General features: G+C 72.9%; 52 protein-coding genes and 1 pseudogene (1 of these 53 cut by a window edge). 22 read left to right on the plus strand and 31 right to left on the minus strand.

The features are described from left to right. From shc to ACIP67_RS23275, 13 genes are all read right to left on the minus strand, one after another. Positions 1-355, minus strand: the beginning of a protein-coding gene (shc, locus tag ACIP67_RS23215) for a squalene--hopene cyclase (RefSeq protein ID WP_401694204.1). It extends 1,658 nt beyond the left edge of the window; 355 of the gene's 2,013 nt are visible here — the first part of the coding sequence; the start codon lies at positions 353-355; the stop codon falls past the left edge of the window. Between the two features lie 120 nt (positions 356-475). Then, complete coding sequence (locus ACIP67_RS23220; RefSeq protein ID WP_401694383.1) at positions 476-1,540, minus strand: polyprenyl synthetase family protein; 1,065 nt, start codon at positions 1,538-1,540, stop codon at positions 476-478. A 74-nt stretch (positions 1,541-1,614) separates the two neighbouring features. Continuing rightward, entirely contained in the window at positions 1,615-3,111 is a 1,497-nt protein-coding gene (gene hpnE / locus ACIP67_RS23225) for a hydroxysqualene dehydroxylase HpnE (RefSeq protein ID WP_401694206.1), read from the minus strand. Next, entirely contained in the window at positions 3,108-3,260 is a 153-nt protein-coding gene (locus ACIP67_RS23230) for a DUF6380 family protein (RefSeq protein ID WP_389521830.1), read from the minus strand. Before ACIP67_RS23230 ends, hpnE begins: the two co-directional genes overlap by 4 nt. Further along, positions 3,260-4,210: a presqualene diphosphate synthase HpnD gene (gene hpnD, locus ACIP67_RS23235; protein ID WP_401694208.1), complete on the minus strand. Its 951-nt coding sequence runs from the start codon at positions 4,208-4,210 to the stop codon at positions 3,260-3,262. Before hpnD ends, ACIP67_RS23230 begins: the two co-directional genes overlap by 1 nt. Next, positions 4,207-5,109, minus strand: a complete 903-nt coding sequence (hpnC, locus tag ACIP67_RS23240; RefSeq protein WP_401694210.1) for a squalene synthase HpnC — start codon at positions 5,107-5,109, stop codon at positions 4,207-4,209. The genes hpnD and hpnC overlap by 4 nt, the downstream gene beginning before the upstream one ends. A 359-nt stretch (positions 5,110-5,468) precedes the next feature. Next, the gene (locus ACIP67_RS23245) at positions 5,469-6,251 is read right to left on the minus strand and encodes an ABC transporter ATP-binding protein (protein ID WP_401694212.1); all 783 of its coding nucleotides are present in this window, start codon (positions 6,249-6,251) and stop codon (positions 5,469-5,471) included. After that, on the minus strand, positions 6,244-7,173 hold the full coding sequence (locus ACIP67_RS23250) for an ABC transporter permease (RefSeq protein WP_401694213.1): 930 nt from the start codon (positions 7,171-7,173) through the stop codon (positions 6,244-6,246). The genes ACIP67_RS23245 and ACIP67_RS23250 overlap by 8 nt, the downstream gene beginning before the upstream one ends. Before the next feature lie 97 nt (positions 7,174-7,270). Next, entirely contained in the window at positions 7,271-8,155 is an 885-nt protein-coding gene (locus ACIP67_RS23255; RefSeq protein ID WP_401694214.1) for a glycosyltransferase family 2 protein, read from the minus strand. Continuing rightward, complete coding sequence (locus ACIP67_RS23260; RefSeq protein WP_401694215.1) at positions 8,152-8,931, minus strand: CDP-alcohol phosphatidyltransferase family protein; 780 nt, start codon at positions 8,929-8,931, stop codon at positions 8,152-8,154. Before ACIP67_RS23260 ends, ACIP67_RS23255 begins: the two co-directional genes overlap by 4 nt. Further along, complete coding sequence (locus ACIP67_RS23265; protein ID WP_401694216.1) at positions 8,909-9,970, minus strand: iron-containing alcohol dehydrogenase family protein; 1,062 nt, start codon at positions 9,968-9,970, stop codon at positions 8,909-8,911. Before ACIP67_RS23265 ends, ACIP67_RS23260 begins: the two co-directional genes overlap by 23 nt. Next, positions 9,958-10,713: a sugar phosphate nucleotidyltransferase gene (locus ACIP67_RS23270; protein ID WP_401694217.1), complete on the minus strand. Its 756-nt coding sequence runs from the start codon at positions 10,711-10,713 to the stop codon at positions 9,958-9,960. Before ACIP67_RS23270 ends, ACIP67_RS23265 begins: the two co-directional genes overlap by 13 nt. Continuing rightward, positions 10,710-12,545, minus strand: coding sequence for a DUF5941 domain-containing protein (locus ACIP67_RS23275; protein ID WP_401694219.1), 1,836 nt, complete (start codon positions 12,543-12,545; stop codon positions 10,710-10,712). Before ACIP67_RS23275 ends, ACIP67_RS23270 begins: the two co-directional genes overlap by 4 nt. Before the next feature lie 388 nt (positions 12,546-12,933). Between ACIP67_RS23275 and ACIP67_RS23280 the strand changes: the two genes are divergently transcribed. Together ACIP67_RS23280 and idi are read left to right on the plus strand one after the other, a co-directional pair. Next, positions 12,934-13,875, plus strand: coding sequence for a cation diffusion facilitator family transporter (locus ACIP67_RS23280; RefSeq protein ID WP_401694220.1), 942 nt, complete (start codon positions 12,934-12,936; stop codon positions 13,873-13,875). A 215-nt stretch (positions 13,876-14,090) separates the two neighbouring features. Then, entirely contained in the window at positions 14,091-14,684 is a 594-nt protein-coding gene (gene idi / locus ACIP67_RS23285; protein ID WP_401694221.1) for an isopentenyl-diphosphate Delta-isomerase, read from the plus strand. A gap of 13 nt (positions 14,685-14,697) precedes the next feature. Here idi and ACIP67_RS23290 read toward each other — a convergent pair whose 3' ends face one another. After that, positions 14,698-15,243 (minus strand): ATP-binding protein, encoded by a 546-nt coding sequence (locus tag ACIP67_RS23290; protein ID WP_401694385.1) that lies wholly within the window; start codon positions 15,241-15,243, stop codon positions 14,698-14,700. Between the two features lie 315 nt (positions 15,244-15,558). Here ACIP67_RS23290 and ACIP67_RS23295 point away from each other — a divergent pair, with 315 nt between their 5' ends. The 4 genes from ACIP67_RS23295 (at position 15,559) to ACIP67_RS23310 (ending at position 20,006) form a co-directional block, all read left to right on the plus strand. Continuing rightward, a complete protein-coding gene (locus ACIP67_RS23295; protein WP_401694222.1) occupies positions 15,559-16,308 on the plus strand; it encodes an enoyl-CoA hydratase/isomerase family protein in 750 nt (249 codons plus the stop codon). 117 nt (positions 16,309-16,425) lie between these two features. After that, positions 16,426-16,557, plus strand: coding sequence for an LPFR motif small protein (locus ACIP67_RS23300; RefSeq protein ID WP_385068740.1), 132 nt, complete (start codon positions 16,426-16,428; stop codon positions 16,555-16,557). Between the two features lie 255 nt (positions 16,558-16,812). After that, on the plus strand, positions 16,813-19,242 hold the full coding sequence (locus ACIP67_RS23305) for a Tex family protein (protein WP_401694225.1): 2,430 nt from the start codon (positions 16,813-16,815) through the stop codon (positions 19,240-19,242). Between the two features lie 176 nt (positions 19,243-19,418). Then, entirely contained in the window at positions 19,419-20,006 is a 588-nt protein-coding gene (locus ACIP67_RS23310; protein ID WP_401694226.1) for a DinB family protein, read from the plus strand. A gap of 2 nt (positions 20,007-20,008) precedes the next feature. On the opposite strand, the gene ACIP67_RS23315 is transcribed toward ACIP67_RS23310, so the two are convergent. Genes ACIP67_RS23315 through ACIP67_RS23325 form a run of 3 tightly spaced genes read right to left on the minus strand, consistent with a single transcriptional unit; the run spans position 20,009 to position 23,686 of the window. Further along, entirely contained in the window at positions 20,009-21,649 is a 1,641-nt protein-coding gene (locus ACIP67_RS23315) for an ABC-F family ATP-binding cassette domain-containing protein (RefSeq protein WP_401694227.1), read from the minus strand. Continuing rightward, positions 21,649-22,170, minus strand: a complete 522-nt coding sequence (locus tag ACIP67_RS23320) for a macro domain-containing protein (RefSeq protein ID WP_401694228.1) — start codon at positions 22,168-22,170, stop codon at positions 21,649-21,651. Before ACIP67_RS23320 ends, ACIP67_RS23315 begins: the two co-directional genes overlap by 1 nt. A 49-nt stretch (positions 22,171-22,219) precedes the next feature. Further along, entirely contained in the window at positions 22,220-23,686 is a 1,467-nt protein-coding gene (locus ACIP67_RS23325) for an amino acid permease (RefSeq protein WP_401694231.1), read from the minus strand. 246 nt (positions 23,687-23,932) lie between these two features. On the opposite strand from ACIP67_RS23325, the gene ACIP67_RS23330 reads away from it, so the two are divergent. Continuing rightward, complete coding sequence (locus ACIP67_RS23330; protein ID WP_401694232.1) at positions 23,933-24,658, plus strand: MerR family transcriptional regulator; 726 nt, start codon at positions 23,933-23,935, stop codon at positions 24,656-24,658. Positions 24,659-24,831: 173 nt separating this feature from the next. On the opposite strand, the gene ACIP67_RS23335 is transcribed toward ACIP67_RS23330, so the two are convergent. Genes ACIP67_RS23335 through ACIP67_RS23345 form a run of 3 tightly spaced genes read right to left on the minus strand, consistent with a single transcriptional unit; the run spans position 24,832 to position 29,403 of the window. After that, positions 24,832-27,009, minus strand: coding sequence for a 3-hydroxyacyl-CoA dehydrogenase NAD-binding domain-containing protein (locus ACIP67_RS23335; protein ID WP_401694234.1), 2,178 nt, complete (start codon positions 27,007-27,009; stop codon positions 24,832-24,834). A gap of 40 nt (positions 27,010-27,049) precedes the next feature. After that, positions 27,050-28,264: an acetyl-CoA C-acetyltransferase gene (locus ACIP67_RS23340; protein ID WP_401694236.1), complete on the minus strand. Its 1,215-nt coding sequence runs from the start codon at positions 28,262-28,264 to the stop codon at positions 27,050-27,052. A gap of 35 nt (positions 28,265-28,299) precedes the next feature. Then, positions 28,300-29,403 (minus strand): CaiB/BaiF CoA transferase family protein, encoded by a 1,104-nt coding sequence (locus ACIP67_RS23345; protein WP_401694387.1) that lies wholly within the window; start codon positions 29,401-29,403, stop codon positions 28,300-28,302. Between the two features lie 369 nt (positions 29,404-29,772). On the opposite strand from ACIP67_RS23345, the gene ACIP67_RS23350 reads away from it, so the two are divergent. After that, positions 29,773-30,951 carry a saccharopine dehydrogenase family protein gene (locus tag ACIP67_RS23350; RefSeq protein ID WP_401694238.1) on the plus strand — a complete coding sequence of 393 codons (1,179 nt, stop codon included), beginning with the start codon at positions 29,773-29,775 and terminating at the stop codon, positions 30,949-30,951. Between the two features lie 78 nt (positions 30,952-31,029). Here ACIP67_RS23350 and mmpA read toward each other — a convergent pair whose 3' ends face one another. The 3 genes from mmpA to ACIP67_RS23365 form a co-directional block, all read right to left on the minus strand. Beyond that, positions 31,030-31,176, minus strand: coding sequence for a morphogenic membrane protein MmpA (gene mmpA / locus ACIP67_RS23355; RefSeq protein ID WP_401694239.1), 147 nt, complete (start codon positions 31,174-31,176; stop codon positions 31,030-31,032). Positions 31,177-31,336: 160 nt separating this feature from the next. Then, the gene (locus ACIP67_RS23360) at positions 31,337-32,032 is read right to left on the minus strand and encodes an endonuclease V (protein ID WP_401694241.1); all 696 of its coding nucleotides are present in this window, start codon (positions 32,030-32,032) and stop codon (positions 31,337-31,339) included. 62 nt (positions 32,033-32,094) lie between these two features. Beyond that, positions 32,095-32,421 carry a plasmid stabilization protein gene (locus ACIP67_RS23365; RefSeq protein ID WP_389521779.1) on the minus strand — a complete coding sequence of 109 codons (327 nt, stop codon included), beginning with the start codon at positions 32,419-32,421 and terminating at the stop codon, positions 32,095-32,097. A 310-nt stretch (positions 32,422-32,731) separates the two neighbouring features. Between ACIP67_RS23365 and ACIP67_RS23370 the strand changes: the two genes are divergently transcribed. The 4 genes from ACIP67_RS23370 (at position 32,732) to ACIP67_RS23385 (ending at position 37,208) form a co-directional block, all read left to right on the plus strand. Then, positions 32,732-33,145, plus strand: coding sequence for an SsgA family sporulation/cell division regulator (locus ACIP67_RS23370; RefSeq protein WP_401694243.1), 414 nt, complete (start codon positions 32,732-32,734; stop codon positions 33,143-33,145). Positions 33,146-33,434: 289 nt separating this feature from the next. Beyond that, the gene (locus tag ACIP67_RS23375) at positions 33,435-35,057 is read left to right on the plus strand and encodes an ABC-F family ATP-binding cassette domain-containing protein (protein ID WP_401694246.1); all 1,623 of its coding nucleotides are present in this window, start codon (positions 33,435-33,437) and stop codon (positions 35,055-35,057) included. Positions 35,058-35,232: 175 nt separating this feature from the next. Continuing rightward, on the plus strand, positions 35,233-36,009 hold the full coding sequence (gene ddaH, locus ACIP67_RS23380; protein ID WP_401694247.1) for a dimethylargininase: 777 nt from the start codon (positions 35,233-35,235) through the stop codon (positions 36,007-36,009). 224 nt (positions 36,010-36,233) lie between these two features. Beyond that, a complete protein-coding gene (locus ACIP67_RS23385; RefSeq protein WP_401694248.1) occupies positions 36,234-37,208 on the plus strand; it encodes an acyl-ACP desaturase in 975 nt (324 codons plus the stop codon). A gap of 249 nt (positions 37,209-37,457) precedes the next feature. Here the strand turns inward: ACIP67_RS23385 and ACIP67_RS23390 are convergent, their stop codons facing one another. Beyond that, positions 37,458-37,703 carry a WhiB family transcriptional regulator gene (locus tag ACIP67_RS23390; RefSeq protein WP_401694250.1) on the minus strand — a complete coding sequence of 82 codons (246 nt, stop codon included), beginning with the start codon at positions 37,701-37,703 and terminating at the stop codon, positions 37,458-37,460. A gap of 740 nt (positions 37,704-38,443) precedes the next feature. Between ACIP67_RS23390 and ACIP67_RS23395 the strand changes: the two genes are divergently transcribed. Then, a complete protein-coding gene (locus tag ACIP67_RS23395; RefSeq protein WP_401694252.1) occupies positions 38,444-39,235 on the plus strand; it encodes a VOC family protein in 792 nt (263 codons plus the stop codon). A gap of 54 nt (positions 39,236-39,289) precedes the next feature. Here the strand turns inward: ACIP67_RS23395 and ACIP67_RS23400 are convergent, their stop codons facing one another. The 3 genes from ACIP67_RS23400 to ligD form a co-directional block, all read right to left on the minus strand. After that, complete coding sequence (locus ACIP67_RS23400; RefSeq protein ID WP_401694254.1) at positions 39,290-40,339, minus strand: LacI family DNA-binding transcriptional regulator; 1,050 nt, start codon at positions 40,337-40,339, stop codon at positions 39,290-39,292. 142 nt (positions 40,340-40,481) lie between these two features. Then, positions 40,482-41,420 carry an ornithine cyclodeaminase family protein gene (locus ACIP67_RS23405; RefSeq protein ID WP_401694257.1) on the minus strand — a complete coding sequence of 313 codons (939 nt, stop codon included), beginning with the start codon at positions 41,418-41,420 and terminating at the stop codon, positions 40,482-40,484. Between the two features lie 72 nt (positions 41,421-41,492). Further along, on the minus strand, positions 41,493-42,518 hold the full coding sequence (gene ligD / locus ACIP67_RS23410; RefSeq protein ID WP_401694260.1) for a non-homologous end-joining DNA ligase: 1,026 nt from the start codon (positions 42,516-42,518) through the stop codon (positions 41,493-41,495). A gap of 74 nt (positions 42,519-42,592) precedes the next feature. Between ligD and ACIP67_RS23415 the strand changes: the two genes are divergently transcribed. After that, positions 42,593-43,678, plus strand: a complete 1,086-nt coding sequence (locus tag ACIP67_RS23415) for an ATP-dependent DNA ligase (RefSeq protein ID WP_401694261.1) — start codon at positions 42,593-42,595, stop codon at positions 43,676-43,678. Positions 43,679-43,804: 126 nt separating this feature from the next. Here the strand turns inward: ACIP67_RS23415 and ACIP67_RS23420 are convergent, their stop codons facing one another. Both ACIP67_RS23420 and ACIP67_RS23425 read right to left on the minus strand, forming a co-directional pair. Next, positions 43,805-44,995, minus strand: a complete 1,191-nt coding sequence (locus ACIP67_RS23420; protein WP_401694264.1) for a zinc-dependent alcohol dehydrogenase — start codon at positions 44,993-44,995, stop codon at positions 43,805-43,807. A 166-nt stretch (positions 44,996-45,161) separates the two neighbouring features. After that, positions 45,162-45,626 carry a MarR family winged helix-turn-helix transcriptional regulator gene (locus ACIP67_RS23425; RefSeq protein WP_401694267.1) on the minus strand — a complete coding sequence of 155 codons (465 nt, stop codon included), beginning with the start codon at positions 45,624-45,626 and terminating at the stop codon, positions 45,162-45,164. A 211-nt stretch (positions 45,627-45,837) separates the two neighbouring features. Here ACIP67_RS23425 and ACIP67_RS23430 point away from each other — a divergent pair, with 211 nt between their 5' ends. From ACIP67_RS23430 to ACIP67_RS23465, 8 genes and pseudogenes are all read left to right on the plus strand, one after another. Further along, positions 45,838-46,614 (plus strand): CoA transferase subunit A, encoded by a 777-nt coding sequence (locus ACIP67_RS23430; RefSeq protein WP_401694268.1) that lies wholly within the window; start codon positions 45,838-45,840, stop codon positions 46,612-46,614. A gap of 2 nt (positions 46,615-46,616) precedes the next feature. After that, complete coding sequence (locus tag ACIP67_RS23435) at positions 46,617-47,261, plus strand: CoA transferase subunit B (RefSeq protein ID WP_401694269.1); 645 nt, start codon at positions 46,617-46,619, stop codon at positions 47,259-47,261. Next, the gene (locus ACIP67_RS23440; protein ID WP_401694270.1) at positions 47,258-48,460 is read left to right on the plus strand and encodes a thiolase family protein; all 1,203 of its coding nucleotides are present in this window, start codon (positions 47,258-47,260) and stop codon (positions 48,458-48,460) included. Before ACIP67_RS23435 ends, ACIP67_RS23440 begins: the two co-directional genes overlap by 4 nt. A gap of 8 nt (positions 48,461-48,468) precedes the next feature. Further along, positions 48,469-49,242, plus strand: a complete 774-nt coding sequence (pcaH, locus tag ACIP67_RS23445) for a protocatechuate 3,4-dioxygenase subunit beta (RefSeq protein WP_401694271.1) — start codon at positions 48,469-48,471, stop codon at positions 49,240-49,242. A gap of 6 nt (positions 49,243-49,248) precedes the next feature. Next, positions 49,249-49,851 (plus strand): protocatechuate 3,4-dioxygenase subunit alpha, encoded by a 603-nt coding sequence (pcaG, locus tag ACIP67_RS23450; protein ID WP_401694272.1) that lies wholly within the window; start codon positions 49,249-49,251, stop codon positions 49,849-49,851. After that, positions 49,848-51,191 carry a 3-carboxy-cis,cis-muconate cycloisomerase gene (pcaB, locus tag ACIP67_RS23455; protein ID WP_401694274.1) on the plus strand — a complete coding sequence of 448 codons (1,344 nt, stop codon included), beginning with the start codon at positions 49,848-49,850 and terminating at the stop codon, positions 51,189-51,191. Before pcaG ends, pcaB begins: the two co-directional genes overlap by 4 nt. Continuing rightward, complete coding sequence (gene pcaD, locus ACIP67_RS23460) at positions 51,188-52,312, plus strand: 3-oxoadipate enol-lactonase (protein WP_401694275.1); 1,125 nt, start codon at positions 51,188-51,190, stop codon at positions 52,310-52,312. The genes pcaB and pcaD overlap by 4 nt, the downstream gene beginning before the upstream one ends. A gap of 92 nt (positions 52,313-52,404) precedes the next feature. After that, positions 52,405-52,804 (plus strand): annotated as a pseudogene (locus ACIP67_RS23465) (leucine zipper domain-containing protein); the annotation flags it as partial. A gap of 505 nt (positions 52,805-53,309) precedes the next feature. Here the strand turns inward: ACIP67_RS23465 and ACIP67_RS23470 are convergent. Further along, positions 53,310-53,861: an EF-hand domain-containing protein gene (locus ACIP67_RS23470; RefSeq protein ID WP_401694277.1), complete on the minus strand. Its 552-nt coding sequence runs from the start codon at positions 53,859-53,861 to the stop codon at positions 53,310-53,312. A 138-nt stretch (positions 53,862-53,999) separates the two neighbouring features. Next, on the minus strand, positions 54,000-56,312 hold the full coding sequence (locus tag ACIP67_RS23475; RefSeq protein ID WP_401694280.1) for a molybdopterin-dependent oxidoreductase: 2,313 nt from the start codon (positions 56,310-56,312) through the stop codon (positions 54,000-54,002). Between the last annotated feature and the right edge of the window lie 186 nt (positions 56,313-56,498).

Consider the following 56,498-nt stretch of genomic DNA (forward strand, 5'->3'; position numbering starts at 1 on the left):
CCTCGATGGTGGCGGAGAGGTCGCCGGGGCCGCCGTGGAAGGTGGCCCAGGTGCCGTCCTCGCGCTGCTCGCCCCGGATGAAGAGGGCGGCGGCCCGGGTGGTCGGCTCGTCGCGGATGCCCAGGAACTGGCGGAGCAGCAGATCCTCGGCGTCCATCGTGACGTTCGTCTCGAGGTCGCCCTTCCACCAGCCCTCGGCGTCCTGCCGGGCGAGCAGGAAGTCGGTCGCGCGCCGCATCGCGCGCACGGCGGCTTCGTGCGCCCCGGCCGCCACGGGGGTGGTGATGTCGGTTTCGCTGGCCGCGGCGGCGCGGGGCGGCAGCGCCCCGGTGCTTCCGTCGGTCGTCGCTGTCATGGCTTCCCCTTCGTGCAGTCGTGCGACGTCGTGCTGCTGTGGGTCCGCCGTCGGCCGGTGCGCCTTCCCGCCTCGCTGCACCGGCCGGCGACTACGCGAGGGCTATTCGACCGATAGGGATCATCTCTTCCGTACGACGACGAAGTCGGCGAGCGCCGTGAACCGGGCCCGGACCTGCTCGGGCATGTCGACGGCGGTCAGGGCCTCGAGGGCGACGGTGTGCTGGCGGCGTGCCTCCTCGGCGGTCCACTCGCGGCCGCCGGCCTCCTCGATGAGCGCGGCGCGGGCGGCGAACTCCTCCTCGGAGAAGTGCGCGAAGTCGCTGCTCCCGGCGTCGGCGGCGAGGATCTCGCCGAGCCGCGCGGAGGCGGGGCCGCCCGCCGCGAGCGCGGCCACGACCGGCAGGGACTTCTTGCGCTGGCGCAGGTCGCTCCAGGTCTGCTTGCCGGTGGAGACCGGATCGCCCCAGATGCCGAGGAGGTCGTCGACGGCCTGGAAGGCGAGGCCCAGGTGGTAGCCGTACTTCTCCAGGGCGTCGGCGGTGCGGTCGTCCGCGCCGCCGAGCACGGCGCCGATGGAGCTGGCGCAGGCCAGCAGGGCGCCGGTCTTGTTCCCCTCCATCTCCAGACACTCCTCGACGCTGACGCGGTCGCGGTGCTCGTAGGAGATGTCCTGCGCCTGGCCGTCGATCAGGGCGCGGGTGGCGGTGGTCAGCCGGCGGGTCGCCCGGCCGGCCTCGACCGTGCCGAGCTCCAGCAGGACCTCGTTGGCGAGGGCGAACAGAGCGTCGCCGACCAGGATCGCCTGGGCGGGGCCGTGCACCTTCCAGACGGTGTCGCGGTGGCGGCGCTGCTCGTCGCCGTCCATCAGGTCGTCGTGCAGCAACGAGAAGTTGTGGACCAGTTCGACGGCGACCGCGCCGGGGACGCCGGTCGCGGGCGCGGCCCCCGTGACCTCCGCGGAGAGCACCGCGAGCGCGGGGCGTACGGCCTTGCCGCCGTCCCCGTCGGTCGGGTTGCCCTGGGCGTCGATCCAGCCGAAGTGGTAGGCGGCGACCGTGTCCATGGGCGGCGCCAGACGGTCGACGGCCGCCCGCAGCACCGGTGTGGCCAGGGTCCGGCCGCGCTCCAGGAGCGCGGTCACGTCCACCGCGGTCTCTCGGGCGGCCGTCGGCGCCGGGGACACAGGGGGCACAGTTTCTCCTCTTGTTGCGGTACCGGAGGGGGTGCGGGGATGTGCCGAGCCGTGCTGATCGAACTTCACCGGACGCCACCTCGCAGGGGGGCGCCGGTTCCCTCCGGTTCTCGGCCGGGGGTCCGGGGGGTGTCCCCCGGGACGATGCAGTGGGCCGCCTCCTCGCAGACGAAGAGGTGGCGGGGGCGGGGCCGGCCCAGGGCGCCGAGCGCGGCGTCCGCCGCGTTCACACCGCTGCGGACCGCACTCTCCATGGTCGCGGGCCACCCTGTGGCGGTCCACGCTCCGGCCAGGTACAGGCCGGGTGCCTTGGTGCGGGCGCCGGGCCTGAGCCGTCCGACGCCGGGGGTGGGGGCGAACGTCGCCGTGCGCTCCCGGGTCACGAAGAAGTCCTTCACCTCGGCCTCGCGGGTGCGCGGCAGCAGCCGGCGCAGCTCGGGCAGGTAGCGCTCGCGCAGCGCGGCCACGGGCCGGTCGATGTCGTCCTGCGCGGCCGACTGCGACAGCGCGAGGTACTGGCCCGAGCGCAGCCCCGAGGCGTCGGTGCGGTCGAACACCCACTGCACCGGCGTGCCCAGCGCGGCGAGGAAGGGCGCGTCCAGCACCTTGCGGTCGTAGACGACGTGCACGTTGAGGATGGGCGCGGTGCCGATGTCCAGCAGCCGCTCGGGCGCCTGAAGCGCCCCGGGCGGCAGCAGGTCGTACGTCTCGCGCTGCGGTACGGCGAGGACGACGGTGTCCGCGCGGAGCGTCTCGCCGGGCATCTCGACGCTCCAGCCGCCGTTGCCGTCGGGGGAGACGGAGGTGACGCGGGCGCGGACCTCGGTGCGCACGCCCGCGGCGTCGAGCGCCCGGCGGGCGAGCCGGTCGTGCAGTTCGCCCAGCGGGACGCGGGCCCATCCGATGTCGGCCGCGCCCGGGTCGGACAGCAGACCGGTCTTGAAGACCATCGCGGCGAGCCCGAGCGAGGTGTCGCCGGCGACCGCGTTGAGGGTGGCGACGCCGACCAGGTCCCACAGGGCCTCGACGGCGCGCGGCGACTGGCCGTGCGCCGTCAGCCAGCTGCCGAAGTCCTGGGCGTCGAGCGCCGGATCGGCGAGGTCGAGCCCCTTGAGCGCCAGTGCGGCCCGGCCCACCCTGGCGCGTTCGGCGAGCGAGAGGTGCGGGTACGCGGCGAGGCCGCGCCCCAGGTGGAGGGGGACCGGCAGCGCGTCGCGCCGCAGCCTGCCGAGCCGTCGCCCCTCGGGCCGGGCGACGTCGACGACGGGCACGTCGAGACGTTCCTGCAACGGTGCCAGCGTCGCGCCGTCGATCCGGTCGAGGAACCAGCGGTAGGCGGTGCAGCAGCGCAGGTAGACGTGCTGTCCGTTGTCGACGGTGAGTCCGCCGCGGTGGAAGGAGAAGGCCAGGCCGCCCAGCCGGGGCCGGCCTTCGAGCAGCGTGACGCGGACGCCCGCGTCGGCGAGCGCGAGCGCGGCGGTGACGCCGGCCAGCCCGCCACCGACCACGACGGCGTCCCGTCCGGACGTCCGCGGGCCGTCCGGGAGCAGCTCGTCGCTCATGGCGCCCCCTCCCCTGCGCGCCCGCCGTGCCGCGGGAACCGTGCCCGGCAGGCCGTCGGAGTCAGGGACGCCGCGCCGCGCCGGAGGGTTGCGTGCCGCTTTTCCCCGGCGGCATCACCCCGGTCCGCCGGGTCGCTGGTGGGGCCCATCAGATCTGCCTCCTGACGGCCAGCCGGGACACGTGCCGGGTGTCCAGACCGGACAGCCCGCGCACGGCGACGTAGGCCTTCTCCCGCCCGGGCAGGGAGACCCGGCCGCGCAGGACCGCCTCGGGGTCGCGCTCGATGCGGTCGAGGAGGCGGCGGTAGATGCCGGCCATCGCGGCGACGCAGGCGCCGCTGCGCCGGTCCAGCATGGGCAGCAGCCGGTAGCCCTCGGCGAAGAGGGCACGGGCCCGTCGCACCTCGAAGTGCACGAGGCCCGCGAAGTCGGAGCCCTCCGGCGGCCGCGCCCCGTCGAAGCCGGCCGAGCAGCCGAACTTCGCGAGGTCGTCGGCGGGCAGGTAGGTGCGGCCGCCCGCGGCGTCCTCGCGGACGTCCCGGAGGATGTTGGTGAGCTGGAGCGCGAGCCCCAGCGTGTCGGCGTACTCAGGAGCGCGCTCGGCGCCGCGCGCGCCGGGTTCCGTGCCGAACACGCCGAGCGAGAGCCGGCCGATGGCACCGGCCACGCAGCGGCAGTACGCCTTCAGGTCGTCCCAGGTCTCGTACGTCTCGCCGCGGACGTCCATCAGAACGCCGTCGATCAGCTCGTCCAGGCCGCCCAGCGGGATGGGAAAGACGTGCGCGGCATGGGCGAGGGCGACCGCGACGGGGTCGGTGTCGTCCTCCTCGACCTCGCCCGCGCGCACCCGGGCGAGCAGCGCCCGGGTGTCCTCGAGCCGGGCCGTCTTGACCTCGGCGTCCAGCGCGCCGTCGCCGATGTCGTCGACCCGGCGGGAGAACGCGTACAGCGCCGACATCGCGCGCCGCTTGGGCGTGGGCAGCAGCCGGATGCCGTAGGCGAAGTTGCGCGCCTGCTGTCCGGTGACGGCCTCGCAGTAGCCGTAGGCGGCGAGTACCGGTGCGGACACGTTCGGCGGAGAGTCCACGGTGTGGATCACCCCTCTTCTCGCAGGGTCGCGCCCGCCTCGCGCAGCACCCGGAGCTTGCCGGGCCGGGGCGGGCCGGGAAGGACGTCGTAATCGGCGGCGGCGATCGCGTGGACCGCCGCCCTTCCGCCCGCCACGAAGCCCGCGAGCAGCAGTCTCAGCCTGCCGTGGACGCTGCCCACCAGCGGGGCTCCCTCGGACAGGAGGTCGCGGGCGCGTTGCGCCTCGTACGCGATCAGGGCGCGCACCGAGGCGCCGGCGGTGGGCGCGGCGAGGTCCGCCTCCTGGACGTGGAAGCGCTCCATGTCCGCGGCGGGCAGGTAGACGCGGTCGCGGCCGAGGTCCTCGGCCACGTCCTGGAGGTGCTCGACGATCTGCAGCGCGGTGCAGATCGCGTCGGAGCGGCGGACCCGCTCCGGGGTGGAGGTGCCGGTGACGGCGAGGACGAGCCGGCCCACGGGGTTGGCGGACAGCTCGCAGTACGCGAGGAGGTCGTCGTAGGTCGCGTAGCGCGTGACGAGCTGGTCCTGGCGGTTGGCGGCGATCAGACCGAGGAAGGGCTCGGGGGTGAGGGCGCGGCGGCGGACGGTCGGCTGGAGGCGGCGCAGCAGCGGGTGGCGGGGGGTGCCGTCGAAGACCCGGCGCAGGTCGGCCTCGAAGGCGTCCAGCAGGGCGAGGCGGTCCTCGGCGTCGGCGGCCGGGACGCCGAGCAGTCGGGCGTCGGCGCCGCCCGGGGCCAGGTCGCCGTCGCCGATGTCGTCGACCAGACGGGCGAAGCCGTACACGGCCATGAGGTCGTCGCGCCAGGCCCGGGGCAGGAAGAACGGGGCCACGGGGAAGTTCTCGTGCGCGGCCTTGGCGAGGGTGTCGCGCTCCGGGTCCACCGGGCGCGACGTGGTCGGCGCCGTCATCGTCGGCTGCCCGGGGCAGGGACGGCGCGTGCTCCGTTACGCTGGGGAGTTTCCGTAGCCATTGCCGTCACATCTCCCGTTCTACACCGACAACCCGATACCCACTATTTCGGACACGCCGCCCAGCCGTCCGCACGGCAGCCCTGTCCGAGGGTGTCGCGCAATATCGCCCCACTTGACTCGTTTCGGGACCGGTCCAGCTTACGTTGTACAACGCAGCGGGGTTCGCGGGGGTGGCCCGCAGATCACAACAACACACCGATTGGCGTCAAGCTTCCTGTGCCGGGGCGGAGTTGACGTTTCCTTTGCAGACGCGGGGCCCCGCCGGGCAGTTCCGGCGGGGCCCCGGTCGCGTCGGGCTACTTGCCCGTGAACTTCTCGTACTCCTTGAGGACCTCGTCGGTCGGGCCGTCCATCCGCAGCTCGCCGCGCTCCAGCCAGAGCACGCGGTCGCAGGTGTCCCGGATCGACTTGTTGCTGTGGCTGACCAGGAACACCGTGCCGGCCTCCTTGCGCAGCTCCCGGATGCGTTCCTCGGAGCGCTTCTGGAACTTGCGGTCGCCGGTGGCGAGGGCCTCGTCGATCATCAGCACGTCGTGGTCCTTGGCGGCGGCGATGGAGAAGCGCAGCCGGGCCTGCATGCCGGAGGAGTAGGTGCGCATCGGCAGGGTGATGAAGTCGCCCTTCTCGTTGATGCCGGAGAAGTCGACGATCTCCTGGTAGCGCTCCTTGATCTGCTCCCGGGACATACCCATCGCCAGACCGCCGAGGATGACGTTGCGCTCGCCGGTGAGGTCGTTCATCAGGGCCGCGTTGACGCCCAGCAGCGAAGGCTGGCCGTCGGTGTAGACCTTGCCGCTCTCCGGGGGCAGCAGGCCGGCGATGGCCCGCAGCAGGGTGGACTTGCCGGAGCCGTTGGAGCCGATGAGGCCGATGGCCTCGCCCCGGTGGGCGACGAAGGAGACGCCGCGCACCGCGTGCACCTTGCGCACCCCGCGTTCCTCGCCGCCGCGCTTGACGATCCGGCTCAGGGCGGCGGTGGCGCTGCCCTTCCCGGTGCGGGCGCCGTTGACGCGGTAGACGATGTGCACGTCGTCGGCGATGACGGTGGGGATGCGCTGTCCCGGTACCTGGTCAGCCACGGCCGTACCTCTCCTCCGCCTGCCAGAACCACACGAAGCCGCCGATGGCGAACAGGGCGGCCCAGCCGCCCGCCGCCGCCCACACGTGGTCGGGGAGGTTCTCGGCGCCGTACTCCTCGATGAGGGCGAAGCGCATCAGGTCCATGTAGATGGCGGCGGGGTTCCACTGGAGGACGTTGGCCATCCACTGGGGCTTGTCGGCGAGGAAGACCGGGATGGAGAACATCACGCCGGACGCGTACATCCAGGTGCGCATCACGAACGGCATCAGCTGCGCGAGGTCGGGGGTCTTCGCGCCGGCCCGGGCGAAGATCAGCGCCAGGCCGGTGTTGAAGCAGAACTGGCAGATCAGCACCGGGACGATCAAGATCCAGGAGGCGTCCGGGTAGCTGCCGAAGACGATCGCCACGATGAACAGCACGATCATCGAGTAGAGCAGCTGCTGGAGCTGCTGGAGCGCGAACGAGATCGGCAGCGAGGCCCGCGGGAAGTGCAGGGCGCGGACCAGGCCGAGGTTGCCGGAGATGGCGCGGACACCGGTCATGACCGAGCTCTGCGTGAAGGTGAAGACGAACACACCCGTGACGAGGAACGGGATGTACACGTCCTTGTCCATCCCGCGGCCCGCGTCGAGGATCAGACCGAAGATCGCGAAGTACACGCCCGCGTTGAGCAGCGGGGTGGCCACCTGCCACAGCTGGCCCAGTTTGGCCTGGCTGTACTGGGCGGTCAGCTTCGCCGAGGAGAAGGCCAGGATGAAGTGGCGCCGCCCCCAGAGCTGGCGGACGTACTCCCGCAGCGTGGGCCTGGCCCCGCTCACGGCCAGCCCGTGTCTGGCGGCCAGCTGCGCCGCCGTGAGGCCCTCGTCGGGCGACGGGGGCGCGCTCACCGCGACTCCGCCGTCATGCGTTGTCTCACTCACCAGTAGGAAACTTTCGTCTTCGGGATGCACAGCCTGGACGGGCTTGGCATGAGCCGGGGGGCCTCGGCACGCTCCGGGGCCCTCGGGGACGAGCTTGTCAGATGACGGGAGGCCGGCCCAGCCGGGTCAGCCGCCACACCGTACGCCACTTCATGGGCCGGCGCGGTCCGCACGAGGTGGCCCACCCTTCCCGGAACCCGCCGAACCACGCCTTGAGCGCGGACCGCGAGGGGCGGCGCGCCAGCGTGAGCAGCAGCCAGACGCCGAGGTAGACGGGGACCAGCGGGGCGGGCAGGTTGCGGCGCGCCAGCCAGACCCGGTTGCGGGCGACCATGCGGTGGTAGACCGCGTGCCGCGAGGGCGCGGTCGTCGGGTGGTACAGCACCATGTCGGACCGGTAGTCGATCATCCAGCCCGCGTCGAGGGCCCGCCATGCCAGGTCGGTTTCCTCGTGCGCGTAGAAGAATGCGTCCGGGAGGGCGCCGGCCTCGGCGAAGACCCGGGTGCGGACGGCGTTGGCGCCGCCGAGGAAGGTGGTGACCCGGGAGGAGCGCATCGGGTCCGAGGCACGCAGCCGGGGCACGTGGCGGCGCTGGGTGACTCCGGTCTCCGGATCGGCGATGCGGAAGCTGATGATGCCGAGCCCCGCGTCGGCCGCGAACGCCTCGCGGCACAGCTGCGCGGTGTCGTTCCGGGCGAGGAGGCCGTCGTCGTCGAGGAAGAGCAGGACGTCGACGTCGCGGCCGCTGGGGCCGAAGGCCTCGATGCCGACGTTGCGGCCGCCGGGGATGCCGAGGTTCTCGGGCAGTTCGACGGTGCGGACACCGTCGGGGACGGCGGGAACGGGTGAGCCGTTGCCGACCACGACCACCTCGACCGGGTCGCCGTCCTGCTTGGCGACCGAGTCGATCAGGGCTCTCAGCTCGTCGGGGCGGTTGCCCATGGTGATGATCACCGCGCCGACCTTCACGGGGGCGCTCACTTCAGCCTGCTCGACGCGAGGATGGACACCAGGTGCAGCAGGGTCTGCAGGAGGGCGATGCCGGCCAGGACGGCGACGCCGAGCCGGGTGAAGAAGAGGTCGCCGCGGATCTGGTCGGCGATCGCCAGGGCCAGGATCAGCAGGGACGCCTCGATGCCGAGGATCAGCCGGTGGAACTTCAGCGCCGCGGCGGCCCGGCGGGCCAGGGCCATGCCGGAGGAGCGCATCTCGGCGGCGGTCTCCTTGACCGGCGGCTTCCCGGCCTGGTGCCGGGCGACGCCGACCAGGTCGGTCTCGGCCTTGATCAGGATCGCGCCGAGGGCGGCCAGGGTGCCGAGGAAGGCCCACAGCCAGTCGATGCGGCCGCTCCCCCACAGGTCGGCGGCGCGCAGTCCGAGGCCGACGAGCACGGCGGCGTCGGTGAGGTAGGCGCCGACGCGGTCCAGGTAGACCCCGTTGAGCGAGTACTGCTTCTTCCAGCGCGCGATCTCGCCGTCGACGCAGTCCAGCAGCAGGTAGAGCTGGACGCACACCACGCCGAGCACCGCGCCCGCTGTCCCCGGCACCAGCAGGGCCGGGGCCGCGAGGACGCCGAAGACGGTCATCAGATACGTGAGCTGGTTGGGCGTGACCCTGGTGTTGACCAGGTAGCGGTCGACCCGCAGGGACACCTCGCGCATGTAGAGGCGTCCCATCCAGTGCTCACCGCTGCGCCGGTCCTTGACCCCCGGGGGGTGCACGACCGGTCTGAGTTCAGCTACCGATGGCCTTGACATAGTCGGCGTAGACGTCCTTGATCTGTTCGGTCTTGAGGTCGAGGTGTTCGAGGATCGTGTAGCGGCCGGGCCGGGTCTCCGGGGCGAACTCCACGGCGCGGACGAACTCGTCCGGGGTGAAGCCGATCTCCTCCGGCAGGACCGGCAGTCCGTGCCGACGCAGCACCTCGGCCATGTGGGCCGACTCCTCGTGGGCTCCGCGCAGGTACATCGCGAATGCCGCGCCCAGTCCGCACTGCTCGCCGTGGGCGGCGGCACGCTTGGGGAACAGCAGGTCGAAGGCGTGGTTGATCTCGTGGCAGGCGCCGGAGGACGGGCGGGAGTCGCCCGACACGGACATGGCGATGCCGGTGAGGACCAGTGCCTCGGCCAGCACCTGGAGGAAGCCGTCGTCCCCGACGCCGCCCGGGTGCCGGAGCACGGCCTCGCCGGCCTGCCGGGCCATCGCGGCGGCGAGGCCGTCGATCTTCTCGCCCTTGACTCGGTTGGCCAGTTCCCAGTCCGCCACCGCGGAGATGTTGGAGATGGCATCGCCGATGCCGGAGCGCACGAAGCGGACGGGGGCCTCACGGATGACATTGAGGTCGATGACCACCGCGATCGGGTTGGGCACACCGTACGAACCGCGCCCCGCGTCGTTGTCCAGGGTGGCGACCGGCGAGCAGAGGCCGTCGTGGGCGAGGTTGGTGGCGACCGCGACCAGCGGGAGGCCGACGCGTGCCGCCGCGAACTTGGCACAGTCGATGATCTTGCCGCCGCCGAGACCCACCACCGCGTCGTAGCGGCCGGCCTTTATGTCGCCGGCCAGCCGGACCGCGTCGTCGATGGTGCCGCCGCCGACCTCGTACCAGGTGGCTCCGGGCAGCGAGGGGGCGACCCGCTCGCGCAGCCGGGCGCCCGAGCCGCCGCTGACGGCGACGGCGAGCTTGCCGGAGTGCGAGATGCGCTCGTCGGCGAGGACGCACGCCAGGTCGTCGAGGGCACCCGGGCGGATGTCGACGACGACCGGCGAGGGGATGAGCCGGGTCAGTACTGGCACGCGATCTCCCGTCCCCGGGCGAGGTCGTCGTGGTTGTCGATCTCGACCCAGTCGACCTCGCCGATCGGCGCCACGTCGATCCGGAAGCCGCGGTTGACCAGCTCCTGGTAGCCGTGCTCGTAGAACTGCTGCGGGTCGGTCTCCCACACGGTCTTCAGCGCGTCCGCCAGCTCGGCGGCCGCGTCGCCCTCGATGAGGGTGACGCCGATGTACTCGCCGGTGGCCTCGGCGGGGTCCATCAGCTTGGTGATCTTCGTCATGTTCCCCTGGTCGGGGTCGACGACGACCTTCATCTCCTCGTCCGCGAGGGACTTCACGGTGTCGAGGGCGAGGATGATCCTCTTGCCGTCGCCGCGGGCGGCGAGCAGCGTCTTCTCGACGGAGACCGGGTGGACGGTGTCGCCGTTGGCGAGGATCACGCCGTCCTTGAGGGCGTCACGGCCGCACCACAGGGAGTAGGCGTTGTTCCACTCCTCGGCCTTGTCGTTGTCGATGAGGGTGAGCGTGAGGCCGTACTTCGCCTCCAGGGCCGCCTTGCGCTCGTAGACGGCCTCCTTGCGGTAGCCGACGATGACCGCGACCTCGGTCAGGCCGATCTCGGCGAAGTTGCCGAGGGTGAGGTCGAGGACCGTGGGTTCGCCCTCTATGCCCGCGGGCCCCACCGGCACCAGCGCCTTCGGCAGGGTGTCGGTGTAGGGGCGCAGACGCCGTCCGGCGCCGGCCGCCAGCACGAGGCCGATCATGCGGTTTCTCCTTCGTCGTGTACTGCGGGGGCCCCTGCGGACACCCAGAAGCGGATGCTCTCGGCGAGCACCACGAGGGCGACGGCCACGGCCAGGGCCGTGAGCGCCACCGTGAACTGCGAGGCGGTGAGCAGGGCGGCCAGCACCGTGACGAGCAGTGTCCGCCCCTCCTGCCCCCCTACGGCGCGCACCAGCCAGGCCGGCGGCGCTCCGGCGTTGCCGCGGATGCGGTACACCGTGTCGTAGTGATGGTAGGCGACTGCTGCCACCAGCCCGAAAGCCGCGGGCAGCGCCCCGTTCGCATCGGCGCGGGCGGCGAGGACGAGGACGGTGAGGTACTCCGCGGCGCGGAAGAGCGGCGGGACCAGCCAGTCGAGGGCGCCCTTGAGGGGCTGGGAGAGGGCGACGCCGGAGCTGAGGGCGTAGATCACCGCGCCGACGGCGGCCGCCGAGGGGCTGCCGGAGGCGACGTTCGCGGCGAGGACGACGACGCCGAAGACCGCCAGCAGCAGCGGGGAGCTCGGGTGGAAGCGGGTGTTCGGGCTGCGCAGGCTGCCCACGAAGGCGGCGAGGGGACCGTTGTCCGCGAGGTCCGCCAGTGCCCGCGCGGCCCGGTCGGTGCGCTTCGCCCTGCGGGTCACCGACCGCAGCACCCGTCCCGCCGTGGTGTAGGTCGCCGCCAGGGCACAGCCGATCAGCAGGGCGTAGAAGGTGATGCGGGGGGTCGTCGCGGCCGTCAGGACGGCGATCATGGCCCATCGTTCGCCGATGGGCAGGACTATCATCCGCCGCACCCAGACCGTCCAGCCGACGCTGTCGAGCTTGTCGGAGAGGGCGGCGGTGGGGCTGGTGTTGGCGGAGGCGTCGTGGTTGGCCTCGTTGAAGGAGAAGTCCACGACGTGCCGGCAGGTCTGGAGGACCATCGCGCCGAGCGCGAGGGCCCACACGTCGTCGCCGCCGCGGGCGGCCCCCAGCGCGAGTCCGGCGTAGTAGGCGTACTCCTTGGCGCGGTCGAAGGTGGCGTCGAGCCAGGCGCCGAGGGTGGAGTACTGGAGGGAGTAGCGGGCGAGCTGGCCGTCGGTGCAGTCCAGCACGAAGGAGAAGATCAGCAGCAGGCCGGCGGCGATGAATCCGCCCCGGGTGCCGGTGGCCGCGCAGCCCGCCGCGATCAGCGCGGTGATCAGGGAGGCGGTGGTGACCTGGTTGGGCGTGAGGCCGCGGCGGGCGCACCAGCGGGCGATGTACCGCGAGTAGGGGCTGACGCAGTAGGTGGTGAAGAAACCGTCGCGGGACTTCACGGCCGACTTCAGGCGTACGGCCTCGTCGTCGACGGCGGCGACGGCCTGGCGTGCCTCGTTGCGGGCCTGCGGGTCGGCGGGGACCTCCGCGACCAGGCTGCCGAGCTCGGGCCGGTGGACGTCGGTGCCGTCGGTGTCGAGAGCGGCGACGACGCGGTCGGCGAGGCTGTCGACGTCCCCCACGCTCGACTTCGCTCGCGCGGGGGCACCCCCACCGGCCGTGCTGCCGCTCGCGGAGTTCTCCCGGGCCATCGCCCGGGTCAGGGCCTGCCGGCCGGCGCTCTGGGCGGTGACGGCGCCGGGGATCGCGGCGAGCGGGAAGCGGGGGTCGGTGAGGCCGAGGCGCAGTGCGTGCAGGTGGCCCACGAAGCGGGTGTCGACGAGGGCGACGCGCTGGTCACCGGGGACGGCGGCGAGAAGCGTCTCGGCGTCGGCGGCGCCGGCCGCGGTCCGGACGTCGAAGCCGAGGGACCGCAGGTCCGTCTCGATCGACGATCCGGGGACCGGCTGACCGGTGAGGATGGCGGTCGGCAACCGAACTCACTCCCTGGGTCCCGACGCGTCCGCGCCGGTCATCTGCATGGTGGGGCGCCTCCGGCGGTACCAGCCGGGCGGCATGTCGGCAGAGGCTATCGGATACCGCGAAGACCGTGTTCACCGGCCGTTCAGGACGGATCACACGGTCCGACAGCACGTGTGCACCGCCCTTTGCCGAGATCATCATGGGTGATCGGCGGCCCGGCCGACAAACCGTGCCGCCGCGCACCCGCGCGGGACGGCCGGTCGGCAGGCGGGGCAGACCTGAACCGGGAATCGTTTTCGCAGGTCAGAGCAGATGACAACGGTGTTCAGTGCCGCGTTGCCGGATACCCCCCGCCCGTAGTTGACTGGGTGCCGGACCGCTGACAGGAGGGTTTGCTCCATGGGGGCTGGGCACGACCACGGCCATGCGCACACGCACGCGCCGGCCACCGCCACGGCCGCCGCGGCGTACCGCGGCAGGCTGCGGGTGGCGCTGTCGATCACGCTCACCGTGATGGTGGTGGAGCTCGTGGGCGGGGTGCTCGCGGACTCCCTCGCCCTGATCGCGGACGCGGCGCACATGGCGACGGACGCGCTGGGCCTCGGCATGGCGCTGCTCGCCATCCACTTCGCGAACCGTCCCCCGAGCACGCACCGCACCTTCGGCTACGCCAGGGCGGAGATCCTCGCCGCCCTGGCCAACTGTCTGCTGCTGCTCGGGGTGGGCGGTTACGTCCTGTACGAGGCGGTCCAGCGGTTCTTCGCGCCGGCCGCCACCGAGGGCGGGCTGATGATCGTGTTCGGCGCGGTGGGTCTGGTGGCGAACACGGTCTCGCTGACGCTGCTGATGCGCGGCCAGGCGGAGAGCCTGAACGTGCGGGGCGCGTTCCTGGAGGTGGCGGCGGACGCGCTGGGCTCGGTGGCGGTGCTGGTGTCGGCGGCGGTGATCCTCACCACCGGCTGGCAGGCCGCCGACCCGGTCGCCTCGCTCGTCATCGGCCTGATGATCGTGCCGCGGACCCTCAAGCTGCTGCGCGAGACCCTGGACGTCCTGCTGGAGTCGGCTCCGCGGGACGTGGACATGGCGGAGGTGCGGGCGCACATACTGGCGCTGGACGGCGTGGAGGACGTGCACGACCTGCACGCCTGGACGATCACCTCGGGGATGCCGGTCCTCTCCGCGCACGTGGTGGTGCGCTCGGACGTGCTGGACGCGATCGGCCACGAGAAGATGCTGCACGAGCTCCAGGGCTGTCTGGGCGACCACTTCGACGTGGCGCACTGCACCTTCCAGCTGGAGCCGGGCGGGCACGCCGAGCACGAGGCGCGGCTCTGCCACTGACGCGAGCGGGACGGGCCCCGGCCCGGCGCCGTGGTCGCCACCACCGCTCACTGTTTCGTACGTCTGTTCGGCACGGTTCCCCGGGCGCCGTGCCGGGCAAGATCGGCCAGGGGGCCCGGTCGCCGGACGCGGGACATACGGCGCTCACGCGAAGTGCGGGGAGCGCGGGCGCGTACGGCAGACTGAGGAGGCGAGGACCGATGCTAAGGATGGGTATGCCGATCACTTCTGCCACCACGACGACCGGCTCGTCGAGCGGCACCGCTGACGCGATTCTGCTGGAACTCGTCGACGAGAACGGCGTGACCATCGGCACGGCGGAGAAGCTCGCCGCCCACCGGGCGCCGGGGCAGCTGCACCGGGCGTTCTCCGTGTTCCTCTTCGACGAGCACGGCCGGCTGCTGCTCCAGCAGCGGGCGCTCGGCAAGTACCACTCCCCCGGTGTGTGGTCCAACACGTGCTGCGGCCACCCCTACCCGGGGGAGGCCCCCTTCGCGGCGGCCGCGCGGCGCACCTTCGAGGAGCTGGGGGTGTCCCCGTCACTGCTCGCGGAGGCGGGCACGGTCCGCTACAACCACCCGGACCCGGCCTCGGGCCTGGTGGAGCAGGAGTACAACCACCTGTTCGTCGGGATGGTGCAGTCCCCGCTGCGGCCGGACCCGGAGGAGGTCGGTGACACGGCCTTCGTGACGCCCGCCGAGCTGGCCGAGCGGCACGCGAGGGACACGTTCTCCTCATGGTTCCTGACCGTGCTGGACGCGGCCCGGCCCGCCGTCCGGGAACTGACGGGTCCGTCGGCCGGCTGGTGAGCGGCCCTCCGGATCAGTCCCCGGAGGGCAGGATCACCCCTTCCAGGGCCTCCGTGGGCTTGAAGGGCAGGGCGGCCCAGACGACCTTGCCGCCGCTCGCCGTGTGCTCGACGTCGCACACCCCGCCGGCCTCGCGGGTGATCTCCCGCACCAGAAGCAGCCCCCGGCCGCCGGTCCGGGCGTGGTCGGCCTCCAGGGCGGTGGGGCGGTAGGGGTGGTCGTCCTCCACGGACACCCGCACCCACTCGGCGCCGACGGCCACCTCCACCGCGAGCACCGGCGACAGCAGCGCCGCGTGCCGGACGGCGTTGGTCACCAGTTCCGAGACGATCAGCAGGAGCCCCTCGGCGAGGTCGTCCGTGACCGGCACCCCTTGACGCAGCAGCAGGTCCCGCACGGCGTGCCGCGCCTGCGGGACCGAGACCTCGACGGGGGCGGCGGTGAACCGCCAGACCCCCTCGTACGGCAGCGGTCGCGGCACGTCCGTCCCACGGGGTCCGAGAGGTGCGCCTGCGTCGCCCTGTGGGCGAGGGCCGGGCCCGCGCCCGCGGTCGTCCATCGTCCGGTCGCCACCCTTGCGCTCGATTGTCGCCACGCCCCCGAGTGTTGGTAACCCGACCCGGGGCGCCGGATGACTGAACAGAAGTCAGCACTTATCGAGCGTTCCCGTCGTTTTCCGCCCGCGATTTTCTGCACCTCGTCGAGTCCTGTCCGGCGCACACCACCTTCGTGCACTCTTCAGGTTGTACGGGTTTACCGGGGCACTCGCCCGTTTCGTACCCCGTGCCGCGGTGATTTCCTTTGCCCGCGATGCGGCGACGCGCACCCGGACGCGGTCGGCCGGGTGCGCGAACGGGCGGTTAGCATCCGGCACATGGAGCCCGAGCTGCTGTACGGCGTCACCGACGCGGTCGCCACCGTCGTCCTGCACCACCCCGCCAAGCGCAACGCCATGACGGCCGCGATGTGGTGGGCGCTTCCCCCGTTGCTGGACGGGCTCGCCGCCGACCCGGGCGTGCGCGCGCTCGTGCTGACCGGCGCGGGCGGCACCTTCTGCGCCGGAGCCGACATCTCCACGCTCCAGGGGTCGCCCGACGAGGCGCAGGGGCTGGCGGTGCGGGCCGAGGAGGCCCTCGCCGCCTTCCCGAAACCGACGCTGGCGGCGGTGAAGGGCCACTACGTGGGCGGCGGCGCGCAGCTCGCGGCCGCGTGCGACCTGCGGTTCGCCGAGGAGGGGGCGCTGTTCGGGGTGACACCGGCGAAGCTCGGGATCGTCTACCCGTCCTCCGCGACCCGGCGGCTGGTCGCGCTGGTCGGCCCGGCCACCGCCAAGTACCTGCTGTTCTCGGGGGAACTGATCGACGCGGAGCGGGCCCTGCGCACCGGGCTGGTGGACGAGGTGCTGCCGGCCGGATCGCTCGACGAGCGCGTGGCCGGGTTCACGCGGGTGCTGGCGTCCCGTTCGCAGGTGACGCAGGCCGCCGCGAAGGAGTTCGCGAACGGCCGCGCGGACCGCGACGCCCACTGGGCCGCGCTGGCCCGCGCCGAGGGCGAGACCGCGGAGGGCGTCGCCGCGTTCCTGGAGCGCAGGGAGCCGCGCTTCACCTGGACCTCGTCGGGGTGAGACGCGGCCCGTCGGGGCCTTCCCACCGCCCGCCGGCGACGGACGGGCATGTCCGGGCGCCGTGGAGGTACCCGTTCCCTCCCGGCCGTGGCGGCCGGGAGAGGAAAGGAGACTCACGTGTTCCGTGCGATCGCAGACGTGCTGCGGCAGATCGGTGGCGCCGTCGCCACCGTGGTGACCCTGCCCTTCCGGGCCGTGGCCCGGCTCTTCGGGGGCGCCTCCGCCTCCACGCGGCACGGCAGGGCCTGAGCCGTGGGGCCCTCCGGACCGCCGGGGGCGGAACCGTCCCCGGGCGCGTTCCCGGGCGCGTTCCCGGGCGCATTCCCGGACGCGTTCCCGGGCGCGTTCCCTGGCGCGTTCCCTGGCGCGTTCCCTGGCGCGTTCCCGGGCGCGTGAGGGCGCTGCCGCCTCCCCGGCCCGCCGGGAGTCCGCCCTGATCCCCGATTGTCGGCGCGGCCTGCCACAATTGCCGCGCAACCTCAGTGGAGAAGGCGGTACGGGATCGTGACGACACCCGGGTCCATCGAAGTAGGGTCCATCGAAGGCAGGATCGCCGAGGAGCTCGGCGTACGGGAGCGGCAGGTGAAGGCCGCCGTGGAACTGCTCGACGGCGGTTCGACGGTGCCTTTCATCGCCCGCTACCGCAAGGAAGCGACCGAGATGCTCGACGACGCGCAGCTGCGCACGATCGAGGAGCGGCTGCGCTATCTGCGGGAACTGGAGGAGCGCCGGGCGGCGATCCTGGACTCCGTGCGCGAGCAGGGCAAGCTCACCGGCGAGCTGGAGGCGCGGATCCGCGGCGCCGAGACCAAGGCCCGGCTGGAGGACATCTACCTGCCCTACAAGCCCAAGCGGCGCACGAAGGCGCAGATCGCGCGGGAGGCCGGGCTGGAGCCGCTGGCCACGGGGCTGCTCGGCGACCCGGGCGTCGAGCCGCTCGCCGCGGCTTCCGCCTTCGTGGACGCCGACAAGGGCGTCGCCGATCCGCAGGCCGCGCTGGACGGGGCGCGGGCGATCCTCACCGAGCGGTTCTCGGAGGACGCCGACCTGGTGGGCGAGCTGCGCGAACGCATGTGGGTGCGCGGGCGCCTCGCCGCGAAGGTGCGGGACGGCAAGGAGGAGGCGGGCGCCAAGTTCGCCGACTACTTCGACTTCGCCGAGCCGTTCACCGAGCTGCCCTCGCACCGCATCCTGGCGATGCTGCGCGGTGAGAAGGAAGAGGTGCTCGACCTCGTCCTGGAGCCGGAGGAGCCGACGGACGGGCCCTCCTCGTACGAGGGGATCGTCGCCCACCGGTTCGGCATCGCCGACCGGGGCCGCCCCGGCGACAAGTGGCTGACCGACACCGTCCGCTGGGCCTGGCGCACCCGGCTCCTGGTGCACCTCGGGATCGACCTGCGGCTCAGGCTGCGGACGGCCGCCGAGGACGAGGCCGTCGACGTGTTCGCGGCGAACCTGCGGGACCTGCTGCTCGCCGCCCCCGCGGGCACCCGCGCGACGCTCGGCCTGGACCCCGGCTTCCGCACGGGCGTGAAGGTGGCCGTGGTGGACGCGACCGGCAAGGTCGTCGCCACCGACGTCATCCACCCGCACGTCCCGGCGAACCGGTGGGACGAGGCGATCGCCAAGCTGGCGCGGCTGGCGAAGGAGCACGCGGTCGAGCTGGTCGCGATCGGCAACGGCACGGCGTCCCGGGAGACCGACAAGCTCGCCGGTGACCTCATCACCCGGCACCCGGAGCTGGAGCTCACCAAGGTGATGGTGTCCGAGGCGGGCGCCTCGGTCTACTCGGCCTCGGCGTTCGCTTCACAGGAGCTGCCCGAGATGGACGTGTCGCTGCGCGGCGCCGTGTCGATCGCCCGCCGTCTCCAGGACCCGCTGGCCGAGCTGGTGAAGATCGACCCGAAGTCCATCGGGGTCGGCCAGTACCAGCACGACCTGTCCGAGGTGAAGCTGTCGCGCTCGCTGGACGCGGTGGTGGAGGACTGTGTGAACGGCGTCGGTGTCGACGTGAACACCGCGTCAGCCCCGCTGCTCGCGCGGGTCTCCGGCATCACCTCCGGCCTCGCCGAGAACATCGTGGCGCACCGCGACGCCAACGGCCCGTTCACCTCCCGCAAGGACCTGAAGAAGGTGCCGCGGCTGGGGCCCAAGGCGTACGAGCAGTGTGCGGGCTTCCTGCGGATCCGCGGCGGCGAGGACCCGCTGGACGCCTCCAGCGTGCACCCCGAGGCGTACCCGGTGGTCCGGCGGATGGTGAAGACGTCGGGGCAGGAGGTGGCCGCCCTCGTCGGCAACACGTCGGTGCTGCGGTCGCTCAGGCCGGACGACTTCGTGGACGACACCTTCGGTCTGCCGACCGTCACCGACATCCTCAAGGAGCTGGAGAAGCCCGGGCGTGACCCGCGGCCCGCCTTCCGGACGGCCACCTTCAAGGAGGGCGTGGAGAAGATCTCCGACCTGTCCTCCGGCATGGTCCTGGAGGGCGTGGTGACGAACGTGGCCGCCTTCGGCGCGTTCGTCGACGTCGGTGTCCACCAGGACGGCCTGGTGCATGTCTCCGCCATGTCCAGGACGTTCGTCAAGGACCCGCGGGACGTGGTGAAGCCCGGGGACATCGTCAAGGTGAAGGTCCTCGACGTCGACATCCCGCGCAAGCGGATCTCGCTGACGCTCCGGCTGGACGACGAGGCGGCCCCCCAGGGCGCCCCGGGCGAGGGCCGGCCGCAGCGCGGGGGCGGGCGCCCGCCGCAGCAGCGGCAGCAGTCCGGCCAGCGCGGCGGCGGTCAGCGGGGCGCGGGTGGCGGTCAGCGGGGCGCGGGTGGCGGTCAGCGCGGGGGCGGTGCCCGGCAGACGCCGGCGCCGGCGAACAGCGCGATGGCCGACGCACTGCGCCGGGCCGGGCTGGTCGACCCCAAGAAGGGCCGGAGCTGAGCGAGGGGGCCGGGCCCGGCGGCACGCCCGCGGCCCGGCCCCCGCTCGTACCGTCCGCAGGGACACCGGCTCCGACGAGGACGGTCATGTCGTCGACCGTCCGGGGTCGGCGGGACGCCCGGCTCGGGCGGGGGAAATCCGGTTGCCGGTGATCGTCCTACCGTCACACTGGCGGGATGAACGCATGCGACCCCAAAGCGGACCTCCTCCGGTGCCTCCAGGACGCCCGCGACGTGCTGGTGTGGAAGCTCGACGGGCTGTCGGAGTACGACGTGCGCCGGCCCGTGACGCCGACCGGCACGAATCTGCTGGGGCTGGTCAAGCACCTGGCCGGGGCGGAGGCACTGTACTTCGGGGCGGTGTTCGGGCGGCCGTTCGCGGGGACACCGCTGTGGATCACCGGGGACGCGGAGCCGAACGCCGACCTGTGGGCGCGGGCCGACGAGACACGCGAGGAGATCGTCGGGCTGTACCGGCGGGCCTGCGCGCACGCGGACGAGACGGTCGCGGCGCTGCCGTGGGACGCGGTCGGCCGGATGCCGGGAGGCAAGGGCGGCGAGGTGACCCTGCATCGGATCCTCGCCCACATGATCGGTGAGACGCACCGGCACGCCGGGCACGCCGACATCGTCCGGGAACTGGTCGACGGAGCGACGGGGCAGCGCCCGGGCGGCGCCAACACGCCCGACGGCGACCCGGCGTGGTGGACGGCGCACCGCGAGCGGGTGGAACGGGCGGCCCGGGAGGCGGGCCGCACCGGGTGACGCTACCGTTCGGTCACCTTGCCGTCCGCGACCTCCAGGCGGCGGGTGACGTGGACCGCGTCCAGCATGCGCCGGTCGTGGGTGACCAGCAGCAGGGTCCCCTCGTAGGCGTCGAGGGCGGACTCCAGCTGCTCGATCGCCGGGAGGTCGAGGTGGTTGGTCGGCTCGTCGAGGACGAGCAGGTTGACGCCGCGTCCCTGGAGCAGCGCGAGGGCGGCGCGGGTGCGTTCGCCCGGTGAGAGGGTCGCCGCCGGGCGCAGCACATGGTCCGCCTTCAGACCGAACTTGGCCAGGAGGGTGCGCACGTCGGCCGGTTCGGTGTCCGGTACGGCGGCGGAGAAGGCGTCGAGCAGTGCCTCGGGGCCGTGGAACAGCCCGCGCGCCTGGTCGACCTCGCCGACCAGGACGCCCGAGCCGAGGGACGCGTGGCCGGCGTCCAGCGGGATGCGGCCCAGCAGCGCGGCGAGCAGGGTCGACTTGCCCGCGCCGTTCGCGCCGGTGACCGCGACCCGGTCGGCCCAGTCGATCTGGAGGGTCACCGGGCCGAAGGTGAAGGCGTCGCGCCGCACCTCGGCGTCCCGGAGGGTGGCGACGAGCGCGCCGGAGCGCGGGGCGGCCGCGATCTCCATGCGCAGCTCCCACTCCTTGCGGGGCTCCTCGACGACGTCCAGGCGTTCGATCATGCGCTGGGTCTGGCGGGCCTTCGCGGCCTGCTTCTCGCTGGCCTCGCTGCGGAACTTGCGGCCGATCTTGTCGTTGTCGCCCGCCGCCTTGCGGCGCGCGTTCTTCACGCCCTTGTCCATCCAGGAGCGCTGCGTCTGCGCGCGCTCGTGCAGGGCGGCCTTCTTGTCGGCGTACTCCTCGTAGTCCTCGCGGGCGTGCCGGCGGGCCGTGTCCCGCTCCTCCAGGTAGGCCTCGTAGCCGCCGCCGTAGAGGTTGATCTGCCGCTGGGCGAGGTCGAGTTCGAGGACCTTGGTGACGGTGCGGGCGAGGAACTCGCGGTCGTGGCTGACGACGACGGTACCGGCGCGCAGGCCGGTCACGAAGCGTTCGAGGCGCTCCAGGCCGTCGAGGTCGAGGTCGTTGGTGGGCTCGTCGAGGAGGAAGACGTCGTAGCGGGAGAGGAGCAGGGAGGCGAGGCCCGCGCGGGCGGCCTGGCCGCCGGACAGGGACGTCATCGGCTGGCCGAGGTCCACGCCGAGGCCGAGGGAGTCGGCGACCTCCTCCGCGCGTTCGTCGAGGTCGGCGCCGCCGAGGCCGAGCCAGCGCTCCAGGCTCGCCGCGTAGGCGTCGTCGGCGCCGGGAGCGCCGTCGACCAGGCCCTGGGTGGCCTCGTCCATCGCGCGCTGCGCCTCGGCGACTCCGGTGCGGCGGGCGAGGAACTCCCGCACGCTCTCGCCGGGGCGGCGCTCCGGCTCCTGGGGCAGGTGGCCGACGGTCGCGGCCGGCGGGGAGAGCCGGAGCTCGCCCTCCTCCGGCGCGGTGAGGCCGGCCAGGAGCTTCAGCAGGGTGGACTTGCCCGCGCCGTTGGCTCCGACCAGCCCGATCACGTCACCGGGGGCGACGACGAGGTCGAGCCCGGAGAAGAGGGAGCGGTCGCCGTGGCCGGCGGCGAGGTTCTTGGCGACGAGGGTGGCAGTCATCAGACGGTAGATCCTAGTGGGCGCGCGGTGCCGGGGGCGCGGGGGTTGCGCTGGTCGTAGACCGTGACCGCGATCCCCCGTCCCACCAACCGCTCGGTGATCAGCGGTTCGACGCGGGACCAGGTGCCGCCGGCCAGGCCACACCCTATCCGCGGCATGTGGACGGAGGCGCCGAGCTCCGCCGCCCGGTCGGCCAGCCGTGCCAGTGCCGTGTCGATGGCCTCGTACCGCACGGGGACGCCCTTGCTGCCCGTCCTGGTCCCGCGCTGGCCGATCATGTTGGCCACCCACACGTACGGCTCGACCTGGACGCACTGGACGGCGCCCAGCCCGAAGTCGTTCGCCGCGCGGTCTCGGTGCCAGGCGCGGTAGGCCTTCTCGGGCTCGGGCCAGCGGCGCGAGAGCGCGAGGACGAAGCCCTTCCCCCAGCCCCCGATGTCGTTGCAGACATGGGCGATCACCTTGACGCCCTTCACCGACGGCACGGTGGCGTCCCCCCGGACATACGTGATCTCCGACATGACGCCACCGTAGGCGATGCCACTGACAGTGGCCCGGTCCCTTCCGCCGCTACGGCGTGAGCCGCGACAGCTCCTCGTCGGCCGTCCGCGCCACCCGGCGGCGGACCGCGAACCAGCCGCCGACCAGGGCCGCCGCGACGACCGGGACGAGCAGCAGGGTCTTGCGGCCGACCTCGGGGTCGTTCCACATCAGGCCGAGGACGGCGACCAGGAAGGCGATGGTGACGATCTCGGTGGCCGGGCTGCCGGGGAGACGGAAGGAGGGGCGGGCCACGAGACCGGCCCTGGCGCGGCGGACGAAGACCAGGTGGCAGATCATGATGATCACCCAGGTGCTGATGATGCCGAGGGAGGCGACGTTCAGCACGATCTCGAAGGCCTGCTCGGGCACGAGGAAGTTCAGGCCGACGCCGAGGACGCAGACCGCGCAGGTGAGCAGGATGCCGCCGTAGGGGACCTGGCTGCGGTTCATCCGGGCGGTGAACCTCGGGGCCGAGCCGGCCATGGCCATGGAGCGCAGGATGCGGCCGGTGGAGTACAGGCCGGAGTTCAGGGACGACATGGCGGCGGTGAGGACGACCAGGTTCATGACGTCGCCCGCGCCGGAGACGCCGATCTTCGACAGGACGGTGACGAAGGGGCTCTCGTCGGCCGAGTAGACCGAGCCGGGCAGCAGCAGGGCGAGCAGGACGACGGAACCGACGTAGAAGAGGCCGACGCGCCACATGATGGAGTTCACCGCGCGCGGGACGACCTTCTCCGGTTCGGCGGTCTCGCCCGCGGCGACGCCGACCAGTTCCAGGGCGGCGTAGGCGAAGATCACGCCCTGCATGACGAGGACGACGGGCATCAGGCCGTGCGGGAGGACGCCGCCGTGGTCCGTGATCATGCTCGGTCCGGGCGTCCGGCCGCCCACCTCGTGCCGGGTGGATAGCAGGAAGACGCCGACGCACATGAAGGCGACGAGGGTGGCGACCTTGACGATCGCGAACCAGAACTCCATCTCGCCGAAGATCTTCACCGAGATGAGGTTCACCGCGAGGACCACGGCGAGCGCGACGAGCGCCAGCACCCACTGGGGGATGCTCGTGAACATGCTCCAGTAGTGGGTGTACAGCGCGATCGCGGTGATGTCGGCGATACCGGTGGTCGACCAGTTCAGGAAGTACATCCAGCCGGCGACGTAGGCGCCCTTCTCGCCGAGGAACTCGCGCGCGTACGACACGAAGGAACCGGACGACGGCCGGTACAGGACCAGCTCGCCGAGGGCGCGGACGACGAAGAAGGCGAAGACGCCGCAGACGAGGTAGGCCAGGGCCAGCGCCGGGCCTGCGGTGTGCAGGCGTCCGCCGGCGCCCAGGAAGAGGCCGGTGCCGATCGCGCCGCCGATGGCGATCATGTTGACGTGGCGGTGCTTGAGGTCCTTGCTGTAGCCGGCGTCGCCCGCGTCCGCGGGTGTCGCGGTCGCCTGGGGGTGGGCGGCGACGTCGGCCGTGCGCGCGGTGTCCTTGCTCACGGGTGGTTCCACTCTCTGGTGCGCCCGGGCGCCGTACGCCCGGGTGTCCTGACGGTCGTGGCCCGCGGCTCCCTGGTCGGGGCCCAGACCAAGGGAGCAGCTTCCCGGAGGAGCCCCTCTCATGCGGTGCTTCACCTCACAGAGCGCGACTTCTCACACGACCGTCACACGGGGTGCGCCGGCCTCCGCGGTCTCCGCCGTCCCGGCGGGTGTCCCAGGGGTGGTGGGACAGCGATACTGCTGCCCATGACGATCGAGACCGAGGAGCCGGCCCTCACGGTCGACGAGCTGGCCGCGCGGGCAGGGGTCACGGTGCGCACGGTGCGGTTCTACAGCACCAAGGGCCTGCTGCCGCCGCCGGTGATCGGTCCGCGCCGGGTGGGCCACTACGGTGCGGAGCACCTCGCACGTCTCGCGCTGATCGCGGAGCTCCAGCAGCAGGGCCTGACGCTGGCGGCGATCGAGCGCTACCTGGACCGGCTGCCGCCCGGACTCGACGCGCACGACCTCGCGGTCCACCGGGCGGTGGTGGCCTCGTGGGCGCCGGACACCGTGGAGACGGTGACACGGGAGGAGCTCGAGCGGCGGGCCGGGCGGGCGCTCGGCGAGCAGGAGGTGGACCGGCTCCGTGCCATGGGCGTGGTGGGGGCCGGGCCCGGCGGCCGGGCCGACGGCGGCTCGTACCGCGTCGATGCCGGGCTGCTGCGGCTGGGCGTCCGGCTCCTCGACGTCCCGCTGTCGCCGGAGGCGATCCTCGCCGCCCGGACCGTCCTGCTGGAGCATGCGCGCACCGCCGCCCAGGAGCTGTCGCGGCTGCTGCGCGAGGAGGTGCCGGAGCGCGACGCGGGCGCGGTCCGGTCGCTGTCGGCGCACATGCAGCCGCTGGTGGTCCAGGCCCTGCTGACGGCGTTCCAGCGGTCGCTCACGGAGGAGCTGCGGGAGTGGATCGGGGAGCCGCCCGCGGACGGCTGACCGCGGGCGGGACCGCGGCCTGAGGGCGGGCCCACGGCCCACGGACCGCGGCCCTGCGGACGGGCCCACGGACCGCGCGGCCTGCGGACGGGCCCTTGGACCGCGCGGCCTGCGGACGGGCCCACCGCGCGGCCTGCGGGTGGGGACCGGCCCCGCCCGCCCGCGGGCCCGGATCAGCGGCCGTCCGTGAAGGTCTCCCCCGCGTCCGCCTTCCGCACCAGCAGCGCGGGCGGGGTGAAGCGGTCGCCGTAGCGCTCGGCGAGTTCCCGCGCGCGGGCCACGAAGCCGGGCAGGCCACCCTGGTAGCCGTTGACGTACTGGAGCACACCGCCGGTCCAGCCGGGGAAGCCGATGCCGAAGAGGGAGCCGATGTTGGCATCGGCGACCGAGGTCAGCACGCCCTCCTCCAGGAGCCGCACGGTGTCGAGGGCCTCGGAGAAGAGCATGCGCTCCTGCATGTCCCGGAAGGGGATCTCCGCCCCCTGCCGGGTGAAGTGTTCGCGCAGGCCCGGCCACAGGCGGATCCGCCTGCCGTCCTCCCCGTACTCGTAGAAGCCGGCGCCGCCGCTGCGGCCGGTGCGGCCGAACTCGTCGACCATGCGGTCGATGACGGCTTCGGCGGGGTGGCCGGGCCAGGTGCCGCCCGCCTCCTCGACGGCCCGCTTCGACTCGTTGCGGATCTTGCGGGGCAGGGTGAGCGTCAGTTCGTCCATCAGGGAGAGGACCTTGGCCGGGTAGCCGGCCTGGGCGGCGGCCTGTTCGACGGAGGCGGGCTCGATGCCCTCGCCGACCATGGCGACGCCCTCGTTGATGAAGTGGCCGATCACCCGGGAGGTGAAGAAGCCGCGCGAGTCGTTGACCACGATCGGCGTCTTCTTGATCTGCCGGACCAGGTCGAAGGCGCGGGCGAGCGCCTCGTCGCCGGTCTCCCGCCCCCTGATGATCTCGACGAGCGGCATCTTGTCGACGGGTGAGAAGAAGTGCAGCCCGATGAAGTCGCCCTGGCGCTCGACCCCCTCGGCGAGCACGGTGATGGGCAGGGTGGAGGTGTTGGAGCACAGCAGGGCGTCCGGCGCGACGATGTGCTCGATCTCCTGGAACACCTTGTGCTTCAGGGACGTGTCCTCGAACACCGCCTCGATGACGGCGTCGCAGCCGGCCAGGTCCTGCGGGTCCGCGGTGGGCGTGATGCGGTCGAGCAGCGCGTCCGCCCTCTCCTGGGTGGTGCGGCCCCGGGAGACGGCCTTGGCGCACAGTTTCTCGGAGTAGCCCTTGCCCTTGACGGCGGCTTCCAGGGAGACGTCCTTGAGGACGACGTCGATGCCCGCGCGGGCGCAGGAGTAGGCGATGCCGGCGCCCATCATCCCGGCGCCGAGGACGGCGACCCTGCGGACCTGGCGGGGTTCGACGCCCTGCGGGCGGTTGGCACCGGAGTTGACGGCCTGGAGGTCGAAGAAGAAGGCCTGGATCATGTTCTTGGAGGTCTGGCCCGCGGCCAGCTCCACGAAGTAGCGGGCCTCGACGACCTGCGCGGTCTCGAAGTCGACCTGGGCGCCCTCGACGGCGGCGGCCAGGATGCCCCGCGGGGCCGGGTAGGGGGCGCCGCCCGTCTGTTTGCGCAGGGTGGCGGGGAAGGCGGGCAGGTTCGCCGCGAACTTGGGGTTCGACGGGGTGCCGCCAGGGATCCGGTAGCCCGGCCTGTCCCAGGGCTGCTGCGACTCGGGGTGGGCGTCGATGAAGGCGCGGGCCTTGGCCAGCATCTCCTCCTCGGTGGCGGCGACCTCGTGGACCAGGCCGTTCTCCAGGGCGCGGTGCGGGCTGTACTGGGTGCCCTGGAGGAGGACCTTGAGGAGGGCGTCGGCGATGCCGAGCAGGCGGACGGTGCGCACGACGCCGCCGCCTCCGGGGAGCAGGCCGAGGGTGACCTCGGGCAGGCCGATCTTCGAGCCGGGCGCGTCGAGGGCGACGCGGTGGTGGCAGGCGAGGGCGAGTTCGTAGCCGCCGCCGAGGGCCGCGCCGTTGAGGGCGGCGACGACGGGCTTGCCGAGGGTCTCGATGCGGCGCAGGTGACGCTTGATCTCCAGGCCGCCGTCGAACAGCTCCTGGGCGGTCTCCGGGGTGACGCGGATCAGGTCGCGCAGGTCGCCGCCGGCGAAGAAGGTCTTCTTCGCGGAGGTGATGACGACACCCCGGACGGTGTCCTTCTCGGCCTCCAGCCGGTCGGTGACCGCCGCGAGCGAGGCGCGGAACGCCGCGTTCATGGTGTTCGCGGACTGGTCGGGGTCGTCGAGGACGAGGGTGACGAGGCCGGTGCGGTCCTGTTCCCAGCGGATGGTGGTGCTCTGTGTCATGACAGGTCTCCGTAGAAGTCGTGGGGTTCCGCCGGGGTGGTCAGACGCGCTCAACGATCGTCGCGACGCCCATGCCGCCGCCCACGCACAGCGTGGCGAGGCCGTAGCGCTTGTCCTGGCGCTCCAGTTCGTCGACGAGCGTGCCGAGGATCATGGCGCCGGTGGCGCCGAGGGGGTGGCCGAGGGCGATGGCGCCGCCGTTGACGTTGACCTTGTCCAGGGACAGGCCCATGTCCTTCGCGAAGCGCAGCACGACCGCCGCGAAGGCCTCGTTGATCTCGACGAGGTCGATGTCGTCGATGGTCAGGCCGGCCTTGGCGAGGGCCTTGCGGGTGGCGGGGGCCGGGCCGGTGAGCATGATGGTGGGCTCGGATCCGGAGACGGCGGCGGAGACGATCCGCGCGCGCGGGGTGAGCCCGTACCGCTCGCCGGTCTCCTTCGAGCCGATGGCGACGAGCGAGGCGCCGTCGACGATGCCGGAGGAGTTGCCGGCGTGGTGGACGTGGTCGATCCGCTCCACCCAGTGGTACTGCTGGAGGGCGACGGCGTCGAAGCCGCCCAGCTCGCCGATGTCGGCGAAGGAGGGCTTCAGCTTCGCCAGGGAGTCGGCGGTGGTGCCGGGGCGCGGGTGCTCGTCGTGGTCGAGGACGATCAGGCCGCTGCGGTCCTTCACCGGGACGACCGAGCGGTCGAAGCGGCCGTCCTTGACGGCCGTGGCCGCCCGTTCCTGGGAGAGGGCCGCGTACTCGTCCACGTCGCGCCGGGAGAAGCCCTCGATGGTGGCGATGAGGTCGGCGCCGATCCCCTGCGGCACGAAGTTCACGGCGAGGTTGGTCATGGGGTCGTTGAACCAGGCACCGCCGTCGGAGGCCATGGGCACCCGGGACATCGACTCCACACCGCCGGCCAGGACGAGGTCCTCCCAGCCCGCGCGGACCTTGGCGGCGGCCAGGTTGACGGCCTCCAGGCCCGACGCGCAGAAGCGGTTCTCCTGCACGCCCGCCACCGTGTCCGGAAGGCCGGCGGCGAGCGCGGCGATCCGCGCGATGTCGGAGCCCTGGTCGCCGACGGGGCCGACGACGCCGAGGACGATGTCGTCGACGGCGGCGGGGTCCAGGCCGGGGAAGCGGTCGCGCAGCTCGTGGATGAGGCCGACGACGAGGTCGATGGGCTTCGTCCCGTGCAGGGCGCCGTTCGCCTTGCCGCGGCCGCGCGGGGTGCGGATCGCGTCGTACACGTACGCTTCGGTGCTCACTGGCAAGCCTTTCGGGGTGGGTGGGCCGAGCGGGGTCAGTCGCCCTGCGGGGGGTCGGTCAGGAGCCGGGGGGCGTCCCAGTCGCGCGCCACGCCGGCCGTGTCGGCGCCGGGCCGCGCGGGACCGCCGCGGACGGCGGTGGGGGTGGCGGAGAAGCGGGGGGCGGGCGCGGGCTGGGTGATGCCGCCGTGGTCGGTGAAGGTGGCGCGGGCGGTGAGGTGCGGGTGGTGGGGTGCCTCGCGCAGCGACAGCACGGGCGCCACGCACGCGTCGGAGGCGGCGAAGACGGCCGTCCACTCGTCCCGGGTCCGGGACGAGAAGCGGGCCGCGACCGCCTTGCCCAGCTCGTCCCAGCGGGACGGGTCCGTGCGGGCGTCGGTGAAGCCGTCGAGCCCCAGCAGCCGTACGAACTCGTCGTAGAAGCGGGGTTCCAGGGCACCGACGGCGATGTGCCCGCCGTCGGCGGTCTCGTAGGTGCCGTAGTACGGGCAGCCGCCGTCCAGGAGGTTGACTCCGCGGCGGTCCTGCCAGCCGCCGGCGGCGAGCATGCCGTGGATCATGGTGGAGAGGTGGGCGGCGCCGTCGACGATGGCGGCGTCGACGACCTGGCCGGTGCCTGTCGCGCGCGCGTGGTGCAGGGCGGCGAGGATGCCGACGACGAGGTAGAGGGAGCCGCCGGCGTAGTCGCCGAGGAGGTTGGCGGGGACGGCCGGGGGCGCGTCCGGGGCGCCGATCATGCCGAGGGTGCCGGTGACGGCGATGTAGGCGACGTCGTGGCCGGCGCGGTGGGCGAGCGGGCCGTCCTGGCCCCAGCCGGTCATCCGGCCGTAGACCAGCCGGGGGTTGCGGGCGTGGCAGGCGTCGGGTCCGACGCCGAGGCGCTCGGCGACGCCGGGGCGGTTGCCCTCGATCAGCACGTCGGCGCGGGCGGCGAGGTCGAGCACGCGGGCGGGCCCGTCCGGGGCCTTGAGGTCGACGATCACGGAACGCTTGTTGCGGTTGGTGAGGTCGTGCGCCGGGTCGATGCCGAGGGTGGGGCCGCCGGGGCGGTCCACGCGGACGACGTCGGCGCCGAGGTCGGCCAGGAGCATGGCCGCGAAGGGGCCGGGCCCGATGCCGGCCAGTTCGACCACCCGCACTCCGGCCAGCGGGCCGTGACCGGCGGTGCCGCCCGTACCGGGCGCGGGAACGGCTCCGGGCGCGCGGACGGCACCGGCCGGGCCGGTGGCGTCCGCCGGGCCGGTGGCGTCCGTCGGGCCGGGCGTGTGGGCCGTCCCCGCCGTGCGTGCCGTTGTCATCCAGCCCCCTTGCTGTGACACAACCGATGTAACACCACTGATGCTAGGAACGTGTTCCAGTGGGCACAAGACGCGCGGGAACGGGCGAGCAAGCGCTTGGCCAGTCTAGGCCGGGACGCGGGGTTCCGCTCAGCCGCCGTCCGGCCGCGCTGTGAGCCACGCTAGCCTCAGCCACCGACAGCGGCGCGTGCTGCACGACCAAGGGGTGTCATGGGCAGGATAAGAAGGACGGACCGTCCGTACGACATCGTGCTCTTCGGGGCCACGGGCTTCGTCGGGACGCTCACCGCGGAGTACCTTGCGGCCCACGCGCCGGCGGACCTGCGCTGGGCGATCGCGGGCCGCGACGACACGAAGCTGCGGCGGCTGCGCGACGCGCTCCCCGGCGACGTGCGGCCCGCGGTCCTGCGGGCGGACGTGTCCGACCCGGCCTCGCTGCGCGCCCTCGCCGAGCACGCGCGCGTGGTGGCGACGACGGTCGGCCCGTACGTGCGCCACGGCGAGGACCTGGTGGCGGCCTGCGCGGACACCGGTGCCGACTACGTCGACCTGACGGGTGAGCCGGAGTTCGTGGACCTCATGTACGTCCGGTACGACGCACGCGCGCGGGAGACGGGGGCGCGGCTGGTGCACGCGTGCGGCTTCGACTCCGTCCCGCACGACCTGGGCGTGCACTTCACCGTCGAGCACCTGCCCGAGGGCGTGCCGCTGACCGTGGACGGCTACGTGACCGTCGACGCCTCCTTCTCGGGCGGCACGCTCGCCTCCGCGCTGGGCCAGTTCGCCCGCGGCCGGCACATCGTGGCCGCCGCGCGGGAGCGGCACCGTCACGAACCGCGGCTGATGGGCCGCAGGGCGACGGCACCGCTGGGGGCGCCCCGGTTCGCCCCGGAGGTCGGCGCGTGGGCGCTGCCCCTGCCGACCATCGACCCGCAGATCGTGCGCCGGTCCGCCACGGCGCTGGAGCGCTACGGCCCCGACTTCCGCTACCGGCACTACGCGGCGGTACGACGGCTGCCGGTCGCCGTGGGCGGCACCGCGGCCGTCGGGGCGCTGTTCGCCGCCGCCCAACTGCCGCCGGTGCGGCGCGCGCTGTCGGACCGGCTGAAGCCCGGGGAGGGGCCGAGCGCCGAGAGGCGGGCGCGCAGCCGGTTCTCCGTCCGGTTCGTGGGCGAGGGCGTCGGCCGGCGGGTCTGCACCGAGGTCTCGGGCGGCGACCCGGGCTACGACGAGACGGCGAAGATGTTCGCCGAGGCGGCGCTCGCCCTGTCCTTCGACGACCTCCCGGAGACGGCCGGCCAGGTCACCCCCGCGGTGGCGATGGGCGACGCGCTGACCGGACGGCTGCGCGCCGCGGGCATCCGCTTCCGGGTGGCCGCGAGCCGCTGAGCGGAACTCGGCCGGACGCTCCTGGACCGGCGGTTCCCGCGGTCCTCGAAACAGTCCTGGACCCGCCCTGAACTCGTCCTAGACCGGCCACTCCACCAGCGTGTAGATCATCCCGACGATCCAGGCCAGCCCCGCCAGGGTGGCGAGGACCAGTGCGGCGTTCACGGCGCGTTCGACGGGCCGGTCGGGATCGGTGAGGGGCTGCGGGGCACGGTGCGTGGTCATGCGGGCCAGCCTGCCGGGCGGCGGCCGGGCCCGCATCCGTACATGTACTCAGATCAGATACTCAGATCAGATACTCAGGGCGGGTACTCAGGGCGGGTACTCAGGCTGGGCCGCACGACCAGGCACTCGGGTCAGGTGGCCGGCTGCCGGATCCAGCCGGTCAGGAGCGTGTCGTCGCCTCCAGTAGGGCCCGGCGGCACAGCGCGTCCGCCCTGCGGGTCGTCTCCGGCAGGCGGAACCGGGGGGTGAGCGCGAGGGTGTGGGCGCAGGCGTTGTCCAGGGCGACGCGGTGGCCGACGGACACGAAGACCGGCTTCACGTCCTGGCGGGTCCTGAGCGCACGGCCCACCTCCTCGCCGCCCGCCAGCAGCGGCGACCCGGACCCCCTCGGGGCGTCCGGGTCGTCGTACGTGAAGGTGAACGGGTTCTTGGCGACGCCGATCGTGGGCAGGCCGGTGAGGACCCCGAGGTGGCTGGCGAGGCCGAAGCGGCGGGGGTGGGCGAGGCCGTAGCCGTCGCAGACGACCAGGCCCGGCTCGCAGGGCAGGGCGTCGAGGGCGGCGAGGACGGTGGGGATCTCACGGAAGGCGAGCAGGCCGGGCACGTACGGGAAGGAGATCCGTCCGACGGCCGTGGCCTCGGCCACGACGTCGAGGCTCGCCGCGTCCAGCACGACGGCCGCCGCCGCCACGACGTCGAGCGCGTCGTCGTAGGCGACGTCGACGCCCGTCACCCGGCCCGTGCCGGGCGCGGGGCCCGGCTCGTCCAGCACCACCCTCGCCCGCAGTTCGTCCTGCACGGCGCGGGCCTCGGCGTCGTTCGCGGGCCAGCCCGCCGGAATGCGTACGGTCGTCATGGTGAGGACGAGCGTACGGCTCCCGGGGACCGGCCCGCGAACGGTGCCGCCGGGCGGCCGGGTCAGTCCTTGCCCAGGGCCCGCTGGAGCTGGCTCTTGTTCATGTCCGAACGGCCGTGGATGTTGCGCCGCTTGGCCTCCTCGTACAGCTGGTCGTACGTGGGCCCCTGCGAGCCCTTGCCGGACCGCTGGCCGCCGCGCCTGCCGGACGACATGTCCTGCGTGGAGGTGCGGCTGGCGGTCTTCGACTCACCGGACCGGGCGCGTTCCTTGTTCACCGTGCGGGCGGCGATCTCCTTCGCCCGGTCGGTGCTCTCCCCCCGGTCCTGCGCACTCTTCTTGATGTGCTCGTACTGGCGCTCCCGCTTGGGGCTGGAACCGCGTGGCATGTGCGCTCACTCCTTTCGCCTGCTCCCGACGGGTACCCCGAAACGGCGCGCCGACCGGCCCCGGGTCCGCGGATGTTCCCCCACCGCCGTCACCGTTCGCCCACCGGGGGTCCCGTGCGCCGCGCCCCGCCCCACGGGCCTCAACCGCCCTGAGGGGCACGGGAGGAGAAGTCGGTCACTGCCGTGCATGAAAGGCGGTGACCGAGGTCACTCGCATTCCGTGCGCACGATCGGTCGGTTCCGGCGTCTCTTCCAGTGTCCGGCCCACCGTCCCGGAAGTTTCGTCCCGCCGTCACGAGGGAGCAAGGCGTTGTCCACCGTCATCGAGCAGCCCGTCGAGGCCCGCCTGGTCGCCGCCGCGCCCCGGATGCCGAACATCCCCGCCACGCTGCACTACGACCGACGCGATCCCTTCGCGGTCCGTATGACCTTCCCGGCCCCGGCCACCCTGGAGGGCGTGGACGTCTGCTGGACCTTCGCCCGCGACCTGCTCGCCGCCGGCCTCCACGACGCCGAGGGACACGGCGACGTCCGCGTCCGCCCCTACGGCTACGACCGCACGGTCCTGGAGTTCCGCGCGCCCGAGGGCACCGCGGTGATCCATGTGCACTCGTCGGAGATCCGGCGCTTCCTGCGAGCCACGAGCGACCTGGTGCCGGCCGGCCGGGAGCACCTCCAGCTCGACCTCGACCACGGCCTGGCGGAGCTGATGCGGGACGCGTGACCGACGCGGTGCGGGACGCGTGATTAATGCGTTGACAGCCTTCGCGGCCCGCTCCTACGGTGTGGAACGCTTCTGTTGCCGCCGATTGGAGAAGGACGTTGCTCGTCTGAGGTCCTGAGACACCGCGCCACACCCGCGAGAGGGGTGGGCGTCGCGTGCGACCTCGGCCGTCCGAGCCGTCCTTGCGCAGCAGGGCTCCCTGTGGGCCCGCGCAACCCGCTCCGCAGTGGTCGCCCCCTGGTGTCTCGATACGCGTTGCCCTGACCGCACACGCAACCGCGAGGCCCACTTGTCCGTTTCCGCCACCTGTTCCTCCCTCTCCTTCGCCTGGCCGGACGGCACCGCCGTCTTCGAGGGGCTCGACGTCGCCTTCGGCCCCGGCCGCACCGGACTCGTCGGAGCCAACGGCTCCGGCAAGTCCACCCTGTTGAAGCTGATCGCCGGGGAACTCGCCCCCGCCCACGGCACCGTCCGCGTCGCCGGCGAGGTCGGGTACCTCCCGCAGAACGTCACCCTCGACACCTCCCTCCGCGTCGACGAAGCCCTCGGCATCGCCGCACAGCGGGCCGCGCTGCACGCCATCGAGGACGGTGACGTGTCCGAGGAGCACTTCGAGACCGTCGGCGACGACTGGGACGTAGAGGAGCGCGCCCTGGCCGCCCTCGGCGAGCTCGGACTCGGCCACGTCGACCTGGACCGCACCATCGGCGAGGTGTCGGGCGGCGAGTCGGTGCTGCTGCGGCTGGCCGCGCTGCTGCTGCGCCGCCCGGACGTCCTGCTGCTCGACGAACCCACCAACAACCTCGACCTGTACGCCCGCCGCCGGCTGTACGCGGCCGTGTCGTCCTGGCCGGGCGTGCTGGTCGTGGTCAGCCACGACCGCGGCCTGCTGGAGCTCGTCGACCAGATCGCCGACCTGCACGCCGGCGAGGTCACCTGGTACGGCGGCAACTTCTCCGCCTACGAGGAGGCCCTCGCCACCGGGCAGGAGGCCGCCGAGCGGATGGTGCGCGTCGCGGAGGCCGACCTGCGCAAGCAGCGACGCGAACTGGCCGACGCCCAGGTCAAACTGGCCCGCCGCAAGCGGTACGGCCAGAAGATGGCGGACAGCAAGCGCGAACCGAAGATCGTCATGGGGGCGCGCAAGCGCGCGGCCCAGGAGTCCGCGGGCAAGCACCGCATCCTGCACGAGGAGAGGCTCGCCGAGGCCAGGGAGCGGCTCGACGAGGCCGTGGACGCCGTACGCGACGACGACGAGATCCGCGTCGACCTGCCGTACACGGCCGTACCTCCCGGGCGCGAGGTGCTGACGCTGCGGGACGTGCACCTGGCGTACGGTGCGCGCGTGGCGGGCGGCTTCGACCTGCGCGGGCCCGAGCGGGTCGCGCTGGTCGGACGCAACGGGGCGGGCAAGACCACGCTGCTGCGGACCATCGCCGGGGAGCTGGCGCCGCTGTCGGGCGAGGTGGGCGCACACGTGCCGCTGCGGTTCCTGCCGCAGCGCCTGGACGTCCTGGACGGCGAGCTGACGGTCGCCGAGAACGTGGCCCGGTTCGCGCCCGACGCCACCGGCAACCGGATCCGCGCCCGGCTGGCCCGCTTCCTGTTCCGCGGCGCGCGCGCCGACCGGAAGGCGGCGACGCTCTCCGGCGGGGAGCGGTTCAGGGCCACCCTGGCCGCCCTGATGCTCGCCGAGCCGGCACCCCAGCTGCTGATGCTGGACGAGCCGACGAACAACCTCGACATGGCGAGCGTGCGCCAGCTCACCACGGCCCTCGCGTCGTACGAGGGGGCGCTGGTCGTGGCCAGTCACGACCTGCCGTTCCTGGAGTCGATCGGCATCACCCGCTGGCTGCTGCTGGACGGGGAGCTGCGGGAGACGTCCGCGGAGGAGCTGGCGGATCCCGCGTAGACGCGGGGGTCTCAGGGCGGATTCCGGGTAGACGCACGGGTCTCAGGAGGGGCACAGGCCGGTAACGAGGATTTCGTCCCGGTGGACCGGCCCTGCATGATGGCTGACCGGCGCCGCGTCAGGGGCGCCGGTCAGGGACGGCCCTGACCTCACCACCGATGCGAAAGATCTGGACGTGCCCAGCAAGAAGGCCCTCATCCGCCGCCCCGGCCCGCGCCTCGCCGAAGGCCTGGTGACGCACCTCGAGCGGGAGACGGTCGACGTCGGGCTGGCCGAGGAGCAGTGGGAGGCGTACGCCGAGGCCCTGCGGGCGCACGGCTGGGAGACCCTCGAGGTCGACCCGGCCGACGACTGCCCCGACTCCGTGTTCGTGGAGGACACGGTCGTCATGTACCGGAACGTCGCCCTGATCGCGCGGTCCGGCGCGGAGTCCCGGCGCGCGGAGACCCCCGGCGTCGAGGAGGCCGTGGCCCGGCTCGGCTGCTCGGTCAACTGGATCTGGGAGCCGGGCACCCTGGACGGCGGTGACGTGCTGAAGGTCGGCGACACGATCTACGTCGGCCGCGGCGGCCGGACCAACGCGGCCGGCGTCCAGCAGGTGCGGGAGGCCTTCGAGCCGCTGGGGGCGCGGGTCGTGGCCGTACCGGTGAGCAAGGTGCTGCACCTGAAGTCGGCGGTGACCGCGCTGCCCGACGGCACGGTGATCGGCCACATCCCGAAGGTGGACCGGCCGTCGCTGTTCCCGCGCTTTCTGTCGGTGCCCGAGGAGGCCGGCGCCCACGTGGTGCTGCTGGGCGGCCCCAAGGTGCTGATGGCGGCGAGCGCGCCGCGGACGGCCGGCCTGCTCGCCGACCTCGGGTACGAGCCGGTCGTGGTCGACATCAGCGAGTTCGAGAAACTCGAGGGCTGTGTGACGTGCCTCTCGGTACGCCTGCGGGAACTGTACGCCTGACCCGGTCCGCGGGATCGTCCCGGTGGCCCGGGACCTGCGGTTCCGGGGCCGTCCGCCCTGCCCGGACGCCCTTCGCGAGGCCTACCGGAGAGCGGCTGATCAGGGATCTTTACGGCGCGCTTAACCTACGGCTTCGTAACCTACGGATTCGTAGCCTACGATCCCGTAAGTTCCGGCGCACCGCCGGACGGTTTCCGCTCTGCATCACGTCCCCTGGAGTACCCGTGACGATCGCCTCCCCGCACCTCGGCAGCCCCTCCGTCTGGACCGACGCCCGGCTGCTGTACGCCCTGGAGGAAGTGGTCGAGAAGGAGCTGAACCGGCACCTGAAGGTCGCCAAGGACTGGATGCCGCACGAGTACGTGCCGTTCAGCGACGCCCGCAACTTCCCCGGCTTCTTCGAGGACGGCGAGGCCTGGGACAAGGAGCAGTCGAAGGTCACCGAGGTCGGCCGGATCGCCCTGGTGGTGAACCTGCTGACGGAGGACAACCTCCCCAGCTACCACCACGAGATCGCCTCCCTGTTCGGCCGGGACGGCGCCTGGGGCACCTGGGTGCACCGCTGGACGGCGGAGGAAGGCCGGCACGGCATCGTGATGCGCGACTACCTGCTCGCCTCGCGCGCGGTGGACCCGGACAAGCTGGAGCAGTTCCGGATGGCCCACATGAGCGAGGGCTTCGAGTCCGACAACCGGCACTCGATGCTGCACTCGGTCGCCTACGTCGCCTTCCAGGAGCTCGCCACCCGCATCTCGCACCGCAACACCGGCCACCAGTCGGGCGACCCGGTCTGCGACCGCATGCTGGCCCGCATCGCCACCGACGAGAACCTGCACATGGTCTTCTACCGCAACCTGCTCAAGTCGGCGTTCGAACTCGCGCCCGACCTGACCATGCAGGCCGTGCGGGACGTCGTGGTCGACTTCCGTATGCCCGGTCACGGCATCCCCGGCTTCGAGCGGGCCGCGGCACAGATGGCGATCGGCGAGGTCTACAACCTGCGCATCCACCACGACGACGTCCTCCAGCCGGTGCTGCGCCACCTGAAGGTCATGGAGATCGACGGCCTCGGCCCCGAGGGGCAGAAGGCGCAGGAGGAACTCGGCCTGTTCATGGGCGGCCTGGACGCCGAGGCCGCGAAGTTCGACGAGAAGCTGGCCGCGCGCAAGGCGCGCATGGCGGCCCGCGCCGCCGGCTGACCCACGGCTCCGCCGATTCGACGGACGGCCCGCACCAGGAACGATCTCCCGGTGCGGGCCGTCCGCGTTGCGCAGCCGTTGTCCGCGGCCCGCGGCCCGCAGTCCGCAGTCCGCAGTCCGCAGTCCGCAGTCCGCAGTCCGCAGTCCGCAGTCCGCGGCATCTTGCCGCCTCGGACCGCGGCCGCACGGCCCGCGCGTCCCCGGTTCCCGACCACACCCCCGCGATGCGGTCGCCGGGCCCTCACGGGCTCAGAACGAGGCGCGCCGCAGCTGCAACCGTTCCTTCTCGGACAGGCCGCCCCATACGCCGAAGCGCTCGTCGTTGGCCAGGGCGTACTCGAGGCAGGCGGGGCGCATGTCGCACAGGGTGCAGATGCGCTTGGCCTCCCGCACCGAGCTGCCGGGCTCCGGGAAGAAGAAGTCCGCCCCCGTCTGCGCGCACAGCGCCTCCCGCTGCCAGGTGAGATCGGGCGTCGATGTGGTGTCGGTGTACATGGCCAGCATCGTGGCGAACGGCGAAAAACGTTCGATCAACGCCGGATATACGCGGCGCGGCAGGGCCTCCGGCCGCCCTGATGGTGCCCCGGCCACGGGGCGCGGCGCACGGCGGCGCGCGGGACCGCGGCGAAGGAGGCGATTCCGGCACCGGCATCGGCACCGGGCGCGACCGGTCACCGGCCCTGGCGGAAGCCCCCGCCGCTGACTCCCCGGCCGCTGCCCCTGGTCCGCCCGCCCGCCGACCCGCCACCGGCCCGCCGGCCGGATCGCCGCGTCCGCCCGCCGATGCGCCCACCAGCCCGCCACCGGTGCGCCCACCGGCTCTCCCATCGGCCCGCCACCGGTGCGCCCGCCAGCTCTCCCATCGGCCCGCCACCGGTGCGCCCGCCAGCTCTCCCATCGGCCCGCCACCGGTGCGCCCACCGGCTCTCCCATCGGCCCGCCACCGGTGCGCCCACCGGCTCTCCCATCGGCCCGCCACCGGTGCGCCCACCGGCTCTCCCATCGGCCCGCCGCCGGTGCGCCCACCGGATCGCCGTCTCCCAGCCCGCCCACGCAACCACCCGCCCGCCCGCCACCGGTGCGCCCGCCGGATCGCCGCCGATCCGCCACCCCCTCCGCCCACCGGACCACCGCCCTCTGCCCCCGCGCTACCCCGCCGGGTTCCGGCAGCGGTCGTCGGTGGGCGGTGCGAGACTCGGCAGTGCATCGGCGGGACTTCGACGAGGAGGGCGAAGATGCTCACCACCCGTTTCGTCAACGGCGCTCCGAACTGGATCGACATCGGTACGAGCGACATCGGGCGCGCCTCCGCCTTCTACGGTGCCCTCCTCGGCTGGCGGTTCGAGTCGGCGGGGCCGGACGCCGGGGGCTACGGCTTCTTCCGGCTGGGCGGCGGCATCGCGGCAGGCGGCATGCAGACCACGCCCGAGCAGGGCCCGCCGTCGTGGACGGTGTACTTCCGGTCACCGGACGCCGAGACCACGTGCGGGGCCGCCGAACGGGCGCACGGCAGAGTGCTCTTCCCGCCGATGGAGGTGAGGGACCAGGGCACGATGGCGATCCTCGCCGACCCGGCGGGCGCACCGTTCGGCATCTGGCAGCCCGCGCGGCTCCAGGGCCTGGAGGTGGCGGGAGCGCCGGGCTCGCTGTGCTGGGTCGAGCTGTACACACCGGACGAGGCGGCGGCCGCCGCCTTCTACCACGCCGCCCTGGGCCTGGAGACCTCGGCCGTCTCCTTCCCCGGCGGCGCCTACACCCGGGTCCGTCCGGCGGGCGCCGGGGAGGACGGCGCGTTCGGCGGGGTCGTCCCGTCGGCCGACGCCCCCACGGAGGCGGGGGCGGGGGCGTACTGGCTGCCGTACTTCGCGGTCGTGGACGTGGACGCGGTGGTGGGGGCGGCGCGGGAGCTGGGGGGCGCGGTGCGGCTGGCCGCGACGGACATCGAGGACGTCGGCCGAATCGCCCGTCTCGCCGACCCGGACGGGGCCCGTTTCGCGGTGATCAGTACCGCGCCGCGGCGGGCGTGAGCACGACACGGGATTCCCGTGCGGCGGCCGGTCGGGCCGAACCGCGGTGGCCGGTCAGGCCGAGGCGCGGCGCACCAGCGTGGTCGGCAGGACCACACCGGACGGTGTGGCCTCGACCCCGTCGTCCGGTCCGGCGTGGGGCGTACGGGGGTCGACGCCGCGCAGCAGGAGGCGGGCCATGATCCGGCCCATCTCCTCGATGTCCTGACGGACCGTCGTCAGCGGCGGGTCGGTCTGTTCGGCGACGGGCAGCATGTCGTCGAAGCCGACCACGGCGACGTCCTCGGGCACCCGCAGTCCGCGTTCGCGCAGGACGCGCAGGGCACCCGAGGCGGTGAGGTCGTTGGCGGCGAACACGGCGTCGACGTCGGGGCGGCGGTCGAGCAGTTCCCGCATCGCCCGCTCACCGCCGCCGAAGGTGAAGTCGCTCTCCACGACGAGCCGTGGATCGGTGTCGCCCACGACGTCCCGGAACCCGTCGAGCCGGTCCGCCGCGGAGGTCTGGTCGAGGGGACCGGTGAGGTGGGCGATCCGGCCGCGCCCCAGGCCGGCCAGGTGGCGGACGGCCGCGCGGGCGCCGCCGCGGTTGTCGCTGTCGACGTACACCACGTCGCGGGTGCCGTCGCTCCAGCCGGGGCGGCCGCCGAACACCGTCGGCACTCCGGCGCCCTGGATCAGCCCGGGCAGCGGATCGTCGAGGTGCAGCGAGAAGACCAGGGCGCCGTCGACATGGCCGCCGGCCAGGTAGCGGGCGACCCGGGCATGATCGTCGCGTCCCTCGGTGAGCAGCAGTACGAGCTGGTTGTCGTGGGCCGTCAGTTCCTTGCTGATGCCGCGCAGTTGCAGCGCGAAGAAGGGGTCGGCGAAGATCCGGGTCTCCGGTTCGGCGATGACGACGGCGACGGCGTCGTGCCGCTTCGTCACCAGGCTGCGGGCGGCCTGGTTGGGGACGTACCCGAGTTCCTCCACGGCCCGCCGGACCCGCTCCGCGAGGGGCTTGCGCACGCCGTCCCCGCCGTTGACGACCCGTGAGACCGTGGCCCGGGAGACCCCGGCCCGGGCGGCCACGGCCTCCAGCGTGGGACGCGGCGCTGTCTCGGTCACTGCGGGGCTCCTCCTCGGCGGCTGGGGACAGGATAGCCGCACGCCAGGACGCTGACCGGCGGCGGTGAGAGCGCTCCCCGCCGACGAAAAGGGGGGCGCGCCCCGGCGCCGGCCCCAGGTCGGCGGGTCGGCGGGCGGGCTCTCAGGCCAGCAGGTCGATCCGCCGCCCGACGCCCGTCCGTTCGGCCCGCTCGTACGCGAGCCAGGCGAGTGCCAGGTCCTGCCAGGGCAGGCCGACAGGGGCGTACACGGAGCGGGTGGCGGGGTCCGTGCGCCCGGGATGGTCGCCGCGCAGGATCTCGCCGAGGGTGGCGGCAGCGGCCTTCGGGGGCAGGCCGGCGGAGGCGAGCACGCCCATCTCAGCCGCCGGTTCACGCTCGTCGACGACGAGCAGCGCGGCCTCCAGCAGGTCGCGGGCGAGTTCCCGCTTGCCGGGCTCGTCGGCGCCGAGGCTGGTGACGTGCTGCCCGGCGCGGGTGTCCGCCAGGCGCAGCAGCGGTGTGCGCGACCAGGTCGCCAGCAGGACGACGTCGGCGGCCGCGGCCACCTCCGCGGCCGATCCCGCGGTCCGTCCGACGTGCCGGGCGGCGAACGCGGCGGCCCGGCCGGCGTCCGTGTCGTGGACGACGAGCGCGCGCCGCCCGCGCAGGACGGCGAGTCCGCTCAGCACCAGCTCCGCCTGGGCGCCCGCGCCGACCACCCCGAGGGTACCGTCGGCCCGCCCGGTCAGGACGTGGGTGCCGAGGGCGGCCGCGAGGCCGGTCCGCCAGGCGGTGACCGTGGCGGAGTCGAGGAGGGCGAGCAGTTCGCCGTCCCGTCCGCCGTGCAGGCAGATCACCCCGCGCAGCGCAGGCCGGGCCGCGGGGAACTTGGCGTTGACCTTGACGGTGTACGCCTCGACGCCGGGCAGCAGCCCCGGGATGAGCGCCGTCGCCGTACCGGGGAACGGCAGGTCGGTGCGGATCCGGCGACCCGGTGTCCGTTCCCCGTCCGCTCGGCGGAAGCCCTCCTCCAGGGCGGCCAGGCAGGCTTCGGGGTCCAGGACCGTCTCCAGGTCGCTGCGCGTCAGGGCGAGGGTCATGTCCCCATGATCCCCGGTGTCCGTGCACCCCGGAAGGCGCGGCCCCCGCGCGGGAGCGGGACGTGCGGATCGTCAACGGGCCGGTGGCCGGTCCTTCTTCGCTCGGCTCGGCTGTACCCGTCGGGGTTCGCCCGGCATCTTCGGATACTCGGGCGGGTACGGCAGGTCGCCGAGGCCGTGGTCGCGTTCGTCCTGGGCGGCCAGGTCCAGCAGGGCGTCGAGGGAGTAGGCGTGGTCGTCCATGTCGGCGTGCACGTCGCCGAGTTCGGCGTACCGTGCCGGCATGGTCGCGATGTCGAAGTCGCGGGGGTGGGCCCGGCCGACCTCCTCCCAGCGCAGGGGGGCGGAGACGGGGGCGTGCGGGCGGGGGCGGACGGAGTAGGCGGAGGCGATGGTGCGGTCGCGGGCGGTCTGGTTGTAGTCGATGAAGATGCGTTCGCCACGCTCCTCCTTCCACCACTTGATGGTGACCCGGTCCGGCATACGGCGTTCCATCTCCCGGCCGACGGCGATAGCGGCGCGCCGGACCTGGGTGAACGTCCAGCGCGGCTCGATCGGCACGAAGACGTGCAGGCCGCGGCCGCCGGAGGTCTTGGGCCAGCCGCGCAGCCCGCCGAACTCGTCGAGCAGCTCGCGCAGTTCGTGGGCGGCGCGCACGGCGTCGTCGTAGTCGGTGCCGGGCTGCGGGTCGAGGTCGATGCGGAGTTCGTCGGGGCGGTCGACGTCGGTGCGGCGGACGGGCCAGGGGTGGAAGGTGAGGGTGCCGTACTGCGCGGCCCACAGCACGGCCGCCTCCTCGGTCGGGCACATCTCGTCGGCGGTGCGGCCGCTGGGGAAGGCGATGTGCGCGGTCGGGATCCAGTCGGGCATGCCCTTGGGGGCCCGCTTCTGGAAGAAGGACTCGCCGGTCACGCCGTCCGGGTAGCGCTCCAGGGTGGTGGGGCGGTCGCGCAGGGCGCGCAGGATGCCCGGAGCGACCGCCTGGTAGTAGCGGGCGAGGTCGAGCTTGGTGAAACCGCGCTCCGGGAAGAAGACCTTGTCCGGGCTGGACAGCCGTACCGTCCGGCCGCCCGCCTCCAGTTCCACCGCGTCACCCATGCGAGCCACGGTAGGCGCACCTCGCACAGCGCGCATACCGGGCGATAACCGCTCCGAACGAGCAGAATCGGAGCATGGATCTGCCCGTCATGCCTCCCGTGAAGCCCATGCTCGCCAAGTCGGTGACGGCGATCCCGCCCGGCATGCAGTACGAGGCGAAGTGGGACGGGTTCCGGGCCATCGTGTTCCGCGACGGGCGGGACGTCGAGCTGGGCAGCCGTACCGGCAAGCCGTTGACCAGGTACTTCCCCGAGCTCGTCGCGGCCCTTCTGGCGCGGGTGCCCGAGCGGTGCGTGCTGGACGGCGAGATCGTGATCGCACGGGAGGGGCGGCTGGACTTCGACGCGCTCACCGAGCGCATCCACCCGGCGGACTCGCGGGTGCGCACGCTCGCCGAGCGGACCCCCGCCTCCTTCGTCGCCTTCGACCTGCTGGCGCTGGCCGACCAGTCGCTGCTGGACGTGCCGCTGAGCGACCGGCGGGCGCTGCTGACCAGGGCGCTGGAGGGGGTGACGCCGCCCGTCCACCTGGCGCCGGCGACCCTGGACGTCGAGGTGGCGCGGCGGTGGTTCGAGGAGTACGAGGGCGCGGGCCTGGACGGGGTGGTCGCCAAGCCGCTCACCCTGCGGTACCTCCAGGACGAGCGCGCCATGTTCAAGGTCAAGCACGAGCGCACGGCGGATGTGGTCGTCGCCGGCTACCGGCTGCACAAGAGCGGCCCGGTGGTGGGCTCGCTGTTGCTGGGCCTGTACGACGACCGGGGCGCCCTCCAGCACGTCGGGGTCTCCGCCGCGTTCTCGATGAAGCGCCGGGCGGAGCTGGTCGAGGAGCTGGAGCCGCTGCGCCTGGCGGACGCCGCGGGCCACCCCTGGGCGGCCTGGTCGGACGAGACCGCCCACGAGACGGCCCGGCTGCCCGGGGCGCCGAGCCGCTGGTCGGGCAAGAAGGATTTGTCCTGGGTGCCGCTCGCACCGGAGCGGGTGGCCGAGGTGGCCTACGACCACATGGAGAACGGCGCGCGTTTCCGGCACACGGCCCGCTTCCGCCGCTGGCGCCCGGACCGGACACCGGAGAGCTGCACGTACGCGCAACTGGAGGAGCCGGTGCGCTACGACCTGGCGGAGATCCTCGGCGCACCGCCCCGGACAGCGCCCTCCTGAGGCCCGCAGGCCCGCGGCGGGTCCCGCACCGGGGGCGCACGCCACCGGGGACGCACGCCACCGGGGACGCACGCCGGGGGCCGCCAGGAGGGCCGCGCCTCAGGCGGCGTGCTCACAGCGGTGTTCTCACGGCGTCATGAGGACCTTCACCGCGCCGTCCCGCTTCCGCTGGAACATCTCGTACGCCTTGGGCGCCTCCGACAGCGGCAGCCGGTGGGTGGCGAAGTCGTCGACGCCGAGGGGGTCCTCGTCCGTGAGGTACGGGATGATGTCGTCGGTCCAGCGGCGCACGTTGGCCTGGCCCATCCGGATCTGGATCTGCTTGTCGAACAGGGTGAGCATGGGCATCGGGTCGGCCATGCCGCCGTAGACGCCGACCAGGGAGAGCGTCCCGCCGCGCCGCACCAGTTCGATGGCGGTGTGCAAGGCGGCGAGCCGGTCGATGCTGAACCGCTCGGCGAGGGGGCCGCCGATCTTGCGCGGCAGCAGGGCGGAGGCGTTCTGGACGAGACGTGCGGCGGCGCTGCCGTGGGCCTCGGTGCCGACGGCGTCGATCACGGCGTCGGGGCCGCGGCCGTCGGTCTCGTCGCGGATCGCGGCGACCAGTTCCTTCTCGCTGTCGAAGTTCCGCAGGTCGTACGTCTCCACGCCCCGCGCCTTGGCCCGGCGCAGCCGGTCGCCGACCAGGTCCACGCCGATCACCCGTCCGGCACCGCGCACCTGGGCGACCCGGCAGGCCATGTCGCCGATGGGCCCGAGGCCGAGCACGGCCACGGTGCCGCCCTCGGGGACGTCGGCGTAGGAGACCGCCTGCCAGGCGGTGGGCAGGACGTCGGAGAGGTAGACGAAGCGGTCGTCGGACGGTCCCTCGGGGACCTTGATGGGCCCGAACTGGGCCTGCGGGACGCGCAGGTACTCGGCCTGGCCGCCGGGCACCGCGCCGTACAGGCGGGTGTAGCCGAACAGGGCGGCGCCCATGCCCTCGCCGGTCACCTGGGTGGTCTCGCACTGCGTGGGCAGGGCGTTCAGGCACATCCAGCAGCCGCCGCAGGCGATCTGGAAGGGCACCACGACCCGGTCACCGGCCTTCAGGTCCGGGACGGCCGGGCCGACCTCCTCGACGATGCCCATGGGTTCGTGTCCGAGGATGTCGCCGGGGGTCATGAACGGGGTGAGCACCTCGTAGAGGTGCAGGTCGGAACCGCACAGTCCGGTGGACGTGACGCGGATGACGGCGTCCGTCGGTTCCTGGATCTTCGGGTCGGGCACGGTCTCCACCCGTACGTCCCGCTTCCCCTGCCAGGTCACTGCCTTCATCGTGCCGCGCTCCCTCCACCGAGTTTGGGGGTCCCGCCGTGTCGGGGGGCCTGGTCCTGGGCTCCGCCCGGGTACCCGGCGGCGGTGCCCCGAACCGCGCGGGCGCCCCGGCCGGTCCGGGCCGGTCTCCCCCGCGGAGGGTGCGGGAAGCTGCCGGCCCGCGGGGTCAGGAAGGCGTGACGAGGGGTTCCACGGGGTTGCGGAGTCCTTCGGTCGCGTCCGAGACGCGCCGGATGAGGTCGAAGAAGACGACCTGCTCCTCGGCGGAGAGCGGGGCCAGGAAGACCTGGTTCATCCGGGCCGTGCGCACGCTCAGCTTGCGGTGGACGCGCTGGCCCTCGTCGGTGAGGCGCAGCAGGAAGCGGCGGCCGTCCTGCGGGTCGCGGACCTTGTCGACCAGTTCGCGCCGGCCGAGCCGGCTGATCACCTCGGCGATGGTGGAGCGGTCCAGCCCCACCCGTTCGCCCACGGTGCGCTGGTCCAGGCCGGGCTCGGCGACGAGCGCGTTCAGCACCGCGAACTGCGGTGAGGTGATCTCCTCGGAAACCATCGTGTTCCACAGCAGGTAGTGCGCCTGCTGCAACCGGCGGGCCAGGTGCCCGGGGTGGGAGGAAAGGTCCACCGCGGCCATGTGCGCTCCCGAGATCGTATTCGTTGGTGCACTGAACGATACCGTGCGGGAGCCGGGCCCGCCTCCAGGCAGCCAATGTGATCTGACCTGCACTTTCACCGAGGTCTTGACGCCTCGCTCCCCCGATGGCAGCGTGATGGACACCTCGCTGAAATAATCAGTGCCCTGATTAATTGACGACCTGGGCGCTCGGACGGATGGGGCTTCACGGATGGACAAGGTGGTCGCCACGGCCCTGGAGGCTGTGGCCGATGTGCCGGAGGGTGCGTCGCTCGCGGTGGGCGGCTTCGGGTTGAGCGGTGTCCCGAACGTACTGATCCAGGCACTGTACGAGCGCGGGGTCGGCTCTCTGAGCGTCGTCTCCAACAACTGCGGGGCGATGGAGTCGGGGCTGGCGGTCCTGCTGGCCGCCGGGCGGATCGTCCGGGTGACCGGCTCCTACATCGGCGCGAACAAGGAGTTCGCCCGCCAGTACCTCGCCGGTGAGCTGGAGGTCGAGCTGATCCCGCAGGGCACGCTCGCCGAGCGGCTGCGGGCCGGCGGCGCCGGCATCCCCGCGTTCTTCACCCCGGCCGGGGTGGGCACGCAGGTCGCCGACGGCGGTCTGCCGTGGCGCTACGACGGCAACGGCGGTGTCGCGCTGGCCTCGCCGCCGAAGGAGGTGCGGGAGTTCGACGGCACCGAGTACGTGCTGGAGCGGGGTATCCGCACCGACTTCGCGCTGGTGCGCGCCGCGAAGGGCGACCGGCACGGCAACCTGGTGTTCAACAAGTCCTCCCGCAACTTCAACCCCCTCGCGGCGATGGCCGGCAAGGTCACGATCGCCGAGGTCGAGGAGCTGGTGGAGCCCGGCGAGATCGAGCCGGACGCGGTGCACCTGCCGGGGATCTTCGTGCAGCGGGTGATCGCGCTGACCCCGGAGCAGGCGGCGGACAAGAAGATCGAGCGGCGCACGGTCTCCGCGCCGGCAGAGGGAACGGTGGCCTGATCATGGCGTGGACACGGGAAGAGATGGCGGCCCGCGCGGCCCGCGAACTCCAGGACGGTCAGTACGTCAACCTGGGCATCGGTCTGCCGACGCTGATCCCGAACTACCTCCCGGCGGACGTGGAGGTGATCCTGGAGTCGGAGAACGGCATCCTGGGCACCGGCCCCTACCCCACCGACGAGCAGGTCGACCCGGACCTGATCAACGCCGGCAAGGAGACCGTGACGGTCCTGCCGGGCGCCTCCTTCTTCGACTCGGCGCTGTCGTTCGGCATGATCCGCGGCGGTCACATCGACGTCGCCGTGCTCGGCGCGATGCAGGTGTCCGAGACCGGCGACCTGGCCAACTGGGCGATCCCCGGCAAGATGATCACCGGCATCGGCGGGGCGATGGACCTGGTCCACGGCGCCCGCACGGTCATCGTCGTCATGACGCACACCGCCAAGGACGGCAGCCCGAAGATCGTCGCCGAGTGCGCGCTGCCCCTGACCGGCAAGGCGTGCGTGAACCGGATCATCACCGACCTCGGCGTCCTCGACGTCACGGAGAACGGGCTGGTCCTCGTCGAGACCGCCCCCGGGGTGAGCGCCGACGAGATCGTCGCCAAGACCGACGCCAAGGTGACCCTGACGGAGGAAGTGCAGTGAAGGACGTCTACATCGTCGACGCGGTCCGCACCCCGATCGGCCGCTACAACGGCGCCCTCGCCCCGGTGCGTCCCGACGACCTCGGCGCGCACGCCATCCGCGAGCTCCTGGCCCGCACCCCCGAGCTGGACCCCTCCCGCATCGAGGACGTCTACTTCGGCAACGCCAACGGCGCCGGCGAGGAGAACCGCAACGTCGGCCGCATGGCCGCCCTGCTGGCGGGCCTGCCGACCTCGGTGCCCGGCGTGACCGTCAACCGGCTGTGCGCCTCCGGCCTGGAGGCCGTGATCCAGGCGGCCCGCGCCATCGCCGTCGGCGACGCCTCCATCGCCGTGGCCGGCGGTGTGGAGTCGATGACCCGCGCCCCCTACGTGCTGCCCAAGTCCGACCGGCCGTTCCCGGCCGCGCACACCGAGCTGTACTCGACCACGCTCGGCTGGCGGATGGTCAACCCGAAGATGGACCCCCAGTGGACGATCCCGCTGGGCGAGTCGGCCGAACTCATCGCCGAGAAGCACAAGATCAGCCGCGAGCAGCAGGACGAGTTCGCGCTCGCCTCGCACCGCAAGGCGGCCGCCGCGCAGGCGGAGGGCCTGTTCGACGCCGAGCTCGCGCCGGTGACGATCCCGCGGCGCAAGGGCGACCCGCAGGTCGTCGCCGCCGACGAGAGTGTCCGCGCGGACGCCTCCCTGGAGGCGATGGCCAAGCTGAAGCCGTCGTTCCGCACGGAGAACGGCACGGTGACGGCGGGCAACGCCTCCCCCCTCAACGACGGCGCCGCCGCCCTGCTGCTGGTCGACGAGGAGGGCCTGGCCGCCACCGGCCGCGAACCCCTCGCCCGCGTCTCCGCCACGGGTGTGTCGGGAATCGACCCGCAGTACTTCGGGCTCGCCCCCGTCGAGGCGGTCAACCGCGCGCTGGCCAAGGCCGGCAAGGGCTTCGGTGACCTGTCGGTGCTGGAGCTGAACGAGGCCTTCGCCGCCCAGGTGCTGGGCTGTGTGGCCGAGTGGCCCGAGTTCGACCCGGAGATCCTCAACCCGCAGGGCGGAGCGATCGCCCTCGGCCACCCGCTCGGCGCGTCCGGCGCCCGCCTCGCCGGCACGGTCGCCCACCAGCTCGCCCGCCGCGGCAGCGGCATCGGCGTCGCCACCCTCTGCATCGGCGTGGGCCAGGGCCTCGCCCTCGTCCTCGAACGCTAGGAATCCCCATGACTCTCACGCAAGCGGACATCGACCTGGAGATCGCGGCCGAGCACGCCGCGTACGAGAAGCGGATCGCCGAGGGCGCCCCCGTCGAGCACCAGCCGCGCCGCGACTACGCCCCCTACCGCTCCTCGGTGCTGCGCCACCCGAAACAGCCGCTGGTCGCGATCGACGTGAACAAGGACCCGGAGCTGGTGGAGCTGGCCTCCCCCGCCTTCGGCGAGCGCGACATCACCGAGATCGACAACGACCTGACCCGGCAGCACACCGGCGAACCGGTCGGCGAGCGCATCACCGTCTCCGGCCGGCTGCTCGACCGCGACGGCCGCCCGATCCGGGGCCAGCTGATCGAGATCTGGCAGGCCAACTCGGCAGGCCGCTACGCCCACCAGCGCGAGCAGCACGACGCGCCGCTGGACCCGAACTTCACCGGCGTGGGCCGCACCCTCAGCGGCGACGACGGCTCCTACCACTTCACCACCATCCAGCCGGGCCCGTACCCGTGGCGCCAGCACGTGAACGCCTGGCGGCCGGCGCACATCCACTTCTCGCTCTTCGGCACGGCCTTCACCCAGCGGCTCGTGACGCAGATGTACTTCCCGAGCGACCCGCTGTTCCCGTACGACCCGATCATCCAGTCGGTGACGGACGACGCGGCCCGGCAGCGGCTCGTCGCCACCTACGACCACAACCTGTCGGTGCCGGAGTTCTCCATGGGCTACCACTGGGACATCGTGCTCGACGGCCCGAACGCCACCTGGATCGAAGAGGGACGCTGACCTGCCATGACGAAGATCGACACGAGCCGTCCCGAGACCGTGCTGCCCACCGCGTCGCACACGGTCGGCCCCTTCTACGGCCACGCCCTGCCGTTCCGCGGCGGCGAGGACATCGCGCCCCACGGGCACGCGGACACGATCACCGTGCACGGATACGTGTACGACGGTGAGGGCAACGGGCTGCCGGACGCCCTGGTGGAGCTGTGGGGTCCCGACCCGGAGGGCAACGTGCCCACGGCCGACGGCTCGATGCGCCGCGACCCGTCGTCCGGCGGCTTCCTGGGCCGCAACGGCGTGGAGTTCACCGGTTTCGGCCGCATCCAGACCGACGCGAACGGCCACTGGTACGCCCGGACGCTGCGCCCCGGCGCCCGCGGGCACAGCGCCCCCTACCTCAGCGTGTGCGTGTTCGCGCGCGGACTGCTGGTGCACCTGTTCACCCGCATCTACCTGCCGGGCGACGACGCCGTGCTCGCGGCCGACCCGCTGCTCACCCAGGTGGGCGACCGGCGCGACACGCTGATCGCGCAGGCCGAGGGCAACGGCACCTACCGTTTCGACATCCGCCTTCAGGGCGAAGGCGAGACGGTCTTCCTGGAGTTCCAGTGACACCCGCTGTCCCCGATGTCCCCTCCGACGCCGGTCTGCTCGCCCCCGGGTGGACCGGCGCCCCCGCCGCCTCCGCGACGAGCGACGGCGCCTTCCTGCGGGCGCTGCTCGACGCGGAGGCCGCGCTGACCCGCGCCCAGGCCTCCCTGGGCCTGGCCCCCGCCGGGGCCGCGGCGGCGGTCACCGAGGCCGCCGCCGCGGACGCCTACGACGTACGGTCGCTGGCGGAGCGCGCCCGCGGCGGCGGGAACCCGGTGATCCCCCTGGTCGCGGACCTCACGAAGACGGCCGGCCCGGAGTACGGGCCGTACGTCCACCGGGGGGCCACCAGCCAGGACATCATGGACACGGCGACCATGCTGGTCGCCGTGCGCGCCCTGGCGCTCGTCCTGGCCGACCTCGACCGCACGCAGCGCGCGCTGGCGCGGCTCGCCGCCGAGCACCGGGACACGCCGATGCCGGGGCGCACGCTCACCCAGCACGCCGTCCCGACGACCTTCGGGCTGAAGGCGGCCGGCTGGCGGTCCCTGGTGCTGGACGCGCGGGACCGCGTGACGGCCGTACGGGACGCGCTGCCCGCCCAGCTCGGCGGCGCGGCCGGCACCCTGGCCGCCTTCACGGCGTACGGTGCCGCCGACGCGACCGCGCTGCCCGCCGCGTACGCCCGTGAACTGGGCCTGGCCGCACCGGTGTTGCCGTGGCACACGCTGCGCACGCCGGTCGCCGACCTCGCCGGGTGCCTGGCCTTCACGGCCGGGGCGCTGGGGAAGCTGGCGGCCGACGTCCTCACCCTCGCCCGCACCGAGACCGCCGAGGTCGCGGAGGGCAGCGGGGGCGGCTCGTCGGCGATGCCGCACAAGGCGAACCCGGTGCGGTCCACGCTGATCGCGGCCGCCGCCCGGCGCGCCCCGCAGCTCGCGGCCACGCTGTACGGGTCGCTGGTGGCCGAGGACGAGCGGCCGGCCGGGGCCTGGCACGCCGAGTGGGAGCCGCTGCGGGACCTGCTGCGGCTGGTGGGCGGGGCCGCCCGGGACGCCGCCGAGCTGACGGAGGGCCTGCGGGTGCACCCGGACGCCATGCGCGCGCACCTCGACCTCACCCACGGGCTGATCGTCTCCGAGCGGCTGTCCGCCGAGCTGTCGGCCGTGCTCGGCCGCGCCCGCGCCAAGGAACTCCTCACCCGGCTCGCACCGCGCACCTACGCCGAAGGCCGTTCGCTGGCCGACCTCCTCGCCGAGGAACCGGAGCTGAAGGACGTCGACCTCGGCGACCTCACCGACCCCGCCCGCTACACCGGCTCCGCCGGAGCCCTCACCGACCGTGCGCTGGAGCGACGTTGACCGAGAAACTGCTCAACCACCGTGCCGAGGGGCCCGCTTCCGCTCCGCCGCTGCTGCTCGGGCCGTCCCTGGGCACCTCGTACGCCCTGTGGGACAAGGTCGCGCCCGAGCTGTCCATCACCCACCGGGTGGTCCGCTTCGACCTCCCCGGGCACGGGGGCTCCGACGCCGGCCTGATCGGCCCCGGCGCCACCGTCGGCGACCTGGCCGGCCTGGTGCTGGATCTCGCCGACTCCCTCGGCCTGGAGCGGTTCGCGTACGCCGGGGTGTCGCTGGGCGGCGCGGTCGGACTGCACCTGGCGCTGCACCACCCCGAGCGGGTGTCGTCGCTCGCCGTGATCTGCTCGTCCGCCCACTTCAACGGGGCCGGGCCGTGGCAGGAGCGGGCCGCGCTGGTCCGGCGCGAGGGACTGGCCGGCCTGGCGGAGAGCGCCGACGCCCGCTGGTTCACGCCCGGTTTCACCGTGCCGGAGCTGGTCGCCGACCACCGTGACGCCGACCCCGGGGCGTACGCCGCCTGCTGCGAGGCGCTGGCCGCGTTCGATCTGCGGGAGCGGCTGGCGGAGATCTCGGTGCCCACCCTGCTGGTCGCCGGCCGCGAGGATCCCGCGACGCCGCCCGCGCACCTGCGGGAGATCGCGGACGCGGTGCCGGGCGCCGCGCTCACGGAGATCCCGGGCGCCTCGCACCTCGCGCCCGCGGAGCGCCCCGAGGCCGTGCTGACCGCGCTGCGCGCGCACTTCTCCGGTGGCGCGAAGCGGGGCATGGAGGTACGGCGGCAGGTGCTCGGCGACGCGCACGTGGACCGGGCACAGTCCCGGCAGACGCCGTTCACCGCCCGGTTCCAGGACTTCATCTCGCGCTACGCCTGGGGCGAGATCTGGACCGACCCGACCCTCAGCCGCCGCGAACGCAGCATGATCACGCTGACCGCGCTGGTGGCGCACGGCCACTACGACGAACTGGCCATGCACGTCCGCGCCGCCCGCCGCAACGGGCTCTCCCCCGAGGAGATCGGCGCCGTCCTGCTCCAGACGGCCGTCTACTGCGGGGTCCCGGCGGCGAACTCGGCCTTCGCGACGGCCCAGCGGGTGCTGGCGGAGGAGGACCAGGCGGATTGATCACCAGCGTCGGTGACGTCTGCCGGGCTTGATCATGGCGAAGACCTCCGGTGTGGTGGAGTTGTCCAGGACCGCACCGCACGGAGGTCTTCGTGTCCCACCGTCATGCCCGGCTGACCGTTCACGGCAGGCGGCGGCTGCTGGTCGAACGGGGCTGTTCCGGTCGCCCGGCCGCACGTGTCGCGGCCGAGACGGGCATCTCGCGCGTCACGGCCCACACGTGGATGCGCCGCCGGCGAGCGGAGGGCGAGCAGGGGCCGCACGACCGCTCCAGCCGTCCGCTGACCGCCCCCGCCCCCACCGCACGGCGGCGGCGGTGCAGGCCCGGGTGTGCCAGCTGCGCCAGGACCGCGAACTCGGCCCGCCCCCCTCCGCCCGGTCGTGGGCCTGCCCGCCTCGACCGCGCACCGCATCCTGATCCGGCTCGCCTTCCTGGACGGGCCCACCGGCCAGGTCATCCGCCGCGACGAACGCGATCGACCCGGCGAGCTCACGAGCGGGCAGGCGTGCTCACAGCCGGACCGATGCGGGCTTGCCTGGATCGCCGATCCGAGTTCCAGATTCCGTGATGCGTGGGCGTTGTCTGACGCAGGGTCTTCTCGCGGGAATGCGGCGGCGACCGGTCAGCGGGTGGGTACGACAGACCGAGGACGGCGGGCTTGTCTTCACCTGCCCGGCGTCACCATTCTGCGGCGGCGATCGAAGCGTGGCCGGACGAGGTCCTCACGCAGACCTGCACCGCCAGCACAGAATCCAACAGATACTGCCGGTCGATCCCGAGGATCAGGCGCATCATCGACTTGATGACCCGGCCAGCGGTGTGACGCGAGTGATGCCTGCCGCCAGAGGCACGAGTGGCCCTGCGCCGCAGGAGAAGGCCTCGACGGGAGAAGAAGGAGGAGGCGGACATCCCTGGACTGAGTCAGGGACCCCTACGCTGTACGCCCACACCAGCGGTCGTGCGGGTGTACAGGTCCCGGGCTGCGTCTGGGGGGTGTCAGGCGGTGATGCTGCCGAAGAGGTGGTTGGCGGGGGCGTCGGGGTCGTTGCCGTAGAAGAACTCCTTGACCGCCTGGTGGAACTCGGCCCGGTCCAGCGCGCCGGAGCCGTCCGTGTCCAGGGCGGCGAAGACGTCGGCGCAGTCCTTGCGGGGAGCGCCGGCGATCGAGTCGAACATCAGCTGGAACTCGTCCTGCTCGATCCTGCCGTCTGCGTTGAGGTCGACGAGGTCGAAGAAGCAGTTGGTGACCGGCTCGACCTGCTCGGGGAAGTGCGCGGGGTCGGTCAGGGCCTGCTTGAATCCTTGGGTCATCTCCCGCAGGTCGACCTTGCCGTCGCCGTCCTGGTCCATCGGGGCGATCACGTTGTTCCAGAACTCGTCCATCCCCACCGTGAGCCGGTGGGCGGTCGTGGAATCGTGCGCAGTGTTGCGGGCGGCGATGTAACGCTCGCTCATCGCGCGGACGTCCTGCTGGGTGATGAACCCGTCGCCGTCCACATCGGCGCCCTTGAACCACTGGGCGTACTTGCGGTCTTGAAGTGCAGTCATGACTGCGGATGGTAATCGCACGGCTACTCAAGTGGGGACCGGTAAGAGGATGGCCTGCCCCCAGTGAGAGGGCAGCCCCTATACGCCGGGCGTTGGTACGCGCGGTGATGCACCCTTCGGGAGCACGGGCCTTTCGTGTCAGCGTTCGAGGGGTGGTGGCGTGAAGGCGAGTACCTCCGGCACGGGGCCGTCGTAGGGTTCGACGTCGACGAGTGCGCTGTGGGCGCTGGGCCCCTGGGACAGGCGTGAGCAGGGCCGGTCGGCGGTGAGGGTATTGGGGTTGCCGTGGTGGTCCAGGGTGCCGCTCTGGCCGGGCTGGGCCGGGTCCCACCATGCGCCGGTGGACAGCTGGATGACGCCGGGCATGACGTCGTCCGACAGGATCGCACCTGCCAGGCAGCTACCCCGGTCGTTGTGGACGCGCACGATCATGCCGCTCTCGATGCCGCGGGCTGCGGCATCCTGCGGGTTGATCGTCACCGGTTCACGGCCATGGATCTTCGAGCTGAGGCTGTGGCCGCCGTTGTCGTACTGGCTGTGCAGGCGTGAGGCCGGCTGGTTGGAGATCAGGTGCAGCGGGAAGCGGTCCGATGCCTCGGCGTGGAGACATTCGACCGGTTCGAACCATGCCGGGTGCCCGGCGCAGTCGTCGTAGCCGAAGGAGTCAATCTCCTCGGAGAAAATCTCGATCTTCCCCGACGGCGTCGTGAGCGGGGAGGCCTGCGGATCTGCCCGCAGCGCCTCGAAGCTGCCGGGAAACGGCCCGCGCAGCGTCGGCAGCTGGGCGGTGGAGTCTCGCCAGAAGTCCTCGAAGGCCGGCAGGGCCGCGTCGTCGCCGAGGCCGGTCCTCGTCTGATCGTAGAGGTGGCGGACCCACTCGAACTCCGAGCGCGACTGCGTGAACTCCTGCTCGTAGCCGAGCCGGGCGGCCAGGGCGGCGAAGATGTGGTGGTCGGTGCGTGCCTCACCGGCCGGCTCGCGGACTTTCGGCATCGCGGTGAGGTGGGGGTCGGAGAATCCGGCGGCGAAGTCGTCGCGTTCCAGGCTGGTGGCCACGGGAAGGACGATGTCGGCAAACTTGGCCGTGGTGTTCCACCAGGCTTCGTGCACCACCACCGTGTCGGGGGCCTGCCAGGCGCGGGTGAGGCGGTGGAGATCTTGATGGTGGTGGAAGGGGTTGCCCCCGCACCAGTAGATCAGGCGCAGCTCGGGCAGGGTCAGGCGCCGGCCGTCGTAGTCGATGGTCCGGCCCTGATGCAGCAGGGTGTCGGCGATCCGTGCGACCGGGATGAAGTCCGTTACGGGGTTGGGCACCCGCGGAACCGATGCCACCGACGGGCGGCCCGGGGCGACGCCGGTCGCGTCCATCGTCGCGTAGCCCGCGCCCCAGCCGCAGCCAGGCCGGCCCATCGAACCGGTCATGGCGGCCAGCACGACCGACATCCAGATCGGCTGCTCGCCGTGGTCCGCCCGCTGAATCGCGTAGTTGACCATGATCAGAGAGCGCTGCGTGGCAAGGCGGCGCGCGAGGTCGGTGATCGCGTCGCGGCTGATGCCCGTGATCCCCGCGGCCCAGTCGGCGTCCTTGACGACGCCGTCGGGCTTTCCGGTCAGGTAGGAGGCGAAGCGGTCGAACCCGACGCAGCACCGGTCGAGGAAATCCTGATCGTGCCAGTCGTTGACCAACATCGTGTGCGCGATACCGAGCATCAAGGCGGTGTCGGTGTTGGGGATGACGGGCAGCCACTCGGCGTCCAGGAAGCCGGCCGTGTCACTGCGGATGGGGCTGACGTTCACGAACCGCACCCCGGCCTCACGGCACTTTCGCTGCAGGCCTTCAGTCTGATGTCGGGCCAGCCCGCCAGGGTTGATCTGGCTGTTCTTCAGCGCCAGGCCCCCGAACGCCACCACCAGCTCACAGTTCTCGGCGATCTCGTCCCACATCGGCATCCGGGACTGATAACTCCACGGAGCCCCGCCGATCACATGAGGGAGGATGACCTCCAAAGCCGCGGTGCTGTAGGTGTTGCGGGAATCGGTGTATCCACCGCCCAGCGCCAGAAACCTCTGCAGTTGATTCTGGGGGTTGTGGAACGCGCCCGCGCTCGCCCAGCCGTAGGATCCGCCGAACACCGCGCTATCACCGTGCTCGGCCCGCACCCGGGACAGCTCCTCGCTCACCAGCGTGAGCGCCTCATCCCAGCTCACCTCCACGAACATGTCCGAGCCCCGGGCCGCGTCGCGGGCACGCGGCAGACCCTCCAGCCAGCCCCTGCGCACCGCGGGCCGCAACACGCGCGCGCCATCATCCGCGGCCGTCACCATTCCGGGGCCGATGGGCGATGGCACGAGGTCATCGCCGCTGGGCTCGATGCGCACCAGCCGGCCCGAATCGACCACCGCGACATAGCTGCCCCAGTGCGTCGCAACCGATAAGCGTCGTTCCACCATGCCCAACCCCACCCCTGGAGCTTTCCCTGTTGTGGGAGAGCGGGTGCTCACGCCACAGGGGCTCCCCTTCAGCCGACGGTCCGCAGAGCGGAGGCTTCCCCTGCGGCCTGCTGCCCAACCTCCATCGGTGCGCGCGAGTGCCGACAGCCGCACAAAAGCCCCGCCACCCGAACGCGGGGCTACGAG

Origin of the sequence: Streptomyces sp. NPDC088812 (assembly GCF_044750285.1) — a bacterium.
GTDB lineage: Bacteria > Actinomycetota > Actinomycetes > Streptomycetales > Streptomycetaceae > Streptomyces.

Excerpts from the sequence above, each read along its gene's own strand:
- hpnE (WP_401694206.1), bottom strand. The coding sequence starts at position 3,111 with ATGAGCGACGAGCTGCTCCCGGACGGCCCGCGGACGTCCGGACGGGAC.
- ACIP67_RS23230 (WP_389521830.1), bottom strand. The coding sequence starts at position 3,260 with ATGGGCCCCACCAGCGACCCGGCGGACCGGGGTGATGCCGCCGGGGAA.
- hpnC (WP_401694210.1), bottom strand. The coding sequence starts at position 5,109 with ATGACGGCGCCGACCACGTCGCGCCCGGTGGACCCGGAGCGCGACACC.
- ACIP67_RS23260 (WP_401694215.1), bottom strand. The coding sequence starts at position 8,931 with ATGTCAAGGCCATCGGTAGCTGAACTCAGACCGGTCGTGCACCCCCCG.
- ACIP67_RS23270 (WP_401694217.1), bottom strand. The coding sequence starts at position 10,713 with ATGATCGGCCTCGTGCTGGCGGCCGGCGCCGGACGGCGTCTGCGCCCC.
- ACIP67_RS23280 (WP_401694220.1), top strand. The coding sequence starts at position 12,934 with ATGGGGGCTGGGCACGACCACGGCCATGCGCACACGCACGCGCCGGCC.
- idi (WP_401694221.1), top strand. The coding sequence starts at position 14,091 with ATGCCGATCACTTCTGCCACCACGACGACCGGCTCGTCGAGCGGCACC.
- ACIP67_RS23290 (WP_401694385.1), bottom strand. The coding sequence starts at position 15,243 with ATGGACGACCGCGGGCGCGGGCCCGGCCCTCGCCCACAGGGCGACGCA.
- ACIP67_RS23295 (WP_401694222.1), top strand. The coding sequence starts at position 15,559 with ATGGAGCCCGAGCTGCTGTACGGCGTCACCGACGCGGTCGCCACCGTC.
- ACIP67_RS23310 (WP_401694226.1), top strand. The coding sequence starts at position 19,419 with ATGAACGCATGCGACCCCAAAGCGGACCTCCTCCGGTGCCTCCAGGAC.
- ACIP67_RS23315 (WP_401694227.1), bottom strand. The coding sequence starts at position 21,649 with ATGACTGCCACCCTCGTCGCCAAGAACCTCGCCGCCGGCCACGGCGAC.
- ACIP67_RS23320 (WP_401694228.1), bottom strand. The coding sequence starts at position 22,170 with ATGTCGGAGATCACGTATGTCCGGGGGGACGCCACCGTGCCGTCGGTG.
- ACIP67_RS23330 (WP_401694232.1), top strand. The coding sequence starts at position 23,933 with ATGACGATCGAGACCGAGGAGCCGGCCCTCACGGTCGACGAGCTGGCC.
- ACIP67_RS23335 (WP_401694234.1), bottom strand. The coding sequence starts at position 27,009 with ATGACACAGAGCACCACCATCCGCTGGGAACAGGACCGCACCGGCCTC.
- ACIP67_RS23350 (WP_401694238.1), top strand. The coding sequence starts at position 29,773 with ATGGGCAGGATAAGAAGGACGGACCGTCCGTACGACATCGTGCTCTTC.
- mmpA (WP_401694239.1), bottom strand. The coding sequence starts at position 31,176 with ATGACCACGCACCGTGCCCCGCAGCCCCTCACCGATCCCGACCGGCCC.
- ACIP67_RS23360 (WP_401694241.1), bottom strand. The coding sequence starts at position 32,032 with ATGACGACCGTACGCATTCCGGCGGGCTGGCCCGCGAACGACGCCGAG.
- ACIP67_RS23365 (WP_389521779.1), bottom strand. The coding sequence starts at position 32,421 with ATGCCACGCGGTTCCAGCCCCAAGCGGGAGCGCCAGTACGAGCACATC.
- ACIP67_RS23390 (WP_401694250.1), bottom strand. The coding sequence starts at position 37,703 with ATGTACACCGACACCACATCGACGCCCGATCTCACCTGGCAGCGGGAG.
- ACIP67_RS23395 (WP_401694252.1), top strand. The coding sequence starts at position 38,444 with ATGCTCACCACCCGTTTCGTCAACGGCGCTCCGAACTGGATCGACATC.
- ACIP67_RS23405 (WP_401694257.1), bottom strand. The coding sequence starts at position 41,420 with ATGACCCTCGCCCTGACGCGCAGCGACCTGGAGACGGTCCTGGACCCC.
- ligD (WP_401694260.1), bottom strand. The coding sequence starts at position 42,518 with ATGGGTGACGCGGTGGAACTGGAGGCGGGCGGCCGGACGGTACGGCTG.
- ACIP67_RS23415 (WP_401694261.1), top strand. The coding sequence starts at position 42,593 with ATGGATCTGCCCGTCATGCCTCCCGTGAAGCCCATGCTCGCCAAGTCG.
- ACIP67_RS23420 (WP_401694264.1), bottom strand. The coding sequence starts at position 44,995 with ATGAAGGCAGTGACCTGGCAGGGGAAGCGGGACGTACGGGTGGAGACC.
- ACIP67_RS23425 (WP_401694267.1), bottom strand. The coding sequence starts at position 45,626 with ATGGCCGCGGTGGACCTTTCCTCCCACCCCGGGCACCTGGCCCGCCGG.
- ACIP67_RS23430 (WP_401694268.1), top strand. The coding sequence starts at position 45,838 with ATGGACAAGGTGGTCGCCACGGCCCTGGAGGCTGTGGCCGATGTGCCG.
- ACIP67_RS23435 (WP_401694269.1), top strand. The coding sequence starts at position 46,617 with ATGGCGTGGACACGGGAAGAGATGGCGGCCCGCGCGGCCCGCGAACTC.
- pcaH (WP_401694271.1), top strand. The coding sequence starts at position 48,469 with ATGACTCTCACGCAAGCGGACATCGACCTGGAGATCGCGGCCGAGCAC.
- pcaG (WP_401694272.1), top strand. The coding sequence starts at position 49,249 with ATGACGAAGATCGACACGAGCCGTCCCGAGACCGTGCTGCCCACCGCG.
- ACIP67_RS23470 (WP_401694277.1), bottom strand. The coding sequence starts at position 53,861 with ATGACTGCACTTCAAGACCGCAAGTACGCCCAGTGGTTCAAGGGCGCC.
- ACIP67_RS23475 (WP_401694280.1), bottom strand. The coding sequence starts at position 56,312 with ATGGTGGAACGACGCTTATCGGTTGCGACGCACTGGGGCAGCTATGTC.